This is a genomic window from Janthinobacterium sp. PSPC3-1, assembly GCF_049896105.1.
Lineage (GTDB): Bacteria > Pseudomonadota > Gammaproteobacteria > Burkholderiales > Burkholderiaceae_D > Janthinobacterium.
Genome location: NZ_JAFCTQ010000029.1, coordinates 1 through 55,769, shown reverse-complemented (window position 1 = coordinate 55,769; position 55,769 = coordinate 1). Strand labels below are relative to the sequence as shown.

Genomic DNA, 55,769 nt, shown 5'->3' with positions numbered 1-55,769 from the left:
ACTTCGGCACCGGCTATTCGTCGATGAATTACCTGAAACGCTTCGACGTGCGGGCCTTGAAGATCGACCGCAGCTTTATCGCCGGCCTGCCGCAGGATGCGGAAAACGCGGCCATCACGCGCGCCATCATCGCCATGGCGCATGGCCTGAAAATGGTGGTGGTGGCCGAAGGCGTGGAAACGGACGAGCAGTTGCTGATGCTGGAAGAGTACGGCTGCGACATGGCCCAGGGCTACTTTCTGGGCCACCCGTCGCCGCACGATGCGATCTCGGCCATGCTGGCCCGGCAGGCGCACCCGCCCGCCAGCACGGCTGGCGTTACAAGACTTCGAAGACGAGGAGTTGCGTGACTTGCTGGGGGTTGAAATTATCGTCCGACACCATCACCAGGCTGCGCCGGCCATTGGCCAGGCGCGGCCCCCAGGCGATGCCTTCCAGGTTGTCCACGCGCGGCAAACCGATCTTTTCCAGGTCCAGCAGCAGGCGCTTGCGCGCCGGCACGTACCGCGCCCCTTTCAGTGCCGGCAGGTCCTTGATATCGGTGGCGCCGGCCACATCCATTTCATAGAGACGCACATGATTCGCATACAGGCCGTCGGCATCCTCCACGCCGGCCCGTTCCACGATCAGCAGGCGGTGGTCATCGATGGCCAGGATTTCCGACACGCCATTGTCGGCATTGCGCCCCGGCGCCGGCGTGGATGCGATCGGCTCGATATCATACGCGTATTGCGCCAGCACCTTGCCTGCACGGTCCAGTTGGGTGATGCGCACCACGGAGCCGCGCTCGGGCGTGGCCAGCGGGCCGTCCTGGTAGATAGGCGCTTCCATGCCCAGCCACAGGCTGTTGCCATCGGCTGAGAACGACAGCCCTTCGAAGGTCATGTTGTTGCGCGAACCGAGTTCCTGCTGGCTGACCTTGAACATGGGGGGCGTGGGCAAGGTCGCCAGAAACCGGCCGTCGCGGCTGGCGTGCGCGACAAACGGATCGAGGCCCACCTTGCGGTTGCCTTCGCTGCCATACCAGAGGCTGCCATCGACCGGATCGACACGGATGGTTTCGATATCGGGTACCTGGTCGCCACGGTCAAGCCTGGCGTGCGCCAGGTTCGGGTAATTGCCGCCAGCGGCCTGCTTGAAGAAATGCACGCTGTTCAGGGTCACGCCGGAAAAACCGTTGCTGTCGTAGTTCAGGCTGGCGCGGTAGAAACGGGCTGGATTGAATTCCGAGCGGTCATCGCTTTCCAGCACCCAGTCGCCGCTGGCCGCATCGTAGTCGATGCCGGACAGGCCGCCGACCAGGGTGCCATTGAACGGCTGCTTCAAGGCGATGCGCTGTTCGCCGATCAGGCGCAGGCTGGTGATAGGACTGTCGGCGGAGACCGTGGCGCAGGCGGAGAGCAATACGATGGCCGATGCCACGGCGGAAATGGCGCGCAAGGGGAGAAAATTCACGATATTCCTAAGTGCGTAGGTCGAATTAGCGTGGCGTAGCCACGCGTAATCCGACAACATTGTTGGCGGTAAATGTCGGATTACGCGCCATGCGCTAATCCGACCTACCATTTCGTTGGTCACACCACGCCATCAGCCTTGAGCCTGGCAATCGCCACCGCATCAAACCCCAGCGACGCCAGCACCTCGTCGTTGTGCTGCCCCAGGGTCGGTCCCAGCCATTGCGTCTTGCCCGGCGTGGCCGACAGCTTCGGCGTGATGGCCGGCAGCTTGACGGGGGTGCCGTCGGCGAACTGGTGCTGTTCGAACATGTCGCGCGCCAGGAATTGCGGGTCGCTCATCATGTCGCGCACGGAATAGATTTTGCCGGCGGGGACATCGGCCGCCTTCAGCACGGCCATTGCGCTATCGATGGTATGGGTGGCGCACCAGGCGCCGATGGCCTCGTCGATTTCCCCGGTGCGCGCGACGCGCCCATCGTTGCGGGCCAGTTGCGGGTCGCCCGCCATGTCGATGCGGCCCATGGCCAGCATCAATCGCTTGAAGATGGCGTCGCCATTGCCTGCGATCACGATATTCTCGCCGTCGCCGGTGGTATAGGTATTCGACGGCACGATGCCGGGCAAGGAGCCGCCCGTGCGTTCGCGCACCACGCCGGCCTGGTCGTATTCGGGCACCAGCGACTCCATCATGTTGAACACGGCTTCATACAGCGCCACGTCGACCATCTGCCCTTCGCCGCTTTCCTTGCCACCGGTGACGTCGCGATGGCGCAGCGCCATCATGGCGCCGATCACGCCATGCAGGGCCGCCACCGAGTCGCCGATTGACACGCCCACGCGCACGGGTGGGCGGTCGGCAAAGCCGGACACATAGCGCAGGCCGCCCATCGATTCGCCGATGGCGCCAAAGCCGGGCAAGTCCTTCATCGGCCCCGTCTGGCCGAAGCCGGACAGGCGCACCATGATCAGGGAGGGTTTGTCTTTCTTCAGTTGCTCGTAGCCGAGATCCCACTTTTCCAGCACGCCGGGGCGGTAGTTCTCGATGATGATGTCCGCTTCCAGCGCCAGCTGGCGCGCGATGGCGCGGCCCTCGGGCGCCTTCAGGTTCAGGGTCAGGCTTTTCTTGTTGCGCGCCTGCACCGACCACCACAGCGAGGTGCCGTCTTTCAGCACGCGCCAGGAACGGATCGGATCACCGCCATCGGGCGACTCGATCTTGATCACATCGGCGCCGAATTCGGCCAGCATGCGGGCGCAGAATGGCCCGGCGATCAAGGTGCCCAGTTCCAGCACCTTGATGCCGGCCAGTGGTCCGGTGGAAGTGGTTTTTTCCATGTCTTAGGTTGCCCTGCGGTCCAGCATCGCGCGCGCAATCGTGCCCGCGTCGACATATTCCAGTTCACCGCCCACCGGCACGCCGCGCGCCAGGCGGCTGACGCGCAAGCCGCGCGCCTTCAGCATTTCGCTGATGTAATGGGCGGTCGCTTCGCCTTCATTCGTAAAATTGGTGGCCAGCACCACTTCCGTGACCACGCCATCGTTCGCGCGGCCCAGCAGTTTTTCAAGATGGATGTCTTTCGGGCCGATGCCGTCCAGCGGCGAAAGCCGCCCCATCAGCACGAAATACAGGCCCTTGTAGGTGAGGGTCTGCTCGATCATCAGCTGGTCGGCCGGTGTTTCCACCACGCACAGCAGCCGCTTGTCGCGGTCGTCGTCGAGACAGTTCTCGCAAATCTCGTGTTCGGTAAAAGTGTTGCACAGGGCACAGTGATGCACGGCATCGACGGCCTGGAACAGGGCGCGCGACAGCATGGCCGCGCCTTCCCGGTCGTGCTGCAACAAGTGAAACGCCATGCGCTGCGCCGACTTGGGGCCGACGCCGGGCAGGCGCCGCAGCGCCTCGGTCAGGAATTCCAGCGACTTGGACATGGATCAGTCCACTCCGGCAGCGGTGATCGGGCGCATGCGGCAGGTCATCAGAATGGCATTTTGAAGCCGGCTGGCAAGTTCATGCCGCCAGTCAGGCCTGCCATTTTTTCGGCGGAGGTCGCTTCGGCCTTGCGCACGGCGTCGTTGAAGGCGGCGGCCACCAGGTCTTCCAGCATGTCCTTGTCATCGGCCAGCAGCGACGGGTCGATCGACACGCGCTTGACGTCGTTCTTGCAGGTCATGACGATTTTTACCAGGCCGGCGCCGGACTGGCCTTCCACTTCCACCAGCGCCAGTTGTTCCTGGGCCTTTTTCATATTGTCCTGCATTGCTTGTGCCTGCTTCATCAGGCCAGCCAGTTGATTTTTCATCATGGGAAATGCTCCGTATTATTTATCAAGTTAATCAATGCAGGGTCGGCGCAGTGCCGGCCGGTGCAGGTGTAATCGTCCCCGGCACCACGAAGGCGTCGAATGTACGCTTCATATCGAGCACAAAGGGGTCGGTTTCAATGGTTTCTTCGGCTTGCCGCTGGCAGGCCTCGCGGTGGGCCTGCGCTTCGGCGCTGGCCGTGTACCAGACGGCGCCCAATTCCGTATCGACATTGACCTTGCGGCCAAAGCGTTCGGCCAGGGCCGCCGCCAGTTTTTCCACGTTGGCCGGGCTGCGCCAGGTATCGATCGGCACGCGCAGGCGGAAGGTGGTGCTGTGGCCATCGTGCAGGCATTCGATCAGCTCGGCTTGCACGGCCAGTTGCTGGGCCACGCCGCGCAGCGGCAGCACGGCCGCCACGGCCGGCCAGTTGCCGTCCCAGTCCAGGCCCGGCACCGGCGTGATCACATACGGCGCGCTGGGCGCGGCCTGCTTGGGCGCGCGCTGCGGCATCACCACGGCCGGCTGCTCGCCGCTGGCCTGGGCTGGCGCACTCTGCACGGCGGCCGAGGCGCTGTCGTCGGAAAATTCGGTAACCCAGGGCGGCAGGTCGTCGTCAGGCTCGGATTGCGGCGGCGGCGCCTGGCGCGCGGGCGCCGGTGGCGGCGCAGATACGGGCGCCGCCTCGATCACGGCCACGTCCGGGACCGGGCTATCGTCCCACGGCGCGGGCGACCTGGCGGCGGCCGGGGCTGGCGGCGTGGCGCGCACCGGTGCGGGGGCGGCAGGCGCGGCGGCCACCGGCGCTGGTGCAGGTGCCGGCGCTTTCGGTGCCGAAGCCGGCGCCGACGGTGCGCTGCCCGGACGGCCTTTCGATGCGGCGCGGGCCGCTTCCAGCGCCGCATTGATGGCGGCGCGGGCCGAGCTGACCGGCGCGGCGGAGGCGGCCGGCGCCGGTGTGTTGGCAGGTGCGGCGGCGGGCGGCGGTGGCGGTTCGCTGCGCGCCATGGTCGCGGCGGCGGCGGCTACCACCGCCGGTGGCGGAGTCGGCGTCACGGCGGCATGGCTGGCCACGCTGTGCGCGGCGGCCCGTGCCGGAGGCGCAGGCTGGGCGGCGGCGCGCGCGGCGGCGACAGCAGCCGGACGGTTAACCGGGGCGCTGGCGGGCGCGGCGGCCGGCAAGCCTTCGGCGCCGCCCATGCCGGGGCGAAACGCCAGCATGCGCAGCAAGGTCATGGAAAAGCCCGCGTATTCGTCGGGCGCCAGGCCCAGTTCATTGCGGCCATGCACGGCGATCTGGTAGAACAGCTGCACTTCCTGCGCGTCAAAGGCCGACGCCAGGCGATTGATGTCGGCGTATTCGGGCAAATCCTGCGGCACGGCGGCCGGCACGCTTTGCGCCAGCGCGATCCGGTGCAGCAAGGTGCCCAGGTCTTGCAGCGCATTGTTGTACGACAGGCTGCGCGAGGCCATTTCGTCGGCCACGGCCAGCAAGTCCGCACCGTCCTGTTTCGCCAGCGCATCGAGCAGGCGCACCAGGTAGGACTGGTCGAGCGCGCCCAGCATGCCTTGCACGGCATCGAGCGTCACTTCGCCGGCCGCATAGGCGATCGCCTGGTCGGTCAGCGACAAGGCATCGCGCATGGAGCCGTGCGCACCCTGGGCCAGCAGGCGCAAGGCCGGCTGTTCGAAGGCGATACCCTCCTGACCCAGGATATTGTCGAGGTGACTGATGATATGGCCGGGCGGCATCTGCTTGAGGTTGAACTGCAGGCAGCGTGACAGCACGGTGACGGGAATCTTTTGCGGGTCGGTGGTGGCCAGGATGAATTTGACGTGTTCCGGCGGCTCCTCCAGCGTTTTCAGCATGGAATTGAACGCATGATTGGTCAGCATGTGCACCTCATCGATCATGTAGACCTTGAAGCGCGCATTGCTCGGCGCATACACCGCCTGCTCCAGCAGCTGCGCCATTTCATCGACGCCGCGGTTCGACGCCGCATCCATCTCTATATAGTCAACGAAGCGTCCCGCGTCGATCGCCGTGCACGCTTCGCACTGGCCGCAAGGCTGGGCCGTGATGCCGCCCGTGCCATCCGGGCCGATGCAATTGAGCGACTTGGCCAGGATGCGCGACAAGGTGGTCTTGCCGACGCCGCGCGTGCCCGTGAACAGATAGGCGTGATGCAAGCGGCCACTGTGCAGCGCATGCGTGAGCGCGCGCACGACGTGCTCCTGGCCGACGAGCGTCTCGAAATTCTTGGGGCGGTATTTACGGGCGAGGACTTGATAGGACATGCTGAGATTTTACCATGCGATGTTGCGGTGATCCTGCGCGGCGGGCGCAAGCCTCATGGCCGGGCCAGCCAAGGCGGCAATTGTATCGCATGACCAGAATCCCTCGCCAAAACAAAAAAGCTGCCCTGGGGCAGCTTTGCGATTGTTTCCCGAAGGAGGCGAGCCTGATCTGCGGCACTCATGGTTAATAGCCGTGGCTGCTTCGTTCCCGACCTGACCAGGTTAGCCATGCCACGATGCGCAGGGGCCCGCCGGGGGTAATTATAACCGGTCTGGAGGCAATTGGGGAAGCAAGCTGAAATCCGGGGTCAGCCCCCCTCGCCCGTTCGCTCCAGCCTCAGAGTTTGCGGCATTGAGGGTCTGACCCCAGCCCTTCTACAGCCCCAGTTCCTGCCAGATACCATCCACCCTGGCCTTGACCTCCGGCGTCATGGCGATCACCGTGCCCCACTCGCGCGTGGTTTCACCGGGCCATTTATTGGTGGCATCGATGCCCATCTTGCTGCCCAGGCCGCTGATCGGCGACGCAAAATCAAGGTAGTCGATCGGCGTATTGTCGACCAGCGTCGTGTCGCGGATCGGATCGACGCGGGTGGTAATGGCCCAGATGACCTCCTTCCAGTCACGGATATTGACGTCTTCGTCGACCACCACGATGAACTTGGTATACATGAACTGGCGCAGGAAGCTCCACACGCCGAACATCACGCGCTTGGCGTGGCCCGCGTACTGCTTCTTGATCTGCACCACGGCCATGCGGTAGCTGCAGCCTTCCGGCGGCAAATAGAAATCGGTGATTTCGCTGAACTGCTTTTGCAGCAGCGGCACGAACACTTCGTTCAGCGCCAGGCCCAGCACGGCCGGCTCGTCCGGCGGCTTGCCGGTGTAAGTGGAGTGGTAGATCGGGTCGCGCCGCATGGTGATGCGGTCGATGGTAAATACCGGAAAACTGTCCTGCTCATTATAGTAGCCGGTATGGTCGCCATACGGCCCTTCCAGCGCGTGCTCGTAGCCGCTCGGATGGTTTGCGTCAGGATAGATATGGCCTTCCAGCACGATCTCGGCCGAGGCCGGCACGCGCAGTTCGCTGCCGATGGCTTTTACCAGCTCCGTGCGGCTGCCGCGCAGCAGGCCCGCGAACTGGTATTCGGACAGGCTGTCGGGCACCGGCGTCACCGCTCCTAATATGGTCGCGGGGTCGGCGCCGAGCGCGACGGCGATCGGATACGGCTTGCCCTTGGTCTGCAGCGCGTGTTCGCGGAAGTCCAGCGCGCCGCCCCGGTGCGCCAGCCAGCGCATAATGACCTTGTTACGGCCCAACACCTGCTGGCGGTAGATGCCCAGGTTCTGGCGCTTCTTGTTCGGACCCTTGGTGATCACCAGGCCCCAGGTTATCAGGGGCGCGACATCGCCGGGCCAGCAATGCTGGATCGGCAGGCGCGCCAGGTCGACATCATTGCCTTCCCAGACGATTTCCTGGCACTTGGCGCCACGCAGTTCTTTCGGCGACATGTCCCACACCGATTTCACCAGCGAACCCAGGCCCAGCAGATCCTTGAAATCCTTAGGCGGCTCCGGCTCCTTCAGGCGCGCCAGCACATGGCCGATCTTGCGCAATTCGCTGACATCCTCGGCGCCCATGCCGAGTGCCACCCTGCGTGGAGTACCGAACAGATTGGCCAGCACCGGCATGTTATGGTTGGTCGGATGGTTGAACAGCAAGGCCGGTCCGCCCGCGCGCAAAGTGCGGTCGCAGACCTCCGTCATCTCCAAATAGGGGGAAACTGGCGTCGAAATGGCCTTAAGTTCGTCCATTTGTTGCAACTGAGAAATAAAATCTCGCAAATCTGAATATTTCATGTGTTTTTAAATTTTTTTGACGTGGGACGCCGTTGCTGAAGGAACTATGCCAAGTAATTGATTTTATTGGCTTTTGGCACAATGCAAGACAAAAAGTAAGACATAAAAGTAATAAAGAATGAATTCGTTAGTATTGACTTGATATAAAACGGCTCTTACAATTCGCCCAACTTGAACGAGGACGCCGGCCCAGAGCTTGATTTTAGCGTCTCTCATTCATTCACGGAGTCGGGGCTCCACATGACATTTTAAGGAGTGTTTTCAAAAGGCGTCTGCCTTACCCCCGGTAAAAGTTGTATTGCAACTGATCCAATACCACAGGGACCGATCAGCTCAAGCAAGCAATGACGGCGTCTCTCGCGCGCATCCATACGCGGCGACAGACGATGATATTTCTGATGCACGGCATTGGCAGCACCCATCACCGCGAGACAGCGGAGGGACTGCCTGTTGACGCGACATTTCGGGGAAACTCTATGACTCATCGTAGCACTGAAGCAGCCTTGCCTGTTTCAACCGTGGCTGGCCAGCCAGCGTTGGCGCGTTTGCGCGCGCGCGCAACGGCAATCTCGGCACGTGGCGTGCTGACCACCGCCCAGCACACACTGACCGTGTTCGGCATTTCCGCTCTTGCACTGATCGCCTTGCTGATGTTCCGCCCTGACCTGGGCAAGCAACTGACGCACAGCCTGTTCCCGCTGCCAATGACGGAAGCGCAAGCCGTCGAAGCACCGGCCCTGTCGGCACTGATGGCAGCGCCCGCTTCCGTACAGACCGTCACAGCCGCCGACACCGCGCTCACCAAGGAAGAAAAAGCCTTGCTGGGCACGCAAAAGCAGCAGCAGTGGGTCACCACCTGGCTGTCCAAGCGCTACCGCGTGGCCAACGACGCAACCAATATGCTGGTCTCGACGGCCTATCTGACGGCGCGTGAAATCAAGCTCGACCCGCTGTTGATCCTGGCCGTGATGGCCATCGAATCGGGCCTGAACCCGTTCGCGGAAAGCCCGGTCGGCGCGCAAGGCCTGATGCAAGTCATGTCGAAAGTCCATCATGAGCGCTTCCAGGAAATGGGCGGCGTGCAAGCGGCCTTGAATCCGGTCGCCAATATCCGCGTCGGCTCGCTGATCCTGAAGGATTACGTCACCCGTGGCGGTTCGGTCGAAGCCGGCCTGAAAACCTATGTCGGCGCCGCCAACTTCGCCACCGATTCGGGCTACGGCTCGCGCGTGCTGGCCGAATACCGGCGCCTGAAGCAAGTGTCGGCCGGTCAGCGCGTGCCGACCAGCAATGCCGTGATGGCCTCGAATACGCCAGCGCCAGCCAAAGCCGCGACAGCCATGCCTGTCGCGGAAACCGGCAGCCTTACCATCAAAGTAGTACCTCACAACGAGATCGCCGGTCTGTGACCCCTTGAAGGCGCTCCTGGCGCCCTCCAGTAAAAAAGCCACCGGTACTTGCGTACGGTGGCTTTTTTCATGTCCTGCGGCATCAACCGCCGGACATGCACTATATATATAGTGTGCGCGGATTACTTGCGCTTGCTGGCGACTTCGTCCTCGCGGAACTTCGCTGCCAGTTTGTCCAGCACGCCATTGACATACTTGTGGCCGTCGATGCCGCCAAACGACTTGGCCAGCTCCACCGCTTCATTGATGACGACGCGGTAAGGAATCTCCACGTTGTTTTTCAGTTCGAATGCGCCGATCAGCAGGATGCCGTGTTCGATCGGCGACAGTTCGGCGATATTGCGGTCGATCAGCGGCGCCATGCTTTCGCGCAGCGCTTGCGAATCCTTGATGGCGCCGTACAGCAGCACCGTGAAATGATCGCCGTCCGCTTTGTCGAAGCCGTGCGCCGCGCGAATATTGTTCACGACGGTGGTCGCATCTTCATTGTTCAGCAGCCACTGGTACAGCCCCTGCAAGGCAAACTCGCGCGCGCGGTGACGCGGCGTGCGGTTTTTGCTGGGATTGGCGAGCAAATTTTTCTCAGTCATGATTGTTACCTGTTCTAAATACTTCTTACTGCAAATAGTGACGTATACCGCAGGGCATCCTGACAATGCCGCCGCGGCGCAAGCACGATTTAATCTTCGTCTGTGTCTTGCAACTCTTCCAGCGCTTGCGCCAGATTGGCCATTTCCACTGCCACGCGTGCCGCTTCCGCACCCTTGACCAGCATGCGTACTTCGGCCTGCTCGTCGTTTTCGGTCGTCAACACGGCGTTGGCGATCGGGATGCCGTAATCGAGACCGATGCGCGTGATGCCTGCGCCCGATTCGTTCGATACCAGCTCGAAGTGATAGGTTTCACCGCGTATCACGGCGCCCAGTGCGATCAGGGCGTCGAATTGCTCGGTTTCCGCCATCTTCTGCAGAATCAGTGGAATTTCCAGGGCGCCCGGCACGGTCACGTGCAGGATATCTTCATCGGCCACGCCCAGCTTGCTCAACTCTTCCAGGCATGCCGACAGCAAGCCACCACCGACGATTTCATTGAATCGTGCCTGGACGATACCGACGCGCAAACCTTCGCCGGCAAAATTGGTTTCATAAGTTCCTACAGTCATCTTGTGCCTCTTTATCAGTTGGCCGGCGGCGGCGCGATTGCGCCAGGCCGCCGGATGCTTCAATCAGTTCAATCAGGTGCTGCTCTGGCCAGGGTGGCACTGAAAACCCGTTACCTCCAGGTCGAAACCGACCATCGACGGCATCTTGCGCGGGCTGGCCAGCAATTGCATCTTGCTCACGCCCAGGTCGCGCAGGATTTGCGCACCGATGCCGTAGCTGCGCAGATCCATGCTGGCGGCACGGCCTTTCGGCTTGGCTTGCGGCGTGTCGAGCGCGGCGAACTGGGCAAACAGCTCGCCTGACGTTTCGCCACAGTTCAGCAATACCATCACGCCCCGCTCGGACTGCTTGATGGCGGCCATCGAGGCTGCCACGGTCCAGGAGTGGGTGGTCGCTTCGCTTTCCAGCACGTCCAGCAGCGACACCGGCTGGTGCACGCGCACCAGCGTTTCCAGGCCGGCGGCCAGGTCGCCATGCACCAGCGCCAAGTGGGCCGACGCGCTGGGCTTGTCGCGGAAGGCGATCATGCGGAACTCGCCGTGGGCGGTGCGCAAGGTACGCTCGGCAACGCGCTCGACCAGCGATTCGGTCTGGCTGCGGTAATGGATCAAATCGGCAATCGTGCCGATCTTCAGGCCATGCTGCTCGGCAAACACCAGCAGGTCCGGCAGGCGCGCCATGGTGCCGTCATCCTTCATGATTTCGCAGATCACCGACGCGGGCGTCAGGCCGGCCATGGCCGTCAGGTCGCAACCGGCTTCGGTATGGCCTGCGCGCATCAGCACGCCGCCCTTTTGCGCTTTCAGCGGGAAGATATGGCCAGGCTGGACGATATCGGTCGGCTGCGTGCCCTTGTTCACGGCCACCTGGATGGTCCTGGCGCGGTCGGCGGCGGAAATACCGGTGGTCACGCCTTCGGCCGCTTCGATCGACACCGTGAAATTGGTGCCATAGGCGGTGCCGTTGCGCGAGGTCATCATCGACAGGTTCAGCTCGTCGCAACGCTCTTCAGTCAAGGTCAGGCACACCAGGCCACGGGCATGGGTGATCATGAAATTGATTGCTTCAGGCGTTACAAAATCGGCGGCAAGCACCAGATCGCCTTCATTTTCCCGGTCTTCTTCATCGACCAGTATCACCATGCGGCCGGCGCGCAATTCAGCGACGATCTCTTCGGTGCTGGAAATAGACATCTTCATCCTCTTGGTAAACTGAAACATCGAGAGCGAACATTCCACGATTTTCCGGGAATTTTCTTGGAGCCTGCTATTTTAAAGGATTTACGTGTTTCAGACCTGAAATAAGAACAAGCGGCGGCCATCTGCGCCCGCACAACACCCGGTCACATGGCAGGCGACACCCGGCTTGCAAATCACATAAGATCGATGGCGGCCCGCGACCGGGCCGTTGTAACGTGACCGCGCAGGCACCGCCCGCGCATCCCATTTTCCGCACACTCACAGGAGTTACCATGAAAACAACCGGTTCGGCCGTCTGGTCTGGCGGCATCAAGGATGGCAAGGGCGCCATCAGCACCAAAAGCGGCGCGCTGCAAGCGTATCCCTACGGCTTTGCCAGCCGCTTCGAAGGCAAGCCCGGCACCAATCCGGAAGAGCTGATCGGCGCCGCCCACGCGGGCTGCTTCACCATGGCGCTGTCGCTGATCCTCGGCGAAGCGGGCCTGACGGCCGAGCAGATGGACACCACCGCCGAAGTCACTCTGGACAAGCAGGATGACGGCTTTGCCATTACCGCCGTGCACCTGGTGCTCAAGGCCAAGATCCCGGGCGCCGACCAGGCGAAATTCGAGGAACTGACCGCCAAGGCCAAGGCCGGCTGCCCCGTGTCGAAACTGCTGAACGCGCAAATCACCTTGGACGCTACACTCCTGGCTTGATATTTTTGACCGGCGTCACGGGCGCAGCCTGCGTCACGGGCGCCACCAAGGGCCGCTGCGACTCGGCGGCGGTGATTGGCCGCCCCATCAGGCCCGGATTCAGGGCGGCGTTGTTAATGTTATAGGCGGCAATCGCGGCCGCCACCGCCGGGTCTTGCGAGGAAGGCTGTTGCACGGCCTGCGCGGCGTTCTGCGCGGCCTGCTGCTGGGCTTGCGCATTTTGCTGCGCCTGCTGGGCTTGCGCCGTGGTGACCAGGCCTGCGTCCAGCTGCACCTGCGCCTCGCGCGCCACGGTTTGCGCGCGCTCGGTCGCCGCCTGGGCCACCCGCTGCGCTTCGCTGGCGGCCAGTTGCGCCTTCGCCGCGTCGTCGGCCGCCTGCTGCACCTGCTGCTGCAATTGCGCCTGGAGCGTCTGCTCGGTCTGCGCCTCGTCCACGCGCTCGTCTTCCACCCGCGCCGCATCCTGCTGCCGCAGGGTATTTTCCTGCGCCACCCGCTGCGTTTCCAGGTCTTCGCGCTGGACCCGCTCGGTTTGCAAACGATCCTGCTCGCCATCAAGCTGCTGGGCCTGCACTGCCGGGTTGCCGCGCTGTGCCTGTTGAGCCAGCTGAGTCTGCTGTAATTGCTGGGCCGCCTGCAAGGTGCCCGCCTGGTCCAGCTGCGCCTGGCTGGCCTGGGCCGCTTGCAAGGTGGCATTTTGCTGCAACTGCTGTTGCTGGCGCAGTTCCTGCAGCCCCTGGGTCAGGTCTTCCGTTTCCAGCTGCTGCTGTACTTCCAGCTGGCGTTGGGCGAGTTGCTGCTGTTGGACGATTTCTTGCTGCTGGGCCAGTGCTTGCGCTTGCTCGGCCTGCTCGGACTGCACAGCCGGCTCCGGCTGCGCGGCTTGCGCCACGGTGGTGGCGTTCAAGTCGGTGATATTGATATCGGCCGGCACGGCTTGCGGCTGGATGGCCAGCGGGTCCTGGCCTGCCACCTCCTCTTGCAAGGGGAACGCCAAGGGCGTCTGTGCCACGCTTTGTTGGGCTTGCTGCACTTGCTCGGCCTGGGTTTGTGGCAACGGCGCGTTCAAGTCGTCCACCGCCTGCGCGATGGCAGGCACGCCCTGCTGCAGGCTCAGCGCGGCGCCCACTTCGGCCAGCACGTCGCTTCCCTGCTGCAAGACGCTCAATGTACCAGCGCGGTCGCTGTCAAAGGCCGCCTGCAGGGCAGCCACGTCGACAGGACGATTGTTTTGCAGGTCGATGCCGATGCGCGCCAGGTCGGCTTGCGTCAAAGCATCGGTATTTTGCGCCAGCGCTTCGGAAGCGCCCGGGGTGACCTGGCCGCTCAGCAAGGCAAAGCGCTGCGCCAGGTCGTCCTGCGAGCCGGCCGTCATGGCCAGTTGGCCCGCATCGATGCCGCTGGCGCGCAGCTGGGCAAACGAGTCGCTCAATTGCTGGGCCAGCGCCACCAAGGCGTCGTCGGCCACCACCGCCGGGTTCGCCGCACGGGCCGCCTCATCATCGATCCCCTGCAAAGCAAGCAATTGCCGGCGCGACATGGCGACGCCGGACAAATATTGCCCGAGCGGCGAGATATCGACCTGGGTCGACGACACAAGCGGGTTGACGAGCGCCGCATTGGCCAGGATGGCGGCCGAGGCCGGCGTGACCGCAGCGGCGGTGCCGACGCGGGTAGAGGCTGGCACCACATTGGCCAGCGTCGCGGACGAGACGGGATCCATGGCATTCCTTCGCAGCACAAAGCACCATTATGCGCGCTTGCTGGAAAAGGAACACACGGTTGAGGGCCGCTATTGATTGACAAGTGTCAGAAACAGGATCACACTTCTGACTTGACAGGAGCTTCCGCCATGCAAACCATTGCCAATAAAATATTGAAACATGCGACCAGCTTATCGGAGGGTACCCCTTTGGTGGCGAAGGAGTTGCTGCATTTGGGCGGCAGGGCTGCCATTGACCAGGCACTGTCCCGCCTGGTCAAGCGCGGGCTTTTGCTGAGGGCCTCGCGCGGCATTTACGTCTTGCCAGTCACCAGCCGTTTCGGCACGCGCGCGCCGTCGAGCAGCAAAGTAGCGGAAGGAATCGCGATGTTGCGCGGTGAGACGATCGTGCAGCATGGCGCCGCCGCCGCCAATGCCCTCGGCCTGACGACCCAAGTGCCGATAAAATCGATCTACCTGACGTCCGGCCCCAACCGGCGCCTGCGTCTCGGTGCGCAGACGGTTGAGTTTCGACACGCTCCCGTCTGGCAACTGGCCCTTGCCGGGCGTCCGGCAGGCGAGGTGGTGCGTGCACTGGCCTGGCTTGGACCGACGAAAGCCGGTACGGCATTACGCAAGCTGCGTCCCACACTGCAGTCATCCGAACTGGCGGAAGTCGCATCGATACGCGCGCGCGTTCCTGGCTGGATGGCACGTGAGCTGAGCAGCCTGCTTGTCCATGGCTGAATTTTTTACGCTGCCGCCGGCCGAACGCCTGGAGGCACTCAATACTGCAGCCAGTGCGTCCGGCCGCCAGCCACACCTGCTGGAAAAAGATATCTGGGTCGTCTGGGCATTGCAGCATCTGTTCTCTGGTCCGCACGCAGCGCACCTGGTATTCAAGGGTGGCACTTCCCTGTCGAAGGCATACGGCGTCATTCAGCGATTCTCGGAAGACGTCGACTTGACCTATGACATCAGGGCCATCGCCGCAGATCTGATCGGAACGGCTGAATCGCCTTTACCGGCCAGCAAAAGCCAGGAAAAGAAATGGAGCAAGGAAATCCGTGCACGCCTGGCAGGATGGGTGGCCGGCGAAATCGTCCCCCGCCTCACACTGGAACTGACAAGGCAGTCGCTACCGGCAACCGCCCGAGCTGACGCCGACAAGGTTTTTATTGACTATATCCCATTGTCCGCCGGCACCGGGTATGTCGCGCCGGCCGTGATGCTGGAATTTGGCGCCCGTTCCACGGGGGAACCGAGTGAGCCACGGCCCGTCACCTGCGATGCGGCTGCCTACTTGCCCATGCTGGCGTTCCCTGAAGCTGTGCCGCAAGTAATGCGTGCCGAACGGACTTTCTGGGAAAAAGCAACCGCCATCCATGTCTTTTGCGCGCAAGGATCCTTCCGTGGTGGCGAGCGTTTCGCCCGGCATTGGCACGACGTGGCACGGCTTGACACCGCCGGGCATGTGGACAATGCAATCGCTGACAACGCGCTCGGCCAGGCGGTGGCCGAGCACAAGAGCATTTTCTTCGCCGAGAGGACAGCGCAGGGCGAGGTGATCGATTACCTGGCCGCCGTTTCAGGAAACCTGCAACTGGTACCCGCTGCGGACGCACTGGCCATATTGGCTGCGGACTACCAGCACATGGTCGACGATGGCCTGTTCCTGGATGATGCGGAGTCTTTTGACCTGCTGATGGCGCGCTGCCAGGCCATTCAGGACAAGGCCAACCTGCAGCGGCCGGGGCGCCAAGCAGCACCCCTCCTTTAACGAAATCGTTATTTGGATAGCGACAGCATGCGCTCGACATAGCGCGCGATCAGGTCGATTTCCAGGTTGACCTTGGCGCCCACCGCCAGGTGTTTCAGGGTCGTCATGGCGATGGTGTGCGGAATCAGGTTGATCGAGAAACGGCAGCCGTCGACGGCGCCCGCGCCCAAGTCTTCCACCCGGTTGACCGTCAACGAAACGCCATTGACGACGACGGAGCCCTTGAAGGCCAGGTATTTCGCCAGGTCCTGCCGGGCTTCGATCACCAGCTCCCACGATTCGCCCACGGCTTCGAACTTGCGCACCACGCCCAGGCCGTCGACGTGGCCCGAGACCAGGTGGCCGCCGAGGCGCTCGGCCAGGGTCAGCGCTTTTTCCAGGTTGACTTCGGTAGTGGTGTCCAGGCCCACGGTGCAATTGAGGCTTTCGCGCGAGACGTCGACCACAAAGTCCGTGTCGGATTTTTCCACCACCGTCATGCAGGCGCCGTTGATGGCGATCGAGTCGCCCAGCGCCACGTCGGCCAGCGGTAGGCCGCCCGCGTGGATGGACAGGCGTACGCCTGCGTCGAGGCCGCCTTCGAGTGGCTGCACGGTGTCGATTTTGCCGATGGCGGCAACAATTCCTGTAAACATGATGGACCTGTCAGTAAGTATTAATTAACGTTATTGAAACGGGCGAGGATACGCAGATCGTCGCCCACTTGTTGAATTTCATGGAAGCGCAAGCGATATTGATGATCGAGGTCCAGTAGGGCCGGCAGGCCGAACATGCCTTGCGCGTCGCCGATCAGGGCGGGCGCCAGGTACAGCAGCAATTCGTCGACGCAGCCTTCGCGTATCAGCGAGCCGTTCAGCTTGGAGCCGGCCTCGACATGCAGCTCATTGATCTGCCGCCGGCCCAGTTCCAGCATCAGCGCCGGCAGGTCGACCTTGCCTGCGCTGTTCGGCAGCAGTATCACTTCGGCGCCCAGCGCGCGCAGTTGCGCTTCCTTTTCAGGGTTGGCCACGGCCGCCACGATCCAGGTCCCGCCGCCTTGCAGGATGCGTGCGTCCAGGCTGATCTCGAGCCGGCTGTCGACGACGATGCGGCGCGGCTGGCGCGGCGTGTCGACCGCGCGCACATTCAGTTGCGGGTCGTCCGTCTTCACCGTGCCGATGCCGGTCAGGATGGCGCAGGCGCGCGCGCGCCAGGCGTGGCCGTCGTCGCGCGCCGCCTGCCCCGTGATCCACTGGCTGCGGCCATTGTGCAAGGCCGTCATGCCGTCCAGGCTGGCGGCAGACTTCATGCGCACCCATGGTTTGCCGCGCTCCATGCGCGAGAAAAAGCCGATATTCATTTCACGCGCTTCGCCGGCCAACAGATCAGTGGCGACCTCGATGCCGGCCGCCGCCAGCTTGGCCAGGCCCTGGCCCGCCACCAGCGGGTTCGGGTCGGTCATGGCCGCCACCACGCGGCCCAGGCCGGCGCGCACCAGCGCATCGGAGCACGGTGGCGTGCGGCCGTGGTGGTTGCACGGTTCCAAAGTGACATACGCGGTGGCGCCGCGCACGTCATTGCCGCGCGCGGCGGCATCGGCCAGCGCCTGCACTTCCGCATGGTTCTGGCCGGCCGCCTGGGTCACGCCGGCGCCGATCACCTGGCCGCCGGCGACGATCACGCAGCCGATGCGGGGATTGGGCGAGGTGGTATACAGCCCCTTCTGCGCCCATGCCAGTGCCAGGCGCATGCCGTCTACATCATTGAGTATTTCCACAGGCTTCTACAATTCGATCATGGTTGACGGGAAATCAGGATGCGGCAAACGTCAGCCTTCGCCAACGCCACTGCAATTGACCGTATCGCGCTGCGGATCACACACACGCACGCGGCCCAGCATATTGATTTTAATATGTCGTGCTTGATTTCCCAAAATCAAGGACAGCGTACCCCAGCGCGCCGCCAGGGCATTGGTCGCGCTGCAGCTGCGCCCTGCGCCATTGTAGGCGATATACAAGGGCTTCGCGCCCGAGGTAAAGCCGAAGCGCACCTCGATGCCGCCCGCCAGCGGTCCCTGGCGGAACAACAATTCATCGCCCGCATCGTAGGCCAGATTGCCATTGCTGTCGACAAAGACCAGCCAGCCCAGGCGCCAGTCGAGACCACCGCTGCCGGCCGGCATCAGCAGCACGCGCCGGCCACGCGCCATCGCCAGCGCGCGCGTCAGTTCGATCGCTGAAAACAAGTCGTTCGACGCCGCCAGCAAGCGCTGGCGCGCCAGCATGTCTTGCAAGCTGGGCAAGGCGGCTGCCGCCAGCAGAATGGTGATCGCCAGCACGGCCAGCATTTCGAGCAGGGTATGACCACGCTGCTCATGCAGGCTTTGAGCGGCCATGGCGCGCGCCCTCACGGCCAGCACCGCGCGGCAGGGCCACTGCTGCCACGCTCGCCGGTGCTGCTGAGGGTCAGGGTGCCGCAATCGGCGTCCGTGAAATGCCGGTCGACCCGGGCCGTGCCCGGCCTGGCGCGCAGCAGCACGCATTGCGCCAGCGTCGCCTCCGGGCACGCTGTGGCGTCGATTTCATACGCGCTGCGCACGGCGCCCTCTTCCGCCTCCTCGCCGGACCACCATTGGAACTGCTTGCCCTGCGCGCCTTCCGACGCCGCCGAGAACGCCAGATAGCGGTTGTTTTGCGAGTAATACCGCTCCTGCTGCTGCATCAGCTTCAACAGGGCGGCCTGCCCCTGTACCCGTTTCGCGCGCACGACCTGGCCGTGGTAGACGGGCAAGGCCAGCGCCAGCAGCAGGGCCACAATGACCATGACAGCCATCAGTTCGATCAGGCTGAAGCCGAACGCGCGGCGGCGCATCGATATGCTCACGGACATGGCTAAGCTTTCCTTCCCTTGGCGCGGCTATTTTTTCGCCGCCTCATGCAGTTCTCTCCAGTTCGCCACCTCGCGCCAGCCCAGGCGTTTGGCCGGCAGCGGTCCGCTGGCCACCTTGACGGCGGCCGCGCCGACCATGCCGGGCTGCACCACGGCAAACTGCTTGCGTCCTTCGGCACGTCCGGTGGCGCCCGCCACACCCACCTGGCTGCCCACTTCCAGCAATTGCGGCGGCGCGCGCGCCAGGCCGTCCAGCAGCTTGCCGGTTTCCTCGCCCGCCTGCACCGTGCCGACGGCATCGGCCGCAAAACCGCTCAGCACATCGAGCACATACAGGCGCGTTGCCGGCCTGCTGCAAGGATCGCGGCCCGGCAGCACGGTATTGAACACCACCTTGCCTGCCGCCAGCACGGCGGCGTGCACGCTGCGCTCACCGTTTTTTTCCGTGCCAACAAAATCCAGGTGCCAGCCATGCCTGGCGCCACCGCCCGTGTAGTGCAAGGGTTCGCCATCGATGGCAAGGCTGCCTGTGTCCGCCACCACGCCTACCTTGCGCATGGCGAGATCGTCGCGGCCGCGCGTCGGCGTTTGCTCGTTCAGGTCGTCATGCACGGCGTAGAACGATTGCGGCAGCAAGGCGGCCGGCCACGTATCCAGCGATTCCACCAACTTGCCGGTGCCGAACAGCAGCAGATAGCCGCCCCCCGGCGCATACGCCACCTTCAATTGTTGCGTCACGGCCTGGCGCCGGCCCTGCGCATCGCGTGCGACAAACACCAGCTTGCGCCCTGTTTCATCTTTCCACGGCGGCCCGGTGCCCATGTCGATGCGCCAGATATTGCCTTGCAAGTCGCCGGCATACAGATAGCTCAGCGCGCCGTCATTGCCCGCCACCAAGGCCGGCGGCGCCAGAGCATAGGCTCCCACTGCGCCTTCTTCATCGCGCACGGGTACTTTCAGCCGGTGGTAATTGCTGCCCAGCAGCCACGGCGCGCCGGCCGGCTTGTCCAGCGCCAGCAGGAAGATGGCGGCCGCCGGGCTGGCGGCGGACGTATCCTTGCCATCGTCCTGCGTGTTGTTATAGCCGCTGGACACCACCACCATGTCGCGATACACCGGCTTGCCCTGCTTGCCGCCCACGTTCAGCCGCGCAAAGCCCGGTGGCGCGCGCAAGTTGCCGATGATGGCATCGTCGCGGTCGCCAAATTCCCATAGCGCGCCCTCCTGCGCAAAGCGCGCCGGGTCAGTGATGTCGAGCGCAAACAGGCCTTGCGCGCCGGCGCCCATGCTTGACGCCAGCACGGTTTTCCAGCGGCCCGCCACCAGCACCTCCGCACTGGCCGCCGCGCCATCGAGCAAGGGGCCGCCTTCGTCACCGGTGCCGCCGGCCAGCGCCGCCCTGGCCAGCAAGGCTTGCGGCAAATACGCAAACAATTCGCTGCCGTCGTTGGCGTCCACGCCATGCAGCAGGCCGTCACCGGTGCCCAGGTAGAGCATCTTGCGCCGCTGCTGGCCGCGCTGGCGGTGCTGCAAATAATCCAAGCCAGGCAAGCCCAGCGCTGGCGTGCCGACATGGACCAGATTGCCGTGCGGCGCAGCCGCCAGGGCGCCCGCACGTCGCCGTAAAAAGCCGCCGGGCCGGCCCACCTCGTGCGTGCGCTCGCCCAGCAGATAGTCGAGCCGCGCTGGTCCCAGGCCGTCGCCGCGCGGATCAAACATGCGCCGCTGTTCCGTATCAAGGCGATCCCAGGCCAGCGGCGTCAAGCCGCCCCGCGCATCGAGCGTATGGACAGGGCGATTCGGCACCGAGCCACCGATCTGCCATACCGGCTTGCCGGCCACCACGCCGCCGTCAGCGCCCAGGTGGAAAGCGTCGCGCGACACGCGCATGGCGCCATCGGCCAGGTTGATCTGCGACTGAAACCAGTAGGCCTGTTCCGCGCCGCTGGCCAGCGCCATCAGTGACGGCCCTGCAATGGTGGCAGCCACCGTGGCGCGGCCCGCCTGGACAAAGGCGGCGCGCAACAGCGCGATCAGGGCCTGCGGATCGCCGCCAGGCAGATAGTGGCTGGGCCAGCGGCCATCCACGCTCCATTCGGCGTAAAAGTCGCCCGCCATGGCGCGAAACGGATTGCCATCGCCATTCTCGTCGACAAAGCCGCCATACTTGGCTGCCAGCAGCAGCGGCGACGGAGAAATGTAACCCTCGCCCCTGGCTGCCATGGCCAGCAGCTCGCCCGCATAATGGTCGACCGGCCCGCCTCCCAGCCGCAGCGCGTGGCGATGCGACCAGTAGGCCAGGCCGGCCGCATAAAAGCTGCCACCGTGTACGCCATGATCGAGCCGGTCGAGCGCCGCCAGGCCCGGCAGCGGCTGGGGATTGCCGCCAGCGCCATCGCTTTCCAGCGCCCCGACGGCCCGCGTCCAGGCCATTACATCCAGCGGCGGCGTGACATAGGCATCCACGCCACGCGCACGCTCACTTGCGTTTGCCGCTGGAATATGGCCGGGCACATAGCGGTCCAGGACGCCCCCCGCATCGCCCAAGGTGATCACCACCTGCCGCTGGCAACTGGCCTGTTGCGGATCGCTCCACGATGTCGCCCCGGCCGCTGCGCTGGCCTGTCGACCCTGCAGATAGCGCAGCGATTCGTACAGCAATTCGGCTTGCGGCGCGGCCGCCGCGTACGCACCGAGGTGCGCGTCGTCACTGCGTCCCTGCGTGTTGATATGGGCGATCACTGCGTTGGCGCCCGCATACACGCCCGTCACCGGATGCCACTCGGTATCGGGATTGTCTTGCGGCAGGAAATCGGGCGCCGCCCAGCGTTGCGCGCCAGCATAAGACAGCGGCGCCTGCAGCACGCCGCCATACGCCGCCTCCCCGCTCGCATGGCCGAAAACGCCAACACGCAGGCGGCCACCATGGCGCTGCAGCGCGCCCGCCGGCTTGACATTTTTACCGTAAGCCAGGCACAGGTCGGGGCGCGACAAGCCTTCGGTACCGTCGCATACCTGCACCCGCGCCAGGAAAGCGCCAAGCGCACCGGCCTTGCCAGGCGCATCGCAACTGCCGTCAAGTGGCTGGGCACCGTCGCCGAACAGCAGCTTGTTGCGGCACGAGACGATCGCCAGTTGCCCGACCGTAAACGGCGTGGCCTCGCGCACGCCTGCGCGCAAGATCTTGCGGGGAAAATGATCAGGATGGGCGTAAAAGTCGATGCCAAACTGGCCGTCCGGCAAATAGGCACGCTGTAACACCGTCTTGCGCACTTCATCTATCACACGGTCGCCGCCCGTCAAGGCGTAGCGCACGATATCGAGCAGGCTGGCGCCGGCCCAGTTTAAAAAATTGCCGCTGAAGCTGTCGCCACCGCAGCCATGCCGCGCATCGGCCGCCTTGCTGACGGAAAAGTAGGCGGTGGACAAGCGCCAGTCCGGCACAGTGACGCCATCGCTGCTGCGGTAGGGATAGCCGTAGCACATGCGCGCATCGAAATAGCCGGCATAGGCGTAGCCGGGATCGTAATCACCAGCATAAGCGGCGCCGGCTGAAGCGTGGGACAAGGAGAGATTGAGCAGCAGGTTGGGCGGCACCCTCGCGCCATGGAGCCCCGTGTCCGCGCGCGACAAATCGACCAGCGGCGATGCGGCAAATACCTGAGCACCGGCCACCAGCCACAGCAGCAGAACAAGCAGCCAACGCGCCATCATGGCGTTTCCCCCGGCGCCTGCTTCCTGTAATAAGTTTGCAGCACCACCTGCGTATCCTCCTGCGCGCCAAAGCCGATGGCGGTGACGCGGTACAGATAGCCGGCGCCGGACGGCAGGCCGACCGGTGCGCCAGCGGGCGCGCCGGCCTCTTCGCCGGGCGGGTGAAACGGCAGCAATTCGATCATGTAGCGCGGCTTTTTGAATGGCAGGAAGCCCTGCCCCGTCTGCATCGCCGCGCCCGTGAACTGGCCGTAGGCCACCGTGCCGGAGTCCGCCACGCCCAGGTCGGTGCTGAGCCAGACGGGCGGCGTGCCGCTGGCGGCCGGCAGGCACAAGCCTGGTTCGCCCTTGCAAGCGGACGCAAAGCCGGCCGCGCTGCTTGGTGCAAACAGCGCGCTGCGGCCAGGCAGCCCGGGCAAGCCTTCGATATCGTGCTGTGCATCCATCAATGCCTCCTCGGCGGCCTGGAAAGCGATATGCCGGTCGCGCTCGCCGCGCGCCGCCTTTTCTCCGTGCAAGGCCATCTGCGCGGCAGACACGCCCAGCAGCAAGATGGCCACCAGCAGGCATAGCGCGAACACCAGGGTCGCGCCGCGCTGACGCGCCCAAAAGTATTCAGGCGGGGCCATTGCGCAGCATGATGGTCGCTTGCACCAGCTGGCGCAAACGGCCGCGCTGGGCGGGCGGCAAGCCGGCCGGCACGATGCGTACGCCGGGGTCTTGCGCGCCATGCGCGTCCGCATACGCCGGGCCGAACAGGTCGAATTGCGCCGGGCCGGCATCGTCGCCCGCATTGCCCGCAGTACCAGCACCGTGCAGCAGCAGGGCCACGCGCACGCTGGCGACACGCTTCCAGTGCGTGCGGCGCTGGAAATCACGCTCGCGCTCGGCTTCGCTGGCGCCCACCAGCACCAGCGCCGCGTCGCGTGCGTCGAGGCTGCTCGCGTTCACATACTGGTTGGCCACGCCATCGGGCGGCGTATCGGTATCGAGGCCGTACAGCACCTGGAAACTGTCGACGCCACGGATCAGCGCGTCGGCGCCCCAGCCACTACCGCTGGCACTGCGATACTTGCAGCGCAGTTCCGCTTCGCCGTCGCCGCCTTCGTCCTGCGCCACATAGAAAATGCTCCAGCCGCGCTGGGCCTCGGTACTCGCAGCGCCGACGCCAAAGCCGGCACAATTGAGCACGGCGCCATCGCCGCCTGTTCCCTCGCCGGTGCCGTAAAAACGCAGGGCCAGCACGTCGCTGCCGTTGACGCTGCCCGCCAGGGGCGCGGCGATGCCGTCAGTATTCTTGCCCAGGCCGCGCGCGTCCAGGCCGGCGATATTGGCGCTGTCGTGCGCCGCATGCATCAAGGGTGCGGCGCTGGCGTCCCAGTTCACCCACGCCGTCTGGCGCAGCGCCCGCGCGATGGCGTCAAAGGCATAGCGGCCATTGTCGGCCAGGCGCGCCGATTCCACCTGATCCATATAGCTGCGGCTGCTTGACAGCAGCACCGCGCTCGAGGCCAGCATCAGCATGGCGCCCAGGCCCAGCGCCACCAGCAATTCGACCAGGGTCATGCCGACCTGGCGCGGCGCGTGGTACCTCATGGCGCCCCCGCCGCCAGTTGCATGGCGATTTTCGGCATGGCAGGCTCCTGCGCGGCACGGTCCCTGGCCTGCCGGCCGCGCCAGCCCAGCTTGATGACGACCGGCGCACCGCTGCCGCCGCTGCAGCTCCATTGCAAGCCCTGCGCGGCCGCGTCCCAGGCCAATGCATCGCGGCAGATGCGCAAGCGCGCGCCCGGCAAGTCCTTGCGCAGTTGCTGTTTCCATTCGGCGATATCGAATTGCGCCAGCTGCGCGGCGCTGCAGGCGGTGTCGCCGAGACAGGCCGGCGCGCCGCCAGGCTCATCAATTGGCCCCGCCTGGTAGTCGAGGCCCAGATAGGGGTTATCGGCATCGGGCAATTGCAGCTGGGCGCTGTTGGCGCGCATGCGCTCGGCCATGCTGGCCGCCAGTTGCATGGCCGTCGACAGCAGGGCCGATTCATGGCGCGCACGCAGGGACGACAATTGCATCGCGCTGCCGCTCAACAGGCCCACGGCCAGCAGCAACAACGCGACCAGCACTTCAACCAGGGTAGTGCCTTGGGTATGAACAAGATGGCGCATGCATGCCTCCCGCTTGCAGGGAAAGGAAGAGGTGCGGCCAGGATCAGCCAGCCCTGCTACACGATAGGCGTGGCGGCGGGGTCAGGCATGAGACAGCGCAAAGCTATGCGGGAATAGAGAAAAAAAGCGGCTACTGAATTGATCAGGCCGCTTGCTGGAAGAAAACAACTGTGGTGCTTGAACTTGACACTTAAACTTTGCGCGGCTGGCCCACTTCGGCGATCGCGTCCTGGAACTCGGCCAGGTCTTCGAAATTCTTGTAGACGGAGGCAAAGCGGATATAGGCGATCTTGTCAAGGCGCTTGAGTTCCTGCATCACCAGTTCGCCGATATAGCCGGAATCGACTTCGCGCTTGCCGCTGGTCAGCAGCTTTTCTTCGATGGTGGCGATCGCCATGTCCAGCGAGGCGGCCGCGACGGGGCGCTTGCGCAAGGCCAGCATCAGGCTGCCGCGCAACTTATCCGCAGCGAACTCCGTCCGGCTGCCGTTCTTTTTGACCACGGCCGGCATGATCAGTTCAATCCGTTCATAGGTGGTAAAACGCTTGTCGCATTTGCCGCAACGGCGCCGGCGGCGGATGGCGTCGCCTTCCTCGGATACGCGCGTATCGAGGACCTGGGTCTCGTCATGGTGGCAGAATGGACATTTCATGGGCAGCGGCACAGCCTTTTAGTTCAACAAATGGAGCGCGGGCGCCCGGATACACTCAGGGCGCCCGCGGGCACGGCTGGAATGTGTCATCCAGAATCTTACTCTGGAAGACACATACTGGACAAATAATTATGCAGCGTAGACCGGATTGGCATCGGCCAGCACCTTCACGGCCGCTTTCACGCGCTCGATGGTGGCGGCGTCATGCGGGTTGTCCAGCACGTCGGCGATCAGGTTACCCACTTGCACCGCTTCGGCTTCCTTGAAACCGCGCGTCGTCATCGCCGGGCTGCCCAGGCGAATGCCCGAGGTGACGAATGGTTTTTGCGGGTCGTTCGGGATGCCGTTCTTGTTGCAGGTGATGTGCGCGGAACCGAGGATGGCTTCGGCTTCCTTGCCCGTCAGGTTCTTGGCGCGCAGGTCGACCAGCATCACGTGCGATTCGGTGCCACCGGACACGATGCGCAGGCCGCGCGAGATCAGCGTCTTGGCCAGCGCGTCGGCGTTCTTCACGACCTGCTTCTGGTATTCGACAAACTCGGGGCTCAGCGCTTCCTTGAAGGCAACTGCCTTGCCGGCGATCACGTGCATCAGCGGGCCGCCCTGGATGCCGGGGAAGATGGCCGAGTTGATGGCTTTTTCGTGCTCGGCCTTCATCAGGATGATGCCGCCGCGTGGGCCGCGCAGCGACTTGTGCGTGGTCGAGGTGACGAAGTCGGCGAACGGCACCGGGTTCGGGTACAGGCCGGCGGCGATCAGGCCGGCGTAGTGGGCCATGTCGACCATGAAGTAGGCGCCCACTTCTTTCGCCACTTTCGAGAAGCGTTCGAAGTCGATCTTTTTCGAGAACGCCGAGGCGCCGGCGATGATCAGTTTGGGCTTGCGTTCACGGGCCAGGCGTTCCATGGCTTCGTAGTCGATATCTTCCTCGGCCGTCAGGCCGTAGGAGACCACGTCAAACCATTTGCCGGACATGTTCAGCGGCATGCCGTGGGTCAGGTGGCCGCCTTCGGCCAGCGACATGCCCATGATCAGGTCGCCCGGTTTCAGCATGGCGAAAAACACGCCCTGGTTCGCTTGCGAGCCCGAGTTCGGCTGTACGTTGGCCGCTTCGGCGCCGAACAGTTGCTTGACACGGTCGATGGCCAGCTGCTCGGCCACGTCGACGTATTCGCAGCCGCCGTAGTAGCGCTTGCCTGGATAGCCTTCGGCATACTTGTTGGTCAGCTGCGAGCCTTGCGCTTCCATTACGGCTGGCGAGGTGTAGTTCTCGGACGCGATCAGTTCGATATGGTCGTGCTGGCGCGTGTTTTCTTTTTGAATAACGGCGAACAGTTCAGGATCGACGTTGGCGAGGTTGTGATCTTTTGCAAACATGTAAAAACTCCAAAGATGTGGGTGCTTTGTACTGGCAGGGATCGAATGAGGGGAGCCGGCGTTAACTGAATAACAACAACGGAAAGGCAGCCTCTTCGCGCAATTCCATCGGTGGGCTGCCCAGGCGAACGGCTGATGAAATCTCACGTTTCCCGGTGGATGTCCACCTTTCGCCGGCAATGATCGCACCAAAATGGGGATAATTGCAGCTTTTCGCCAGTCACGTGAGACGTAATGGAAGCCAAATTGTAAGTTAAGTACCCAAATTGAGCAAGGAAAGCAGCGCAGCCGCCGCGCTGCGGCTATAATCGCCGCGCATAAAACCGCGACAGCCGATGACAGGCCACTCTGCGGGGAAAAGTTGCTATTGCTTAAGCTGCGCTTAAACCTGGCAAGGCCATGTAAGCGTATGTTACGGGGCTTGTCATTGTACTCAGCCAGCTGGGATTATGCTGCGGTGCAATGTCAAGTACTATTCACATGGCTTTTCGGCAAGCGCTTTCCGTCATGATAAGAAAAATCGCGTAAAATGTTGCTCAATCTCACTACTGGCGCCATGAACATGCCTTCAGTCTTTAACTGGGACGTCCGGGTCTATTATGAAGACACCGACGCCGGTGGCATCGTCTACTACGCCAATTACCTGAAGTTTTTCGAACGCGCGCGCACGGAATGGCTGCGTGGTATCGGCGTTGGCCAGCAAGAATTGCTGGAGCAGCACGACGCGCTGTTCGTGGTCAAAAGCGTCAGCGCCGACTATCATGCGCCAGCCAAACTCGATGACACGGTAAGATTGACTTTAAGCATAGCCAAAATGGGACGCGCTTCCATCGTTTTCCTGCAGCAAGCCTGGCGTGGCGAGACCCTGCTCAATACCGCCCAGGTCAAGATCGGCTGCGTCGACTCAAGCATGCGCCCGCGCGCCGTACCTGACGCCGTGGCCGAGCGCATGCGCGCCGCCTGAACCACCCCGCCACTCCCGGATAATTCACCACAGACTGCCTGCCAATGAACGTTACACAAGATCTTTCTTTCCTCGCGCTCATCACCAACGCCCACCTGATCGTGCAACTGATCATGGCCCTGCTGCTGCTGATCTCCCTGACCAGCTGGACCTATATCTTCCGCAAGATGTTCGCCGTGCGCGCCGCGCGCAAGCAGACCATCGAATTCGAACGCAGCTTCTGGGCCGGCGGCAACCTGCATGCGCTGCACCAGAGCGCCAGCGGCAACCGCGACCAGAGCGGCGCGCTGGCCCGCATCTTCGACGCCGGCATGGGCGAATTCATCAAGGGCAAGGCCTCGTACGGTTCGCGCGAAGCGCTGGACGTCGGCGCCGTGCTCGACGGCGCCCGCCGCGCCATGCGCGCCGCCTTCCAGCGCGAGATGGACGTGCTCGAATCGCACCTGGCCTTTTTGGCGTCGGTCGGTTCCGTCTCGCCCTACATCGGCCTGCTCGGCACCGTGTGGGGCATCATGAACGCCTTCCGCGGCCTGGCCAACGTGCAGCAAGCCACCCTGGCGGCCGTCGCACCGGGGATTGCCGAAGCGCTGATCGCCACCGCCATCGGCCTGTTCGCGGCCATCCCTGCGGTAGTCGCCTACAACCGCTTTTCGCACGATATCGACCGCCTGGCGATCCGTTTCGAAAGCTTCGTCGAAGAATTCTCCAACATCTTGCAGCGCCAGTCGCGCTAACAGGAAGGACTGCTGATGGGTTCCTCATTCAATAGCGGCGGCATGCGGGGCGGCCGCGGCCGCAAGTTCAAGTCGGAAATCAACGTCGTGCCGTATATCGACGTGATGCTGGTGCTCCTGATCATCTTCATGGTGATGCCGTCGTCCAACAACCCCAGCGTGGTGGACTTGCCGAACGCGGAAAAGACCACCAAACCGCCCGATGACTATATCCAGATCGTGCTGAAACCGAACGGCTCGCTGTCGATCGGCGTGATCGGCAAGGAACAGCTGGCGCCGGAAACCGAACCGAACCGCGACGCCCTGCTGCGCAATCTGCGCGGCCTGCATGAAAGCAATCCGGATTATCCGGTGCTGATCGCCGGCGACAAGGAAAGCAAGTATGACGATGTGATCCAGCTGATTTCGGAAGCGAAAAAGATGGGCATCAACCGCGTCGGCCTGGCCACCAAGTAAGCGCAAGCGCAACCACGAACCTGACGTTTTAAAGACCGAACTTTGCAGACGAAACCTACCGACCATGTACTCGGCGTCCCTTACCGGGTGCCGCGCGAACGCAGCCGCTGGCCCTCGCTGGGCCTGGCGCTGGCGATGCATCTTGGCCTGCTCTTTTTCCTGTGGGTCGGCGTACACTGGCAAAATACGGAACCGGTGGCGGTCGAAGCGGAAGTGTGGGACCTGAAAGTGCAGGATGCCGCGCCGCCGCCGGAAGTGACGACGGCCCCCGAGCCGACGCCTGCGCCGACACCAACCCCGCCGCCCGAGCCGGAAGTGGAAACGCGGCCACCGCCGCCGCCACCGGTGGCCGCGCCCGAGCCCAAGGTCGACCCGCGCGAGGCGGAAATTGCGCTCGAACGCAAGAAGGCCAAGCTGAAGGAAGAGAAAGACAAGGCGGCCGCCGAAGAGCGCCGCAAGCAGGAAGCGAAGGAACGCGAGGAAGAAAAACGCGAACTGGACAAACAGAAGCAGAAAGAGAAAGACAAGGCCGAGAAACTGGAAAAAGAAAAGGCCGACAAGCTGGAAAAGGCGAAGAAGGACAAGGCCGACAAGGAAAAAGCCGAGAAGGCGGAAAAAGCGGCGGAAGAAAAAGCCGAGAAGGAAGCGGCCAATAAAAAGGCGGCGTCTGAAAAGGCGGCCAAGGAGAAAAAAGCTGCTGAAGAGAAAAAAGCTCTTGAGAAGTCACGTGCTGACAATCTGAACCGCATGATGGCGCAAGCAGGCAATGGCACCACGGGCACGGCCGAGAAAGCGACCGCGCCACGCAAGGACAGCGGCTATGTCGCTGCCCTGACGAGCAAGATCAAGGGCAATATCGCGTACAGCGGTAGCACCGACGTGCCGGGCAACCCGCGCGCCGTGTTCAAGATCGAGCAACTGCCAACTGGGGAAATTATTTCTGTCCGAAAGATCAAGAGCAGCGGACTGCCGGCGTATGACAGCTCGGTGGAAAATGCCATTAAAAAATCGTCTCCCCTGCCGAAGAAAAAAGACGGCACGGTGGAACGCGAAATTGAACTCATATTCGAGATGAAGGAATAGCCAATGATGATCATGAAAAAAATGAGTTACGTGGTGCTGTGCGCCGGCCTGCTGCTGGGAGCGTCAAGCGCCCAGGCCCAGCTGCGCGTGGAAATTACCGGTATCGGCAGCAACCAGATCCCGGTCGCCATCGCCAACTTCGCCAACGAATCGGCGGCGCCGCAATCGCTGTCCGGCATCATCAAGGCCGACCTGGCGCGCAGCGGCGTGTTCAAGATTATCGATGGCGCGGAAATGTCGGAAACGGCGCCCGTCAGCTACGACCAGTGGAAGTCGCGCGGCGCCGACGCGCTGGCGGCCGGCAGCGTGCAGGCCCTGGCCGATGGCCGCCTGGACGTGCGCTACAAGCTGTATGACACGGTCAAGAGCGCCCAGCTGTCGAGCATGAACAATGCGGCCGCGCCGCAGTTCAACCGCTTGCTGGCGCACAAGATCGCCGACGACATCTATGAAAAGCTGACCGGCACCAAGGGCGCCTTCGCCACCCGCATCGCCTACGTGACGCAAACCGGCCGTGAATACCGCCTGGAAGTGGCTGACGCCGACGGCGAAGGCATCCAGGTCGCGCTGCGCTCGAACGAGCCGATCATTTCGCCGTCGTGGTCGCCGGACGGCACCAAGGTGGCCTATGTGTCGTTCGAAAAGAAAAAACCGATCGTCTACGTGCAGAACCTGGTGACGCGCCAGCGCACCATCGTCTCGAATGAAAAAGGCAGCAACTCGGCGCCGAGCTGGAGCCCGGACGGCTCGCGCCTGGCCGTGGCCCTGTCGCGCGACGGCCACACCCAGGTGTACACCGTCAATGCCGATGGCAGCGGCCTGCGCCGCGTCAGCAACAGCAGCGGCATCGATACCGAGCCGCAATTCTCGGCCGATGGCCAGAGCATTTACTTCACCAGCGATCGCAGCGGCGGACCACAGATCTACCGCATGTCGACCAGCGGCGGCGAAGCCAAGCGCGTGACGTTTGGCGGCTCCTACAACATCAGCCCGCGGATCTCGTCCGACGGGAAGACACTTGCTTATATTTCCCGTCGCGACGGCAATTTCCAGCTCTACGCGCTCGACCTGGCTAGTGGCCAGGAACTGCGCCTGTCGGACACCGCCAACGACGAATCACCGAGCTTTTCGCCCAACGGGAAATATATCATGTACGCGACCGAATCCGGACGACGCAAGTCGCTGGCAGTGGTATCGGTGGATGGCCGCGTCAAGCAGCGTTTGACTACGCAAGCTGGCAATATCAAGGAGCCCACCTGGGGTCCTTTCATGAAGTAAATGCTGTACAGTTGCACCTTTAACCATTGACCCGGAGAATATAAAAATGAGTAACTTCAAAAGCCTGGCATTCATCGCCGCCGCCGCTACCCTGCTGTCCGCTTGCAGCACCCCAGTGAAACTGGCAGAAACCCCGGTCGTCGAGCGCGCTCCTGAAAAAGCCGCCCCGGCACCAGTTGACACCCGTCAAGTTCAGCCAGTGACGACCGGTTCGGTCGATCCGCTGGACGATCCAAAAGGCGTGCTGGCCAACCGTAGCGTCTACTTCGACTTCGACAAATACGTCGTGCGCGAAGCCGACACCGCCGTGGTACAGAACCACGCCGGCTACCTGGTGAAAACCCCAGCCCGCAAGATCCTGATCCAAGGTAACACCGATGAACGCGGCGGCGCAGAGTACAACCTGGCCCTGGGCCAGAAACGTGCTGAAGCCGTGCGCAAGTCGCTGTCGGCCCTGGGCGTGTCGGAAGGCCAGATGGAAGCCGTATCGCTGGGCAAGGAAAAGCCTAAAGCACAAGGCAGCAACGAAGCAGCATGGGCTGAAAACCGCCGCGCTGACATCGTTTATTGATCGTTTGCCAGCTGACCGGCCAGGCGCGGCAAGCTTGTCGCTTGCCTGGCGCCAGTCACAGGCATAATAATGGGGCGCTGCGCGGAATTCCGCCCGGCGCCCTGTTTGCATGTATGCGTAACTTTTGAAAGCCCGACCCATGATGACATTCTCGAAAGCCGGCCTCGCCGCCGCCTTGATGGCCGCATTCGCCTATCTGCCCCTGCACGCCAACGCAGCCCTGTTCGACGACGACGAAGCCCGCAAGGCCATCCTGGAGCTGCGCAGCAAGGTCGATGCACTGGCACGTGACCTGACCGAGCGTCTCGACGCCAAGGCCGACAAGACCAGCACCCTGTCCCTGATCAACCAGCACGACCAGACCATGCAGGAGATCGCCCGCCTGCGCGGCCAGATCGAAGTGCTGGGCAATGAACTGGCCAATACGCAAAAACGCCAGAAAGATTTCTATACCGACCTCGACGCCCGCCTGCGCAAGCTCGAGCCGCGCCAGGTCACCATCGACGGCCAGGAAGCGGCCGTCGGCGTGTCCGAGCAAACCTCGTACGACACCGCCTTCGGCGTGTTCAAGTCGGGCGACTACAAGGCCGCCGCCACCGCGCTCGACGCCTTCGTGAAGCGCTATCCGGAATCGGCCTACGCGGCCAATGCGCAATACTGGCTGGGCAACGCCTATTACGCCCAGCGCGACTGCAAGAGCGCCATCAGCGCCCAGCAAGTGGTGCTGAAGAACTACCCCGACAGCCCGAAAGCGCCCGACGCCATGCTCAACATCGCCAGCTGCTACACCGAGCTGAAAGACAAGGCCAACGCCACCAAGACCCTGAACGCCCTGATCGCGCGCTACCCCGACTCCAGCGCCGCCCAGACCGCCAAGGAACGCGGCGGCAAGAAGTAAGTTGAGATGCAATCGGGGGAAAAAGTTGCCGGCAGCGTTTGACAGAATCCCGGCCACCCCCTATAATCTTTCTTCTTCGGGTCGTTAGCTCAGCTGGTAGAGCAGCGGACTTTTAATCCGTTGGTCGCAGGTTCGAATCCCGCACGGCCTACCACGAATACGCAGTCCTGATCTGCTTGCAGAATTTATCGCAAGCATTTTTTTACTGCACAGTGTTACCGAAGTTGTTGTAAAAAGTTTTTGGGTCGTTAGCTCAGCTGGTAGAGCAGCGGACTTTTAATCCGTTGGTCGCAGGTTCGAATCCCGCACGGCCTACCAAATACTCAGGAAAGCCCACGAATTTACGTTCGTGGGCTTTTTTGTTTTCCGCTCGTGTATGAGCTTTGCCATCGTCCGATGGCAAAGCTCGCACAAACTTATTCCACCCCCGGTATATCCGTATTGTGAAACTTGCTCATCCCCACCACCCGCGTATTGCTGTCCGAGTAGCTCAGCTCGACCTTGTCGCCGGGCCTGGTCAGCACCAGTTCTTCCGATAAATCAGAACTGCCGGTAAAGATCGTGCCCAGGGTCTTGTCGCCTGTGTTGAGGGTGATGTAGTACATGGTCTGGTTGTTGCGGAATTCGGCGGCGATGCGCACTACCGCGCCCTTGACCGCCATCTCGCGCGCTTCGGTGCCGATGTCGGCGGCGACGCGGTTGCTGGAACGTTTGGACTGGTAGCTGCGCAGGGTGGCGTTCAGGGTGTCGGCCACGCCGATGATCTGGTTGTTGCGCATGTCGACCATGCCGAAGGCGCGCGAGACGCCCTGCACGTCGCGCAGCGCCATCACATAGGTCGGCGCGCCATTGACCAGGAAGGGCAGCGGATTGGTGGCCTTGTAGTGTTTTTCGGGGTTGACGTTTTCCACGGCGTGGGCGGCGGTGTCCTGCGACACGGACGGCACCTTGAACCAGCGGACCACCTTGGTGCGCGAGTCGACAAAGTAAAAGCCGGACAGGCCGTTGTTCTTGCCTTTCGAGGTCATGCCGCCGACCCAGTACGGGCGCTGGTCCGAACCGTACACCAGGTCCAGCACGCCATCGACGCGCAGGCGTCCTTCGTTGTTCAGGTTGATATAGCCGTGCACGTATTCGCCGCGGTCCTGCATCTGCTCGAGGATGAATTCCTCTGCCTGGATGCGGTCCACCCAGGCCGGTTCCGCGCCCATCTTGTAGCGCTTGACCTCGCCGCTCACGGCATTGACGGTGATGATGCCGCTCGACTCGCTGCCTGAAAAGCCCACCTTGTGCTCGTACACCGTGCCGACGTAATACGGCACGCCGTTGTCATCGATTTCCGGTTCGAAGTCGGTCAGGCCGACGGTGGTATTGCCCGACAAATAGGCGTGCCGCTCGACGTAGTCGCCGAAATAGGCCGACTGCAGATAGCGTAGCTTCAAGGGCTTGCCATCGAGCTCCATCACCAGCTTCACATCCGCCGGGTCATGCGCCGACACCACCAGGTAGCCCGGCGTGGCGCCATCCGCAAACCATTTGAAGAAGCCGCTGTGTTCGAGGAAGGCCACCCACACCAGCTTGTCTTTCACCAGTTGTTTCACCGGCGTGCCGACCGCGACTTGCGATCCGAGCGAGGCGATTTCCGACAGGCGCTTTTGCATGGCCTGCAAGGCCATGTCCTGCGACACCAGCGGCGCCTGCTCGATATCGATCGGCGGCAAGGCGTCGTGGAAATTGGCCGGCGTTTCCGTGCCCAGCATCTTGTAATAGGCGTTCGCATGCAGGATCGGCGCGCTGGTCAGGAACACGACCGCGCCGAACAGCACGGCCAGGAACAGCCATAGCGCGGCGATACTCTTGCGGCCCATCAGGACGACCGCCGGCAAGGCTGCGATCAGGACAACGACGTAGATGCCGGCAAAGTCGAAGCCCAGGGTCGGCGCCTGGAAATAGCCGAGCACCAGCAGCAGCAGGACGGACAACACCAGGCCGACGATGCGTGCCGGGCCGCGCTGGGCCACCCGGCCTCGCATGGCGATATTTTTGTAGAAAACGGACATATTGAACTGGAGTTGACTGTTAGCAAGTTCTACAGCATAGCATCTTGCTCACAGTCAGCATCAAGTCCAGGCCTTGCCCGACTACGACGGCGCCGCATCTCCCCGCACCGCCGCCTCGATCGCGGCCACGTCGATCCTGCGCATGCCCATCATCGCCGCGAAGGCGCGCCGGGCGACTTCGCCGCCTTGCGCCATGGCGTCCGTCAGCACGCGCGGCGTGATCTGCCACGATATGCCCCACTTGTCCTTGCACCAGCCGCATTCGCTTTCCGCGCCGCCATGCCCGACGATGGCGTTCCAGTAGCGGTCGGTTTCTTCCTGGTCATCGGTGGCGATCTGGAACGAGAAGGCTTCGTTATGCTTGAAGGCGGCGCCGCCATTGAGGCCGATGCAGGCGACACCGCAGACGGTGAATTCGACCACCAGCGCGGTGCCGGCCTTGCCGCCCGGGTAGTCGGACGGCGCACGGTGGATCGCGCCGACGGCGCTATCTGGAAAGGTGCGGGCGTAAAAGTTCGCGGCCTCTTGCGCGTCATGGTCGTACCAGAGGCAGATCGTGTTCTTTGCCATCATGATTCTCCTTGAAGGTGACCATAATGTACAAGACCAGCGCCGCGCGTGCCTGCACCTTACGGACAAGCAAGCGTGCGCCGTTCAAGCCGCGCTCAAACCGATACCGGCCGCACCAGCACCTTGCCCACCAGCGACTGCACCACCCTGCCCAGCGGCACTTCCACCCGGCGGTGGAAGGCGGCGCCGGCGCCCAGGCTGGCGGCCCAGGCCGTCAGCATGCCCAGCGCCTGCCATTCCGGCTGCAGCGGCGCGAAGCGGATAAACGCCGTGTTGACCAGCAGGCTGACGGGAAAGTGGATCAGGAACACGGCATACGAGATACGGCCCAGGCCATTGATCAGGGGCCAGGCACGTTCGCCGGACGCGACTTGCATGCGCCCGCACAGGAACAGCACGCATGCCACCGCCAATGCCAGTTCGATGCGGCTGCGAAACTCCACCGCCAGCGCCAGCCAGGCCGGCACCACCAGCAGCAGCATCAGCACCAACACGGCGCCGGCCTTGCGGCGCGGGTCGCCGGCCCACCAGGCCAGCATGCCCAGCCCATAGCTGCCGAAGAAATACGGCGCCCAGTTGTCCCAGTCCGCGTCCAGGTTGAAGTACAGCAGCGACGCCGCCACGCCGCAGGCAACGATGGCCGGCACCAGCCATGGCAGGCGCCGCTCGCCGGCAATGCGGCCCGCGCCCCAGAACACCAGCGCGGCCAGCGCATACAGCTGGAAGTCGATCGCCACATACCAGGCGCCGGCCGACAGCGATTCATAACCGAGCACGCCATGCAGCAGCAGCGCATGGGCGACGATCTGGCCGACACTGGCCGGCGCCGAAATCGAATCGTGCAGCATCACGCCGGAGGCGAGCGCATTGGCCAGCGCCGCGATCAGGGTGGCGGCGATAAAGGGCGGCGCCAGCTTGGCATAGCGGCGCCAGATCGCCGACAGGGGCGACGGCGCCAATCCGGGCAAGCCGCCGGGCGCCAATGACTTGGCGGCCAGGAAGCCGCCGATCACCAGGAACACCTGCACGGCGATGCGCGCACTGTCGCCCAGCCAGTCGATCAGCGCCGGCCACATGGGCTGCACCAGATCCGACATCGGTCCGTAAAACGCCAGGTGGTGCAATACGATCAGTTGCGCCGCGCCCGCCTTTAACACATTGATCCAGCCAAACTGCGGACGATGGTCTGGGTCCGCTTGAACTGCCTTTGCTGCCGTCATGCCCTATCCTTGCCTTGCCAGGTACTTCTCGCCGCCAGCCGCGCGAACTGGCGCGGGGACGATGATTTTCCCGAGAGGCCGACATGATAGCCGAGCTGAACGATGAGGTGACGCGCGGTTGCTTGCTGGAACTAATCTTTGCGCGAAAAATCGGCCCGCATCAGGGTCTGGATCATGCTGCCGCCCTGCTCGTTGGCGCGCACCGCCACCGCCATGCCCGGCATCACGAACACCACGCCCTGCTGCGGCTCCAGGGTGTTGAGCAGCTGCTCGAGCCCGCGCGCCAGCGATGTGGGGCGCTGCAGTTTTTCCGCCAGCTGCGCCGCGCACTTGTCGTCATTGCCGCTGCGGGGCGGACATTGATCGACACGCACGAAGGGGATCTTGCTGTCCTGCAGGCGCGCGGACAATTGCGCGACGATGGCTGCCGGTGGCGCAGCAAGATACAGATGATAGGAAGCCGCGCTGCAGCAATTATTCGACAGCAGCAACAGGCTGACCGGCGCGCCAAAGGCCATGGTGTCCGCTGACGGCACATAGGCAAACGGCGGCGCATGGGCCGCGTCGCTGGAATACGTCTTGCGCAGCTCGGCAGCGCTGGCGGCGCGCCAGCCCGGCAGGCAGGCGGCGTTGGCGGCGGCGAAGCAGGTGCGATAGCCTGACTGCTCATCGATAAACAATTGCTCGACCACCTTGCGCCCGCCCGCCGCGCCAAGGACGATATCCTTGGGCAGCACGTCCCAGCTGCCGGCACCATTCTTGCGCCAGGCAAGCGCCGTACGCGACCAGGCCCATAACGGTTCGTAGGGGTTGGCTTCCTCGTCGGCTTGCCGGGCCAGGTAAGTCCGCGGCAAGGCTATCGGTTCGCGCCGCTTGCCATCGCCATCGATCACCATCACGACCGATGGCGCGGCTTCATCGTCAACATAGGCAAACGACTTGCCATCGGGCGATACCGACGCCAGCGCACGCAGTTGCAGGCTCTCGCCATCATCGAGCGCACGCGGCAAGACGATGGTCTGGACCGGAAAAGCGCTGACGAGGAAGCCGGGCAACTGCTGGCCGGGAAAGTAGCGGCTGCTTTTCGACCAGGGGAAGCCGTGTGGATACTTTGCGGTGCCCCGGTAGCCGTCTATGGAGGGAGCAATTTTTTCGACCACCGGCTTGCCGTCCCGTTCGCGCACCAGCGCCAGCACGCCGGACTCGTCTTGTAATTTGGCAAAATAGACGGGTATGTGGAAGTCGGTCCAGCGTTCGATGGCGTCGGTATGCTTGACAAGCACTTGCGCGCCATGGATCAGACGCATCGAGTGCTGCTCGGTGGACATCAGCGAGCCGCCGCCCTGGCGGTATTCGATCGACAAGACCGTGAACTCGTCGTACGGCAAGGCCATGGTGACCTTTTCGCCGCGTTCCAGCACATCGGCGTAGCGGCCCGTGGGCGGCTCCGTAAAAGGATTGCAGCCCGCCAGGACCAGCAGTGCGGCGCCCCACCAGTACAACCGTGCGCGCATTTTCATGTGGTGTCAGCCTTCGGATGATTGCTGCAGGATCGCCGCCAGCAAGCCCGGAAAGCGGCTGTCCATGTCGGCCCGTCGCAGCTTGTTCATATGGGTGGTGCCGGTGTTTTCGGTCCACACCAGCCCCGCTTCGCGCAGCACCTTGAAGTGATGCGAGACAGTCGACTTGGGCCGGCCGCCGTCGAGGTCGCCACAGGCGGCCGCCTCCACGCAGGCCAGGTGCTGCACGATGCCCAGGCGGATCGAATCGCTGAGCGCGTACAGCACGCGTTCGAGCACGAATTCGCTGGCGGCAGGATGTTTGTGTGGTCGCATGAGCGGAATCATACACCATGCGCTATACTCCTTCCATTCTTCGAAAACTTTCGAAGTACCGAACCACCCAACATTTTTTCGCAAAGGCCACCATGTCCGCCCTGTTCCAGCCCTACCACCTGAAAGATATTACCCTGCGCAACCGTATCGCCGTGCCGCCGATGTGTCAGTACATGGCCATCGACGGCCTGGCCAATGACTGGCATCTGTCACACTACGCCGGCATGGCGCGTGGCGGCGCCGGCCTGGTGATCGTCGAAGCGACGGCCGTCTCGCCGGAAGGCCGCATCACCCCCGGCTGCACCGGCATCTGGAGCGACGCGCTGGCACAAGGTTTTGCGCCGATCGTCAAGGAAATCAAGAAAGCCGGCGCCGTGCCCGGCATCCAGATCGGCCACGCCGGCCGCAAGGCCAGCGCCAACCGCCCATGGGAAGGCGACGACCATATCGCAGAAGGTGATCCGCGCGGCTGGCCAACCATCGCGCCGTCCGCCATCGCGTTTGGCGGCGGCCTGGGCAAGGTGCCGCGCGCCATGACCCTGGACGATATCGCCCGCGTGCGCCAGGACTTCGTCGATGCCGCCCTGCGCGCGCGCGAAGTCGGCTTCGAATGGCTGGAGCTGCATTTCGCCCACGGCTACCTGGGCCAGAGCTTCTTTTCGGCCCATTCCAACCAGCGCGACGACATCTATGGCGGCAGCCTGGAAAACCGCAGCCGCTTCCTGCTCGAAACCCTGAAGGCCGTGCGCGAAATATGGCCCGAGCACCTGCCGCTGACGATCCGTTTCGGCGTGATCGAATTCGACGGCCGCGACGAGGAAACGCTGTTAGAGTCGATCGGCCTGGTGCGCCAGTTCAAGGACGCCGGCATGGACATGATCAGCGTCAGCATGGGCTTCACCATTCCCGACACGACGATCCCCTGGGGCCCGGCCTTCATGGGCCCGATCGCCGAACGCGTGCGCAAGGACGCGGGCGTACCGGTCTCGTCGGCCTGGGGCTTCGGCACGCCAACGATCGCCGAGCAAGTGGTGCAGGACGAACAGCTGGACGTGGTCATGGTCGGCAAGGCCCACCTGGCCAACCCGCACTGGACGTATTTCGCGGCCAAGGAACTGGGCCTGCCACGCGCCTCGTGGACCATGCCGGCGCCGTACGCGCACTGGCTGGAACGCTACTGACCCTCGTTCGCCTTGCCCTTGGCCTCGAATCCCTCCAGCGGCAATTCCGGCAGGAACAGCAAGGCGAACAGTCCCACCAGCAGCAGCACCGCGCCGGCGCCAAACACGCTGGCGATCGCATGGCGGTACACCTCGACGGTCTGCGCCGCCGCGTGCGCCCCCAGCGCCGACACCGCCTCCACGCCATGCGCATGCAGCTGGCGCGCGAGGATGGCGCCGGACGCCGTCACGCCCAGCAGTCCCCCTAGCGAGCGGAAGAAGGCCAGCATGGCGGTGCCGACCCCGCGCCGCGACAAGGGCAAGGCATTTTGCACCGCAATCGTCATGTTCGGCATCACCAGGCCGAGACCCGCGCCGAGGAAAAAGATGGCCGGCTCGATCACCCAGTAACCCTGCGCCGTTTCCATCGCCCAGGCCAGCACGCCGAAGGCGGCCACCGCCACGCCCAGGCCCACCACCTGCACCATCTTGTACTTGCCCGAACGCGACAGCACGCGGCCGTTCAGCAGCGACGACAGCACCAGCCCCACCATCATCGCCACCGTCATCACGCCCGATTCGGCCGGACTGGTCCCCATCACCAGCTGGAAAAACAGCGGAAAGAACACGCTGGCACCCATCAGGCCCATGAAGGTCATGGCCATGACCAGGCTGGCGATGTTGAAAGTGCGGTTCAGGAACAGATCGGGCGGCAGCACCGGCTCGTCGACCCGGCGCACATGCAGCAGCAGCCAGGCCGCCATCAGCACGGCCAGGCCGGCGCTGAGCTTGACCGCCAGGCCATCCCACGGCCACTCGGTGCCGCCCAGCGCCAGCACCAGCAAGGCGGCCGTGATGGCGCCGGTCAGCAGCACCGAACCCAGGTAATCGATCTTGTGCGCGTGCGCCTTGACCGGTTTGCGCATCGCCTTGGCGATAATATAAAAGGCCACCGCGCCGACCGGCAGGTTCACATAGAAAATCCAGTGCCACGAGAGCGCATCGGTAATCACGCCGCCCAGCACCGGCCCCAGCACGCTGGTGACGGCAAACACGATCGGCACCATGCCCTGCCGCTTGCCCCGCTCGGCCGGCGGCACGATGTCGCCGATAATGATTTGCGCCAGCGGCATGAAGCCGCCCGCCCCCAGGCCCTGGATGGCGCGGAAGATGATCAGTTCCGTCATGTTCTGCGCCAGTCCGCACAGCACCGAGCCCAGCAAAAAGGTCAGCAGCGCGGTAAAAATCATGGGACGCCGGCCATACTGGTCGGCCAGCTTGCCGTACAGCGGCATGGTGGCGGTCGACGCCAGCACATAGGCGGTCACCACCCACGACAGATGGGCCATGCCGCCCAGATCATCCACGATGCGCGGCAAGGCCGTGGCGACGATGCTCTGGTCCAGCGCGCCCAGGCCCAGCACGGCCATCAGGCCGATATACACGGCGCGCACTTCGCGTTCGGTGATGGGGGCGGCGGTGTGTTTGCTTGTATCGTTCATGGTTGTTCCGATTCGAATAGGCCAGGCTTGGCAGGAAACCTGAAGGCCTCGACAAAGGCCGAAAATGCGGGCGACGCCTGGCGCCGGTTCGGGTAGTACAAATGAAAGCCCTGGAAGCGCGGACACCAGTCCGGCAGGATTTCCCGCAGCCGGCCATCGGCCAGGTAGGGCGCGACCAGCTCTTCCGGCACATACGCCAGGCCGATGCCGTCGAGCGCCGCATTCAGGACATGCATGGTGCTGTTGAACACCAGCTGCCCTTCCACTTTCACGCTGAAGGCCTGGCCATCCTTTTCGAATTCCCATGCATAGATGGCGCCGGCTGGCCGGTGCCGGATATTCACGCAGGCATGGCCGGTCAGCCCGTACGGCGTCGCGGGCGCTGGATTTCGCTCGAAATAGGCCGGCGAGCCGACCACCATCAAGCGCCAGTCAGGGCCGATCCGGGTGGCGATCATGTCCTTGCTGACCGCTTCGCCCATCCGTATGCCGGCGTCGAAGCGCTGCTCGACCACATTCGTAAAGCCGTAGTCCACATAGAACTCCAGCGTGATATCCGGGTAGTCGCTCAGGAACGCAGCGAGCTTCGGGCGCAGGCACAACTCGATCTGGTCGTCGGTGCAGGACACGCGGATGGTGCCGCTGGGCTTGTCGCGCAACTCGCCCAGCGCTTCCAGTTCCGCCGTGATCTGCTCGAACAGCGGCGCAATCGAGCGCATCAAACGCTCCCCTGCCTGCGTCGGCGCGACATTGCGCGTGGTGCGGGCCAGCAGCCGCACCCCCAGCCGCTCTTCCAGCGCACGCATGGCATGGCTGAGCGCGGAAGGGCTCACGCCCAGCCGGGCCGCCGCCCTGGTAAAGCTCTGGTCCTGCGCGACCGCCAGGAAGGCTTGCAGATCATGGATTTTGGTGTGCGACATTGCTGAATTTTTTTCACAATAACATCCGGATTGTACCCACTAATCAAAGTACCTCGCTTCCTTCACCATGATGCCCTGACCCTACAAGGAGTAGCGAACATGGAAAAGATGGAAACAATGCAGGCTGAACGGCGTACCTTCCTCAAGACGGCCGGCGCCGTCACGGTGCTGGGCACCTTGTCTGGCGCCAGTGGCGCGGTCCTTGCGCAGGGCACGCCGCCGGCCGCCGGCATGCCCGACGGCGCGGACAATTTCTACCGGAGCGACAAGGTCGTGATGCGCAAGGTGCGCTTCAAGAACCAGTACCGGATGACGGTCGCCGGCAATTTGGTAACGCCCAACAACCTCGATCGTGCCGGCCGGGCGCCGGCCATCATCGTCGGCCACCCGATGGGCGCGGTGAAAGAGCAAAGTTCGATGCTGTATGCGCAAAAACTGGCGGAGCAAGGCTTCGTCACGCTGGCCATCGACCTGCCGTTCTGGGGTGAAAGCGAGGGCCAGCCGCGCAACCTGGTGGCGCCGGAACTGTATGCGGAAGCATTCAGCGCCGCCGTCGACTACCTGGGCACGCAAGCTTTCATCGACCGCGATCGCATCGGCGTGCTGGGCATCTGCGGCAGCGGCAGCTTTGCCATCAGCGCCGCCAAGATCGACCCGCGATTGAAGGCGATTGCCACCGTCAGCATGTATGACATGGGCGCCGTGACGCGCGACGGCCTGAGGCACTCCCTGACAGTGGCGCAGCGCCAGGCCCTGCTGGTCAAGGCGGCGCAGCAGCGCGATCGCGAGTTCGCCAGTGGCAAAGGCGAATTCCTCAACTACCTGCCGCTCAAGCCAGGCAAGGATACGGACGCCGTCACGCGCGAATTCTGGGCCTTTTACCGCACCCCACGCGGCATCGCCATCCCTGCCGGCCGCACGCTGGAACTGACGCAGAACCGCATGCTGAGCAGCGAGGTGCGCTTCATGAATTTTTATCCCTTCAACGACATCGCCACGATTGCGCCGCGCCCCCTGCTGTTCATCGCCGGCGACCAGGCCCACTCCAGGGAGTTCAGCGAAGACGCCTATCGCCTGGCGGCCGAGCCGAAAGAGCTGGCCTGGGTGGCAGGCGCCGGCCATGTCGATCTGTATGACCGCACGACACTGATCCCCTGGGACACATTGAACGCGTTCTTCACCCGCCACCTGAAGGCGTGAACATGCACATGAGCGATGTCGCCGAGAGCGGTCATGCCGTAACAGGCGAAGCCAGGCACCAGCCCGCCCAATGGAGCGGCGTCTTCGCGATGACCCTGTGCGTGTTCGCGCTGGTGGCGTCGGAATTCCTGCCCGTCAGCCTGCTGACGCCAATCGCCGGCGACCTTGGCGTCAGCGAGGGGCTGGCCGGCTACGGCATCGCCATTTCCGGCGCGTTTGCCGTACTGGCCAGCTTGAGCATCGCCCGGCTGGCCGGCAATATGGACCGCAAGCTGCTGCTGTTGCTGCTGACGGGCTTGATGGGCGTGTCCGGCCTGATCGTGGGCCTGGCGCCCAACTACCAGGCCTACCTGCTCGGGCGCGCGCTGATCGGCGTGGTGGTCGGTGGCTTCTGGTCGATGTCGGCCGCCGTCGCCATGCGGCTGGTGCCAGCGGCCAGCGTGGCCAGGGCGCTGGCGGTGTTCAATGGCGGCAACGCACTAGCGACCGTCGTCGCGGCGCCCCTGGGCAGCTACTTGGGCGGCACCGTCGGCTGGCGCGGCGCCTTTTTGTGCCTGGTACCGGTGTCGCTGCTGGCGCTGGCCTGGCAATGGATCAGCCTGCCAACCATGAAGGCCGCACCGCGCCCGGCGGCTGGAGGCGGCCATGTCTTCAGCCTGCTGAAACAGCCCTTGGTGGTGAGCGGCATGCTGGCCGTCGGCGCATTCTTCATGGGACAGTTCGTGCTGTTCACCTATGTGCGCCCGTTCCTGGAAACGGTGACCCGCGTCGATTTTTCCACCTTGTCGATGGTGCTGCTGGTAATCGGCATCGCCGGCTTGCTGGGCACCATGCTGATCGGCACCCTGCTGCAATGGAGCATGTACCGCACGCTGGCGCTGATCCCGCTATTGATGGCCGTGATCGCCCTGGCGTTGACGGTTGCCGGTGGCTGGCTGCCCGCCGTATTCGTGCTGCTGGGCCTATGGGGCCTGATGGCGACGGCGGCGCCCACCGGCTGGTGGTCGTGGCTGGCCAAAGCATTGCCCCGCGACGCGGAGGCGGGCGGCGGGCTGATGGTGGCAACCGTGCAGCTGTGCATTGCGCTCGGCTCCGTCATCGGCGGCATGCTGTTCGACGGCATCGGCTACCGCGCGACCTTGATCGCCAGCGCCGCGCTGTTGCTGCTGGCATCGCTGCTGGCCTGGCGCACAATGCGTACTCAGGCCAGCATTTCCGAAATCTCGATCAGATTCAAGTCGGGGTCGCGGACATAGACCGAGCGTATCGGTCCGGTGGCGCCGGTCCTTTTCACCGGCCCTTCCACAATTGGCCAGCCCTGCTGGTTCAGGTGGGCGATCACCTCGTCGAGCTTCACGGCGGCGATAAAGCACAGGTCGAGCGCACCGGGCACCGGCAGATGCGCCTTCGGTTCGAACTCGGCGCCGCGCTGGTGCAGATTGATTTTCTGGCTGCCGAAACGAAAAGCAATGCGGCCCGCGCCAAAGCTTTCCAGCTGCATCTGCAGTACGGTGGTATAGAAATGCCTGGTCGCCTCCAGGTCGGTGCAGGTCAGCACCAGATGATCAAGATGGGAAATCAGTGACATGATGGCTCCTTGAAAAGTGGGGAAGGCCGGCCTTTCTCTGGCGGGCATGGCCATGATACAAGGAGCTAATTCGACTACAATTTACCCCACCTCTTTTATTATCTTGCAAGGACACACGATGATTGTCTTTATTACCGGCGCCACCGCCGGCTTTGGCGCCGCAATGGCACGCACTTTCGTTCGCAACGGCCACCGGGTGATCATCAGCGGCCGCCGCACCGACCGCCTGCAGGCGCTGGCCGCCGAACTGGGCGAAGCCGCCCTGCCGCTGTTGCTGGACGTGACCGACAAGGTCTCGATCAACACCGCGCTCGACAGCATTCCGGCCGCCTGGCAAACCATCGATGTGCTGATCAACAATGCCGGCCTGGCGCTGAACGTGGCGCCGGCGCACGAAGCGTCGCTGGAAGACTGGGACACCATGATCGCCACCAATATCAGCGGCCTGGTCGCCATGACGCGCGCGCTGCTGCCGGCGATGGTGGCGCGCGGCAGCGGCACCATCATCAACCTCGGCTCGGTGGCTGGTGACACGCCCTACCCCGGCGGCAATGTGTACGGCGCCACCAAGGCCTTCGTCGAGCAGTTCACCCTGAACCTGCGCGCCGACCTGGCCGGCACCGGCGTGCGCGCCACCAACCTGGCGCCGGGCCTGTGCGGCGGCACCGAATTTTCGAACGTGCGCCTGAAGGGCAATGATGCAGCGGCGGCCAAGGTCTACGAGGGTACCCAGCCGTTGACGGCCGAAGACATCGCCGAGACCGCCTACTGGATCGCCACCTTGCCGCCGCACGTCAATATCAACCGCATCGAAATGATGCCGACCTGCCAGGGCTATGGACCGCTGAACATCAAGCGCACGGTGACGCCATAATCCAAAAATCGCGCGGCATGGCTTGCAAAATTGCCCGGCGCCGGTCATAATAGCCGCCCTTGGGTCGTTAGCTCAGCTGGTAGAGCAGCGGACTTTTAATCCGTTGGTCGCAGGTTCGAATCCCGCACGGCCTACCAAGAATTTGCTTCATGTAAAAGCCAACCTTCACCGGTTGGCTTTTTGCATTTCAGCACGCATGTTCTATCATGCTGGCATTCAAGTCGAACTCAAGCCCATGCCCTTCACCATCGCCGCCCCCGTTCACAGCGAACTGATCATCAAGAAAAGCCGTTTTATCGGTTGCGTGCAGCCGATGACGGACCGCGCCAGCGCGCAGCAGGTCGTCAATGGCTTGAAAGCCCAGCATCCGGGCGCGGTGCATGTGTGCTGGGCGCTGCTGGCGGGCGGGCAGTCCGCGGCCGTCGATGATGGCGAGCCGAGCGGCACCGCCGGGCGGCCCATGCTGGACGTGCTGCGCCACCAGGACCTGGAAGGGGTGCTGGCGACCGTGGTGCGCTACTGGGGCGGCGTGAAACTGGGCGCGGGTGGGCTGGTGCGGGCCTACACCGACAGCGTGGCGCAGGCGCTGCTGCAGGCGGAAAAAACCGCCATCGTGCGCCAGCGGCAGCTGCGCTGCACGGTGCCGTATGCGATGGAAGGCATGCTGCGGCGCGAACTCGATGCGGCCGGCGCCACCTTGCTGGAGGTGGCGCACAGCGACGTGGTGCTGTTCTATTTCAGCCTGGCCGAGGGTGCCGCCAGCGCGCTGCTGGCGCATCTGGACGAGGCGGGCAATGGGCGCATCGCGTGGCTGGGCGAGCAGGACTAAAGCGGCAAGGGAAAGCTGCGCAAGCTGGCCAGCCTGGCCTTGCATTCGGCAACCTGGCCCGCATCGAGCTTGAGCTCGACCTCGGTCCACGAACCTGAAAAATCGCTGACATGGCTCCAGATGCGCCGCACCGACAAGGTCGATCCGTGCAAGTCGGCGTCCAGCAGGCTGATCCTGATCGCGCCGTTATCGCGAAACGCATATTTGCCGCTCGGCGCGGTGGACAACGCGTGCGTCCAGCTTTGCAGTTGCGCGGTCGAGGCTGGCCACAGATCGATCCTGAAGAATGCCCTGATGGTCTCGGTCAGCGGCAGGATGTCGTTCAACAGCGTGTGCACGCGGTCGTCACCGGTATCGCGCAGCGCCTTGGAATTGGCGGCGTAACTGAACTCCAGGATGACTTCATGCATGTCGCGGGCGGTGGCGGCCCGGTCGAAATGTTTGGTCAGATAATTCGGTTCGAGCCAGTCCAGTGCATGGACCAGCTCGGCAAGCGAGGCCAGCGTATCGGCAATGTTACTCACATTACTGCACCCGCCGCACTTTCGGCGAATTGTTCGTGCCGTCGATCTTCAGGAAGTAGGTGCCGATGACATTACGCTCGACCTTGACCCTGGCATCGGTCATCGGCGACAGCACGGCGGAGCTGCCGTCGACGATGCGCCATACCTGGCCATTGGCCAGCCTGACCAGTTCATTGCCGCTCCAGCCATCAAAACGGCCGGCGATGGTCGAGCTGATCGAATTGTCCTGTTCGGGTGTGACCGACTTGGGCGCCTTGACGGTCGCCATGCCGAACGCCTGTTCGCGCTGCTGCGGCGTGGGTGCGGCAGCGGCGGCGACAGGGGCGGCCAGCGGCGCGGCCGCGCCGACGGGAATCGCGTCATAGCAGGCCACGCGGGCGGGCACTTCGGCGATCGCCCGGCATTGCAGCATGGCGGCGTCATCCGCCAGGGCGCTACCGGCTACGAACAGCAATACAAACAGAGCTTGCATCGATACTCTTTCAAAATGAAGGGCTTGTGCCTGGTGTGACAGGAACTCGGTGACAAATTATAGCCTCAGCCGCGCGGCCGCCTTGCCTGCAGCAAAATAAAATGCAGCCAGGCCAATGCCGGCAGCACCACCAGCACCAGCGCCAGTCCGGCCGGCATGGCCGGCAGGAAATGCACGCCGGCGGCCAGGAAGCCGGCGACGGCGGCCCAGAAACGCCAGTCGAAGGCATACGCCTTGCGCGCCACGGTGGCCAGCGCGATGCGCCAGAATTCCACCAGCGCCCACAGGCTGGCGGCCAGCAGCAGCGCCGTCACGGTATTGGCTTCGGGCGCGTCCGAATACGTCCGCACCAGGTTGTACAGCAGGACGGGAAAGCCGCCGGCGATGGCGACGGTGGCCGGCCCTGCCGCGACAATGGCTTCCACCAACCAGCCTTTGGAACGATGATCCATGGCCCGCCCTTACGCGACGACGCCGGAATGGGCGGCGATCACTTGCAGGGAACCATCCACCGCCTGCGCCCACACGCGCGTAAAGCGGAAGTCGCCATGCGTTTCGGCATCGTGGTAAGTGCCTGTCAGCCGCATGCGTACCGAGACCACCGCCACATTGCCCTGGAGGCGGACCTGCTGCTCGGAGACTTGTAGCTCGGTAATCGTCAGCAAGCGCTGTTCATGCGCGGCCAGGTCGGCCTGTTTGCTGAGCAGATGGCCCAGGTGATTGGTGAACAGCAAATCGTCGGCCAGCAGCAGATTCAGTTGCGCCACGTCGGAATCCATCATGGCCAGGCGCAGCCGCTCTTCCGCGTTCAGGACCTGTGCTTCATTCAGTTGGTTCATGTTTTCCTGGTCAAGTAATGTTCCTGTTATGCATCAGGCAAGCGTGCCATGCTGACACAAGTCATGCATCAATGCCCGCATTCTACTATCCACCCGATGGCTTATAACAGGCGCACATATTCATATAGCGTAATATTCGCAGCCGGTTCGGCCAGTACGCCCCCATAGTACGGTAGAGTGCCTGCCCTTCGGCACCAGAGCAGGTGCCATGTTCCATGCAGCAAAGTTCTATAAAATGCCGTAAGTAAATCAAAACCAAGAAAGTCAGGATAAGGCCCCTCTATGGCAATTACCATCATTCTCAATCTGATCGTCGCACTGATCGTGTTCGCCTTCATGTTCCGCCAGCAAAGCCGCCACGCCACGTTTACCGTGCGCGTGTTTACCGGCCTGGGCCTGGGCGTACTGCTGGGCGCGGCCGCGCAAGCCATCTATGGCGCCGATGCGGCGGCCATTGCCGGCACCAATGAATACCTGGCCATCGTCGGCAGCGGCTATGTGAAACTGCTGCAGATGATCATCATGCCGTTGATCATGGTGTCCATCATCTCGGCCATTTTGAAACTCAAGGACGCCAGTTCACTGGGCAAGATCAGCGTGTTGACCATCGGCATCCTGTTGATCACCACCACGGTGGCGGCCGCCATCGGCATCCTGATGGCGAAACTGTTCGGCCTGACCGCCGTCGGGCTGACTTCCAGCGCGGCCGAAGTGGCGCGCGGCGTGCAGCTGCAGGGCTCGCTGGAAACGGCCAAGGCCTTGTCGCTGCCGAAACTGCTGATCAGCTTCGTGCCGGCCAACCCCTTCCTCGACATGACGGGCGCGCGCAAGACCTCGACCATCGCGGTGGTCGTGTTCGCCATCTTCATCGGCATTTCGGCCACCGGCATCGCCGCGAAAAAGCCCGAGATCTTTGCCTCGTTCGAACAGTTCATGAAAGTGGCGCACGCCATCGTCATGCGCATGGTCACTCTGGTGCTGCGCCTGACGCCGTATGGCGTGTTTGCGCTGATGTTCGAGGTGGTATCGAGTTCGAGCTACACCGACATATTGAAACTGATCAATTTCGTGGTGGCCTCGTACAGCGCCCTGATCTTGATGTTCCTGGTGCACCTGGCGATCATCGCCGGCACCGGGCTGAACCCGCTGCGCTTCGTGAAGAAAGTGTTCCCCGTGCTGGCGTTTGCGTTCACCTCGCGCACCAGCGCCGGGTCGATCCCGATGAGCGTGCAGACCCAGACCAAGCGCCTGGGCACGCCGGAAGGCATCGCCAACTTCGCCGCGTCGTTCGGCTCGACCATCGGCCAGAACGGCTGCGCCGGCATTTATCCCGCCATGCTGGCCGTGATGATCGCGCCCACCGTCGGCGTCGATCCGTTTACCGTCAGTTTCCTGCTGCCCTTGCTGGCCATCGTCACCATCGGTTCGATCGGCGTGGCCGGCGTCGGCGGCGGCGCCACCTTTGCCGCGCTGATCGTGCTGTCGGCGATGGACCTGCCGGTGGCCCTGGCCGGCTTGCTGATTTCCGTGGAACCCTTGATCGACATGGGCCGCACCGCGCTCAACGTCAGCGGCTCGATCACGGCCGGCACCGTCACCAGCCGCGTCATGGGGCAGACCGACCTGGCCGTCTACAACAGCGAGACGGCAGCCGACCTGGACGAGGTCGAGCACGCCGTCTGAGCGCCACCGTTTGCCGCTTTCGTCTATATTGATAATTAATTGATATGGATGAAAGAGGCAGGCGATGGAACAGAAATGGCCGCAACAAATCTGGATCGTGCGTCATGGCCAGAGCGCCGGCAACGTGGCGCGCGATACGGCCGAAGCGGAAAAACAGCTGTTGATCAGCATTGCCGAGCGCGATGTCGACGTGCCCCTGTCCACCCTGGGCGAACAGCAGGCCCAGGCGCTGGGCGACTGGTTTGTCTCCCTTCCCCCCGAACAACAACCGACCGTGGTGCTGTATTCGCCGTATGTACGTGCGCGTGAAACGGCGCAGGCGGTGCTGGGCAAACTCGACAAATCCTCGCTCGTCTCGGTGGTGGCCGACGAGCGCCTGCGCGAAAAGGAGTTCGGCATTCTCGACCGGCTCACCGTGCACGGCATCGCCAGCAAATATCCGGAACTGCACGAGCAGCGCCAGCATGTGGGCAAGTTTTATTTCCGCCCACCGGGTGGCGAAAGCTGGTGCGACGTGATCTTGCGCCTGCGCAGCGTGCTCGATACCGTGACCCGCGAATACCGCGGCGAGCGCGTGCTGATCGTCGGCCACCAGGTGATCGTCAACTGCTTCCGCTACCTGCTGGAACGCTGCGACGAGCAGGCCATCCTGGCGATCGACAAGGCGGCCGACGTGCCCAACTGCGGCGTCACCTCCTATGCCTTCAATGCTGCCTTGGGCAAGCACGGCAAGCTGCAACTGGACCTGTGCAATTTTGTCGCGCCACTGGAAGACTCGGGCACGCCCGTCACCGACCAGCCCGACATGCCGGCCGCGCCCAAGGCCTGACAAGGAGAGCGGATGAACGCCACCGCCATCACCGCCGCCCTGCTGCGCGGCTGGCCGCTGCCGATGCCCACACCCGACGGCGACAAGGAAGTGCGCGGCCACCTCTTGATTATCGGCGGCTCGCGCAAAATGCCGGGCGCCATCTTGCTGGCCGCCACTGCGGCCTTGCGCGCGGGCGCAGGCAAGCTGACCCTGGCCACGGCCGCCAGCGTGGCGCCGCAGGTGGCGATCGCCATGCCGGAAGCGAAGGTGATCGCGCTGGAAGAAACGGCGCACGGCGGTTTCCGGCGCGAAGCGAAAGAGCGGCTGGCGCCGCTGGCCGGCAAGGTCAGCGCGGTGCTGGTCGGACCCGGCATGAGCGATGACGCGGCCAGTTGCGAACTGATGCGCTGCCTCTTGCCCGTGTTTGCCGGCAGCCGCATGATTATCGACGCCTGCGCCATGAAGGTGGTCTGCAACTCCGGCAATTTCCGCTTTGCCCAGCCGGTACTGCTGACGCCGCACGCGGGCGAAATGGCGCACCTGACGCGCCAGTCCAAGGAAGCCATCCTGGCCGACCCGCAAGGCGCGGCGCTGGAGGCGGCGCAGCGCTGGAATGCGGTGGTGGCGCTGAAAGGCGCGCTCACCATCATCGCCACGCCCGGCGGCCAGTGCTGGTCGCATGAAGGCGGCAATGTGGGCCTGGCCATTTCCGGTTCGGGCGACACCCTGGCCGGCATCATCACGGGCCTGGCCGCGCGCGGTGCGCCACTGGAACAAGCATGTGCCTGGGGCATCGCCCTGCATGCGCTGGCCGGCGACCAGCTGGCCTTGCGCTTCGGCCTGCTCGGCTACCTGGCGCGCGAGATTCCGGCCGAAGTGCCGGCGCTATTGCGGCATCTGGCTGCCTGACGTGCGAACGTAAAAACAACAGCATAAGCATATCCGGAAAGAATCGTTAGCCCCGCCGCTGCCCTCCCTTAAGCTTCGATCAACAGTTTCCATATGATCAAGCTTAAAGGACCGCCGTGCCATCTCGCCATTTTTCCGTTCCTTCTACCCCGCTGCGCACCATCGTCATCGCCTGCGCCATGCTGTCAGCACCGGCATGGGCGCAAGATACGACAGACGCCAACCTTGAGACCGCCAGCATCGACCAGGTCACCGTGGTCGGTTCGCGCGTGCGCAACCGCACCGTGTTCGACAGCACGGTACCGATCGACCGCTTCGGCGCGCGCGAAGTGAGCAACGCCCTGTCCACCGGCGATGTCGGCGCGGCCCTGCAAAACCTGTCGCCATCGATCAACTTCCCGCGCATCGAATCGAGCGGCGCGTCGGATTCCGTGCGCGGCATCCAGCTGCGCGGCCTGGCGCCGGACCAGGTGCTGGTGCTGATCAACGGCAAGCGCAGACATACCAGCGCCGTGCTGGACACGGAAAGCAGCTTCTCGGGCACGGTGCCGGTCGACATCAATGCGATCCCGCCGGGCGCGATCGACCATATCGAGATCCTGCGCGACGGCGCCGGCGCCCAGTACGGCAGCGACGCGGTGGCCGGCGTGATCAATATCGTGCTGAAAAAAGCCCGCACGGGCGGTTCGGCCTCGGTCAGCTACGGCGCCAACCATACCAAATTCGACCCGACGGACCAGACCCTGACGGACGGCCAGACCACCATCGTCAACGCCGACTACGGCGTGCCGCTGGGCGACGCCGGCTATTTTCGCTTCGGCGCGGAAACGCGGCGCCGCTCGCCCACCGACCGTGCCGGTCCCAGCGATGCGGGCTGGACCTCGTACAATTTCACGCCGGCCGACCAGGCGCTGGACGGCAAGGTGGTATTCAAGTCGGGCGACTCGCGCCAGCACAACAACTATGCCTTCTATAACGCGCTGTTGCCGCTTGAAAATGGCCTGGACCTGTATTCGTTTGCCACCGCCAACGACCGCAAGTCCGACGGCAGCGCCTACTTCCGCTATCCGGGCGACCCGTCGAACGTGCTGGCGCTGTACCCGAACGGCTACCGCCCCGTCACCAATGGCGACAAGCGCGACGTCAGCCTGGTGGCCGGCCTGCGCGGCACCACGGCCAGCTGGAGCTGGGACCTGAGCGCGCGCCACGGCGGCGACCGCTTCGACTACGGCGTCAGCCACTCCGTCAACGCCTCGCTGGGCGCGGCCAGCCCCACCAGTTTCCACCTGGCCAGCTTCGATTTCCGCCAGAACGCGCTGAACCTGGACGCCACGCGCAACATCGAGATCGGCCTGCCGGCCGCCCTGAGCCTGGCCGTCGGCGCCGAATGGATGCGCGAAACCTACCAAAGTTCCGCCGGCGACCCGGCCTCGTATGCGGCAGGCAGCCTCACCGACGCGCCACCGGGCGCGCAAGCGGGCCCGGGCCTGCGTCCGTCCGACACGTACGACGGCAGCCGCCAGATCCGCTCCATCTATCTCGACGCGGAAACCGATCTCACGCCGCGCCTGCTGGTGGGCGCCGCCGCCCGCTATTCCGACTACAGCGACTTCGGCAGCGCCAGCACGGGCAAGTTGTCCACGCGTTTTAAAGTCACGGACGACTTCCTGCTGCGCGGCTCGCTATCGAACAGTTTCCGCGCGCCGGCCCTGGTGCAGACGGGTTTCCGCTTCGCCACCCTGAACTTCAATGCGGACGGCACGGCGCTGCAGACGTCGGCCCTGCTGCCAGCCAGCGATGCTTTGGCCCGCAGCTTCGGCGCGCAGGACTTAAAGCCGGAAAAATCGACCAATCTGTCGCTGGGCCTGGCCTGGAAACCGGCGAAAGCCACCAGCCTGACGGTGGACGCCTATGTGATCCGCATCCGCGACCGCATCACGCGTTCCAGTGATTTGCAAAGCGATGCGGTCACCGCCTACCTGGCACAACAAGGGCGCAGCGATATCCAGTCGGTGGCCTACCTGGCCAACCTGCTCGACACGCGGACCAAAGGCCTGGACGTGGTGCTGAACCATGACCTGGCGGTATCTGGTGGCAAGCTGAACCTGAACGCGGCGCTCAATCTGAACAAGACCAGCCTCGACAAGGTGCGCCAGAGTTCCGGCGCGCTGGCCGCCATCGATCCCGAGCTCACCCTGCTGACCGACACCAGCCTGTTCCGCATCAGGAACGCCTCGCCGAAAAGCAAGCTGATCCTGGGCGCCGACTGGCAGGGAGCGAGCTGGGGCGTGCAGGCGCGCGCCACCCGTTTTGGCGAGCTGAAGGATTTCTCGTATGACAGCGAGGCACCGCTGATCGACGGCATTCCGGCGCAGCGCTTCGGCGCCGTCTGGTCGCTGGACCTGGAAGGCCAGTTGAAACTCTCCAGACAGCTGACGGTGAGCGTGGGCGGCAACAATATCCTGGACCGCTATCCGCAGCGCGTGCGCGAGACCAATAACGCCACCTATGGCGGCGCCCTGCCCTACAATTTCATCAACCCGATCGGCGTGAACGGCGCGTACTTCTACGCCAAGCTGAGCTATACGTTTTAACCAGGACTACACATGATCATCAAGAAACTCTCCCGACTCGTCGCCGGCGCCTGCCTGGGCGCGCTGCTGCTGTCCACCCAGGCGCAAGCGGCCACGCCGCTGGTGCTGATGACCGATTTCGGCACCGCCGACGGCGCCGTCTCGGCCATGCATGGCGTGGCCTATGGCGTCGATCCCAAGCTCACCATTTCCGACCTGACGCACCAGATACCCGACTACGATATCTGGCTCGGCGCCTACCGCCTGTACCAGACGGCCAACTACTGGCCCGAGGGCACGGTATTCGTTTCCGTAATCGATCCGGGCGTGGGCACCCAGCGCAAGTCGGTGGTCTTGAAAACGAAAAACGGCCGCTATTTCGTCGGTCCCGACAATGGCTTGTTTACCCTGATCGCCGAGCGCGACGGCGTGGCCGAACTGCGCGAGATCGATGAAAAGGTCAACCGCCTGGCCGGCTCCGCCGAGTCGTATACCTTCCATGGCCGCGACGTCTACGCCTATGTCGGTGCGCGCCTGGCCTCGGGCGCCATCACTTATGAACAGGTGGGCCCGCAGTTGCCGAGCGAGTCGGTGGTGAAGATCGCCTACCAGCACGCCGTGCGCGACGGCAATACCATCCGCGGCATCGTGCCGGTGCTGGACGTCAAGTATGGCAATGTGTGGACGAATATCCCGAAAGCGCTGCTCGATGAACTGGGCGTCCAACCGCACGATCCGCTGCAAGTGCGCATTTTGCACAAAGGCAAGCAGGTGGCGAAAGTCACGGCGCCGTTCGAACACACGTTTGGCGGCGTGGCCAAGGGCAAGCCACTGGTCTACCTGAACAGCTTGCTGGACGTGGCCGTGGCCATCAGCCAGGGCGACTTTGCGGCCAAACACCATATCGAGTCGGGCGTGGACTGGCAAGTCGAAGTGAGCAAAGTCAATAACAAGTAAGGCCAAACGGCCAGGACGTTCTGTCCTGGCCTTCTGCTTTGAGTCCCGCGCTTGCGCCTCACGCTTGCGTCTCGCGCTTGCGCAGGCGCAAACAAAACTGCCGCCGCTCCCCGGCAATCTGTGTCGATTTGTAAATCGCGTGAACCTGCGGCCGTCTGCCCACTCTAATTTTGGCAAGCGATGCCAGCCTTGTTCTGAACCGGCAAGGAATCCGACAACAGGTTGTTCACCGAAAGGGAAAATCATGACGGCACCACTGATTACCACCAGCAAAATTGTCTTCGGCAGCGCGATTGTGTGCGCGCTGCTGGCCGGCTGCAACAAGCGCGAGGATACGGCGGCCACCACGCCGCCAGCCACCACTGTGACGCCAGCCACGCCGCCGGCCGATACGGCGCCCGCCCCGACCACGCCACCGCCAGACACCACCACCCCGCCACCGGCCGGCACCACCCCACCGGACGGCACGACAACGCCGCCGGGAGGTACCACGCCGCCGGGCGGCACGACGCCACCACCGCCAAGCGGCAGCTAAGCCCGGCGACCGCAAAAAAAACTAGGTCAGCACATTTAGCTCATCGCACAGTTTCTCCAGTCCCGCCAGATAGTGGGCGGGATCCTT

The 55,769-nt window shown here is 63.6% G+C and carries 55 protein-coding genes, 3 tRNA genes, 1 other RNA gene and 1 riboswitch (1 of these 60 running past the window's edge); of the genes, 26 read left to right on the top strand and 33 right to left on the bottom strand.

What is annotated here, in order from left to right:
- Positions 1–350, top strand: partial view of a putative bifunctional diguanylate cyclase/phosphodiesterase gene (locus ACP7B7_RS23910; protein ID WP_426078355.1) — the final stretch only. Its footprint begins 1,813 nt before the window's first position; 350 of the gene's 2,163 nt are visible here — the last part of the coding sequence; its start codon lies off the left edge, out of view; its stop codon occupies positions 348–350.
- Here ACP7B7_RS23910 and ACP7B7_RS23905 read toward each other — a convergent pair.
- From ACP7B7_RS23905 to ubiD, 7 genes are all read right to left on the bottom strand, one after another.
- Positions 319–1,455, bottom strand: a complete 1,137-nt coding sequence (locus tag ACP7B7_RS23905) for an esterase-like activity of phytase family protein (RefSeq protein ID WP_308922351.1) — start codon at positions 1,453–1,455, stop codon at positions 319–321. The two genes, ACP7B7_RS23910 and ACP7B7_RS23905, sit on opposite strands and share 32 nt — an antisense overlap.
- 119 nt (positions 1,456–1,574) lie before the next feature.
- Positions 1,575–2,792: a CaiB/BaiF CoA transferase family protein gene (locus tag ACP7B7_RS23900; protein ID WP_308922352.1), complete on the bottom strand. Its 1,218-nt coding sequence runs from the start codon at positions 2,790–2,792 to the stop codon at positions 1,575–1,577.
- 3 nt (positions 2,793–2,795) lie between these two features.
- Entirely contained in the window at positions 2,796–3,386 is a 591-nt protein-coding gene (gene recR / locus ACP7B7_RS23895; RefSeq protein WP_308922353.1) for a recombination mediator RecR, read from the bottom strand.
- A 47-nt stretch (positions 3,387–3,433) separates the two neighbouring features.
- Complete coding sequence (locus ACP7B7_RS23890; protein ID WP_034759121.1) at positions 3,434–3,760, bottom strand: YbaB/EbfC family nucleoid-associated protein; 327 nt, start codon at positions 3,758–3,760, stop codon at positions 3,434–3,436.
- Between the two features lie 31 nt (positions 3,761–3,791).
- Complete coding sequence (locus tag ACP7B7_RS23885; RefSeq protein ID WP_426078354.1) at positions 3,792–6,056, bottom strand: DNA polymerase III subunit gamma/tau; 2,265 nt, start codon at positions 6,054–6,056, stop codon at positions 3,792–3,794.
- Positions 6,057–6,210: 154 nt separating this feature from the next.
- An RNA gene (gene ffs, locus ACP7B7_RS23880) (signal recognition particle sRNA small type) lies at positions 6,211–6,309 on the bottom strand.
- 122 nt (positions 6,310–6,431) lie between these two features.
- Complete coding sequence (ubiD, locus tag ACP7B7_RS23875; RefSeq protein WP_426078353.1) at positions 6,432–7,916, bottom strand: 4-hydroxy-3-polyprenylbenzoate decarboxylase; 1,485 nt, start codon at positions 7,914–7,916, stop codon at positions 6,432–6,434.
- Positions 7,917–8,392: 476 nt separating this feature from the next.
- Between ubiD and ACP7B7_RS23870 the strand changes: the two genes are divergently transcribed.
- Entirely contained in the window at positions 8,393–9,325 is a 933-nt protein-coding gene (locus ACP7B7_RS23870) for a transglycosylase SLT domain-containing protein (RefSeq protein ID WP_374694209.1), read from the top strand.
- Between the two features lie 122 nt (positions 9,326–9,447).
- Here ACP7B7_RS23870 and nusB read toward each other — a convergent pair whose 3' ends face one another.
- The 3 genes from nusB to ribBA all read right to left on the bottom strand — a co-directional run bounded on the left by nusB (position 9,448) and on the right by ribBA (position 11,681).
- Positions 9,448–9,915, bottom strand: a complete 468-nt coding sequence (gene nusB / locus ACP7B7_RS23865) for a transcription antitermination factor NusB (RefSeq protein WP_308922356.1) — start codon at positions 9,913–9,915, stop codon at positions 9,448–9,450.
- Positions 9,916–10,004: 89 nt separating this feature from the next.
- Complete coding sequence (ribH, locus tag ACP7B7_RS23860; protein ID WP_094445951.1) at positions 10,005–10,487, bottom strand: 6,7-dimethyl-8-ribityllumazine synthase; 483 nt, start codon at positions 10,485–10,487, stop codon at positions 10,005–10,007.
- A gap of 72 nt (positions 10,488–10,559) precedes the next feature.
- On the bottom strand, positions 10,560–11,681 hold the full coding sequence (gene ribBA, locus ACP7B7_RS23855; RefSeq protein WP_308922357.1) for a bifunctional 3,4-dihydroxy-2-butanone-4-phosphate synthase/GTP cyclohydrolase II: 1,122 nt from the start codon (positions 11,679–11,681) through the stop codon (positions 10,560–10,562).
- Positions 11,682–11,959: 278 nt separating this feature from the next.
- Here ribBA and ACP7B7_RS23850 point away from each other — a divergent pair, with 278 nt between their 5' ends.
- Positions 11,960–12,385: an OsmC family protein gene (locus ACP7B7_RS23850; RefSeq protein WP_312438292.1), complete on the top strand. Its 426-nt coding sequence runs from the start codon at positions 11,960–11,962 to the stop codon at positions 12,383–12,385.
- Here the strand turns inward: ACP7B7_RS23850 and ACP7B7_RS23845 are convergent.
- A complete protein-coding gene (locus ACP7B7_RS23845; RefSeq protein WP_426078352.1) occupies positions 12,369–14,108 on the bottom strand; it encodes a hypothetical protein in 1,740 nt (579 codons plus the stop codon). The two genes, ACP7B7_RS23850 and ACP7B7_RS23845, sit on opposite strands and share 17 nt — an antisense overlap.
- Positions 14,109–14,237: 129 nt before the next feature.
- Here ACP7B7_RS23845 and ACP7B7_RS23840 point away from each other — a divergent pair, with 129 nt between their 5' ends.
- Together ACP7B7_RS23840 and ACP7B7_RS23835 are read left to right on the top strand one after the other, a co-directional pair.
- Entirely contained in the window at positions 14,238–14,834 is a 597-nt protein-coding gene (locus tag ACP7B7_RS23840; protein ID WP_308922360.1) for a DUF6088 family protein, read from the top strand.
- Entirely contained in the window at positions 14,827–15,867 is a 1,041-nt protein-coding gene (locus ACP7B7_RS23835; protein WP_426078351.1) for a nucleotidyl transferase AbiEii/AbiGii toxin family protein, read from the top strand. The genes ACP7B7_RS23840 and ACP7B7_RS23835 overlap by 8 nt, the downstream gene beginning before the upstream one ends.
- A gap of 8 nt (positions 15,868–15,875) precedes the next feature.
- On the opposite strand, the gene ACP7B7_RS23830 is transcribed toward ACP7B7_RS23835, so the two are convergent.
- From ACP7B7_RS23830 to glyA, 10 genes are all read right to left on the bottom strand, one after another.
- The gene (locus tag ACP7B7_RS23830; protein ID WP_426078350.1) at positions 15,876–16,502 is read right to left on the bottom strand and encodes a riboflavin synthase; all 627 of its coding nucleotides are present in this window, start codon (positions 16,500–16,502) and stop codon (positions 15,876–15,878) included.
- A 20-nt stretch (positions 16,503–16,522) separates the two neighbouring features.
- Positions 16,523–17,596 carry a bifunctional diaminohydroxyphosphoribosylaminopyrimidine deaminase/5-amino-6-(5-phosphoribosylamino)uracil reductase RibD gene (gene ribD, locus ACP7B7_RS23825; protein WP_308922363.1) on the bottom strand — a complete coding sequence of 358 codons (1,074 nt, stop codon included), beginning with the start codon at positions 17,594–17,596 and terminating at the stop codon, positions 16,523–16,525.
- A gap of 78 nt (positions 17,597–17,674) precedes the next feature.
- The gene (locus tag ACP7B7_RS23820) at positions 17,675–18,241 is read right to left on the bottom strand and encodes a GspH/FimT family pseudopilin (protein ID WP_308922364.1); all 567 of its coding nucleotides are present in this window, start codon (positions 18,239–18,241) and stop codon (positions 17,675–17,677) included.
- An 11-nt stretch (positions 18,242–18,252) separates the two neighbouring features.
- Complete coding sequence (locus ACP7B7_RS23815; RefSeq protein WP_308922365.1) at positions 18,253–18,735, bottom strand: type IV pilin protein; 483 nt, start codon at positions 18,733–18,735, stop codon at positions 18,253–18,255.
- Between the two features lie 27 nt (positions 18,736–18,762).
- Entirely contained in the window at positions 18,763–22,449 is a 3,687-nt protein-coding gene (locus tag ACP7B7_RS23810) for a pilus assembly protein (RefSeq protein WP_426078349.1), read from the bottom strand.
- A complete protein-coding gene (locus ACP7B7_RS23805) occupies positions 22,446–23,078 on the bottom strand; it encodes a pilus assembly PilX family protein (RefSeq protein WP_426078348.1) in 633 nt (210 codons plus the stop codon). The genes ACP7B7_RS23810 and ACP7B7_RS23805 overlap by 4 nt, the downstream gene beginning before the upstream one ends.
- Positions 23,065–24,045, bottom strand: coding sequence for a PilW family protein (locus ACP7B7_RS23800; RefSeq protein ID WP_426078347.1), 981 nt, complete (start codon positions 24,043–24,045; stop codon positions 23,065–23,067). The genes ACP7B7_RS23805 and ACP7B7_RS23800 overlap by 14 nt, the downstream gene beginning before the upstream one ends.
- Entirely contained in the window at positions 24,042–24,608 is a 567-nt protein-coding gene (gene pilV, locus ACP7B7_RS23795; protein ID WP_426078346.1) for a type IV pilus modification protein PilV, read from the bottom strand. Before pilV ends, ACP7B7_RS23800 begins: the two co-directional genes overlap by 4 nt.
- A 190-nt stretch (positions 24,609–24,798) precedes the next feature.
- Positions 24,799–25,260: a transcriptional regulator NrdR gene (nrdR, locus tag ACP7B7_RS23790; RefSeq protein WP_308922370.1), complete on the bottom strand. Its 462-nt coding sequence runs from the start codon at positions 25,258–25,260 to the stop codon at positions 24,799–24,801.
- 129 nt (positions 25,261–25,389) lie between these two features.
- A complete protein-coding gene (gene glyA / locus ACP7B7_RS23785) occupies positions 25,390–26,637 on the bottom strand; it encodes a serine hydroxymethyltransferase (protein WP_308922371.1) in 1,248 nt (415 codons plus the stop codon).
- 111 nt (positions 26,638–26,748) lie between these two features.
- Positions 26,749–26,871: riboswitch (ZMP/ZTP riboswitch) on the bottom strand.
- Positions 26,872–27,199: 328 nt separating this feature from the next.
- Between glyA and ybgC the strand changes: the two genes are divergently transcribed.
- From ybgC to ACP7B7_RS23740, 9 genes are all read left to right on the top strand, one after another.
- Complete coding sequence (gene ybgC / locus ACP7B7_RS23780) at positions 27,200–27,601, top strand: tol-pal system-associated acyl-CoA thioesterase (protein WP_426078345.1); 402 nt, start codon at positions 27,200–27,202, stop codon at positions 27,599–27,601.
- A gap of 44 nt (positions 27,602–27,645) precedes the next feature.
- On the top strand, positions 27,646–28,335 hold the full coding sequence (gene tolQ, locus ACP7B7_RS23775) for a protein TolQ (RefSeq protein WP_308922373.1): 690 nt from the start codon (positions 27,646–27,648) through the stop codon (positions 28,333–28,335).
- Between the two features lie 15 nt (positions 28,336–28,350).
- A complete protein-coding gene (locus ACP7B7_RS23770; RefSeq protein ID WP_308922374.1) occupies positions 28,351–28,791 on the top strand; it encodes an ExbD/TolR family protein in 441 nt (146 codons plus the stop codon).
- A gap of 42 nt (positions 28,792–28,833) precedes the next feature.
- Positions 28,834–29,874: a cell envelope integrity protein TolA gene (gene tolA, locus ACP7B7_RS23765; protein ID WP_426078344.1), complete on the top strand. Its 1,041-nt coding sequence runs from the start codon at positions 28,834–28,836 to the stop codon at positions 29,872–29,874.
- Between the two features lie 12 nt (positions 29,875–29,886).
- Positions 29,887–31,152, top strand: a complete 1,266-nt coding sequence (tolB, locus tag ACP7B7_RS23760) for a Tol-Pal system beta propeller repeat protein TolB (RefSeq protein WP_426078369.1) — start codon at positions 29,887–29,889, stop codon at positions 31,150–31,152.
- A gap of 46 nt (positions 31,153–31,198) precedes the next feature.
- Complete coding sequence (gene pal / locus ACP7B7_RS23755; RefSeq protein WP_308922377.1) at positions 31,199–31,723, top strand: peptidoglycan-associated lipoprotein Pal; 525 nt, start codon at positions 31,199–31,201, stop codon at positions 31,721–31,723.
- A gap of 139 nt (positions 31,724–31,862) precedes the next feature.
- Positions 31,863–32,621, top strand: coding sequence for a tol-pal system protein YbgF (ybgF, locus tag ACP7B7_RS23750; RefSeq protein WP_308922378.1), 759 nt, complete (start codon positions 31,863–31,865; stop codon positions 32,619–32,621).
- A gap of 78 nt (positions 32,622–32,699) precedes the next feature.
- A tRNA-Lys gene (locus ACP7B7_RS23745) sits at positions 32,700–32,775 on the top strand.
- 88 nt (positions 32,776–32,863) lie between these two features.
- A tRNA-Lys gene (locus ACP7B7_RS23740) sits at positions 32,864–32,939 on the top strand.
- 98 nt (positions 32,940–33,037) lie between these two features.
- Here ACP7B7_RS23740 and ACP7B7_RS23735 read toward each other — a convergent pair.
- The 5 genes from ACP7B7_RS23735 to ACP7B7_RS23715 form a co-directional block, all read right to left on the bottom strand.
- On the bottom strand, positions 33,038–34,681 hold the full coding sequence (locus ACP7B7_RS23735) for a hypothetical protein (protein ID WP_426078343.1): 1,644 nt from the start codon (positions 34,679–34,681) through the stop codon (positions 33,038–33,040).
- An 81-nt stretch (positions 34,682–34,762) separates the two neighbouring features.
- On the bottom strand, positions 34,763–35,254 hold the full coding sequence (locus tag ACP7B7_RS23730; RefSeq protein WP_426078342.1) for a VOC family protein: 492 nt from the start codon (positions 35,252–35,254) through the stop codon (positions 34,763–34,765).
- Positions 35,255–35,346: 92 nt separating this feature from the next.
- Positions 35,347–36,471, bottom strand: a complete 1,125-nt coding sequence (locus ACP7B7_RS23725) for an acyltransferase family protein (RefSeq protein ID WP_308922388.1) — start codon at positions 36,469–36,471, stop codon at positions 35,347–35,349.
- Positions 36,472–36,602: 131 nt separating this feature from the next.
- On the bottom strand, positions 36,603–37,991 hold the full coding sequence (locus ACP7B7_RS23720; protein WP_426078341.1) for a hypothetical protein: 1,389 nt from the start codon (positions 37,989–37,991) through the stop codon (positions 36,603–36,605).
- A 6-nt stretch (positions 37,992–37,997) separates the two neighbouring features.
- Entirely contained in the window at positions 37,998–38,306 is a 309-nt protein-coding gene (locus ACP7B7_RS23715) for an ArsR/SmtB family transcription factor (protein WP_308922390.1), read from the bottom strand.
- Between the two features lie 92 nt (positions 38,307–38,398).
- Between ACP7B7_RS23715 and ACP7B7_RS23710 the strand changes: the two genes are divergently transcribed.
- Entirely contained in the window at positions 38,399–39,487 is a 1,089-nt protein-coding gene (locus ACP7B7_RS23710; RefSeq protein WP_426078340.1) for an NADH:flavin oxidoreductase/NADH oxidase, read from the top strand.
- Here the strand turns inward: ACP7B7_RS23710 and ACP7B7_RS23705 are convergent.
- Both ACP7B7_RS23705 and ACP7B7_RS23700 read right to left on the bottom strand, forming a co-directional pair.
- Complete coding sequence (locus ACP7B7_RS23705; protein ID WP_426078339.1) at positions 39,481–40,968, bottom strand: MDR family MFS transporter; 1,488 nt, start codon at positions 40,966–40,968, stop codon at positions 39,481–39,483. The genes ACP7B7_RS23710 and ACP7B7_RS23705 overlap by 7 nt on opposite strands.
- A complete protein-coding gene (locus ACP7B7_RS23700; RefSeq protein ID WP_426078338.1) occupies positions 40,965–41,888 on the bottom strand; it encodes a LysR family transcriptional regulator in 924 nt (307 codons plus the stop codon). The genes ACP7B7_RS23705 and ACP7B7_RS23700 overlap by 4 nt, the downstream gene beginning before the upstream one ends.
- Positions 41,889–41,996: 108 nt before the next feature.
- Between ACP7B7_RS23700 and ACP7B7_RS23695 the strand changes: the two genes are divergently transcribed.
- Positions 41,997–43,088 (top strand): alpha/beta hydrolase, encoded by a 1,092-nt coding sequence (locus ACP7B7_RS23695; protein ID WP_426078368.1) that lies wholly within the window; start codon positions 41,997–41,999, stop codon positions 43,086–43,088.
- A gap of 8 nt (positions 43,089–43,096) precedes the next feature.
- Entirely contained in the window at positions 43,097–44,344 is a 1,248-nt protein-coding gene (locus tag ACP7B7_RS23690; protein WP_426078337.1) for an MFS transporter, read from the top strand.
- Here the strand turns inward: ACP7B7_RS23690 and ACP7B7_RS23685 are convergent.
- A complete protein-coding gene (locus tag ACP7B7_RS23685) occupies positions 44,290–44,676 on the bottom strand; it encodes a VOC family protein (protein ID WP_426078336.1) in 387 nt (128 codons plus the stop codon). The two genes, ACP7B7_RS23690 and ACP7B7_RS23685, sit on opposite strands and share 55 nt — an antisense overlap.
- Before the next feature lie 118 nt (positions 44,677–44,794).
- Between ACP7B7_RS23685 and ACP7B7_RS23680 the strand changes: the two genes are divergently transcribed.
- The 3 genes from ACP7B7_RS23680 (at position 44,795) to ACP7B7_RS23670 (ending at position 46,379) form a co-directional block, all read left to right on the top strand.
- Positions 44,795–45,550, top strand: a complete 756-nt coding sequence (locus ACP7B7_RS23680; protein WP_426078335.1) for an SDR family NAD(P)-dependent oxidoreductase — start codon at positions 44,795–44,797, stop codon at positions 45,548–45,550.
- A 61-nt stretch (positions 45,551–45,611) separates the two neighbouring features.
- Positions 45,612–45,687 (top strand) — tRNA-Lys (locus ACP7B7_RS23675).
- Between the two features lie 59 nt (positions 45,688–45,746).
- Positions 45,747–46,379, top strand: coding sequence for an IMPACT family protein (locus tag ACP7B7_RS23670; protein ID WP_426078334.1), 633 nt, complete (start codon positions 45,747–45,749; stop codon positions 46,377–46,379).
- Here the strand turns inward: ACP7B7_RS23670 and ACP7B7_RS23665 are convergent.
- The 4 genes from ACP7B7_RS23665 to ACP7B7_RS23650 all read right to left on the bottom strand — a co-directional run bounded on the left by ACP7B7_RS23665 (position 46,376) and on the right by ACP7B7_RS23650 (position 48,214).
- Positions 46,376–46,903 (bottom strand): hypothetical protein, encoded by a 528-nt coding sequence (locus ACP7B7_RS23665; protein ID WP_426078333.1) that lies wholly within the window; start codon positions 46,901–46,903, stop codon positions 46,376–46,378. The genes ACP7B7_RS23670 and ACP7B7_RS23665 overlap by 4 nt on opposite strands.
- Position 46,904: 1 nt before the next feature.
- On the bottom strand, positions 46,905–47,375 hold the full coding sequence (locus ACP7B7_RS23660) for a hypothetical protein (RefSeq protein WP_426078332.1): 471 nt from the start codon (positions 47,373–47,375) through the stop codon (positions 46,905–46,907).
- 65 nt (positions 47,376–47,440) lie between these two features.
- Positions 47,441–47,827: a hypothetical protein gene (locus ACP7B7_RS23655; protein ID WP_308922398.1), complete on the bottom strand. Its 387-nt coding sequence runs from the start codon at positions 47,825–47,827 to the stop codon at positions 47,441–47,443.
- A 9-nt stretch (positions 47,828–47,836) separates the two neighbouring features.
- Positions 47,837–48,214, bottom strand: a complete 378-nt coding sequence (locus tag ACP7B7_RS23650; protein ID WP_308922399.1) for a nuclear transport factor 2 family protein — start codon at positions 48,212–48,214, stop codon at positions 47,837–47,839.
- Between the two features lie 282 nt (positions 48,215–48,496).
- Here ACP7B7_RS23650 and ACP7B7_RS23645 point away from each other — a divergent pair, with 282 nt between their 5' ends.
- From ACP7B7_RS23645 to ACP7B7_RS23620, 6 genes are all read left to right on the top strand, one after another.
- A complete protein-coding gene (locus ACP7B7_RS23645; protein WP_426078331.1) occupies positions 48,497–49,897 on the top strand; it encodes an L-cystine transporter in 1,401 nt (466 codons plus the stop codon).
- 64 nt (positions 49,898–49,961) lie between these two features.
- A complete protein-coding gene (locus ACP7B7_RS23640; protein WP_308922401.1) occupies positions 49,962–50,726 on the top strand; it encodes a histidine phosphatase family protein in 765 nt (254 codons plus the stop codon).
- Between the two features lie 12 nt (positions 50,727–50,738).
- Positions 50,739–51,617 (top strand): NAD(P)H-hydrate dehydratase, encoded by an 879-nt coding sequence (locus tag ACP7B7_RS23635; RefSeq protein ID WP_426078330.1) that lies wholly within the window; start codon positions 50,739–50,741, stop codon positions 51,615–51,617.
- A 116-nt stretch (positions 51,618–51,733) separates the two neighbouring features.
- The gene (locus ACP7B7_RS23630) at positions 51,734–54,211 is read left to right on the top strand and encodes a TonB-dependent receptor plug domain-containing protein (RefSeq protein WP_426078329.1); all 2,478 of its coding nucleotides are present in this window, start codon (positions 51,734–51,736) and stop codon (positions 54,209–54,211) included.
- A 12-nt stretch (positions 54,212–54,223) separates the two neighbouring features.
- Positions 54,224–55,147 (top strand): SAM hydrolase/SAM-dependent halogenase family protein, encoded by a 924-nt coding sequence (locus tag ACP7B7_RS23625; RefSeq protein ID WP_308922404.1) that lies wholly within the window; start codon positions 54,224–54,226, stop codon positions 55,145–55,147.
- A 244-nt stretch (positions 55,148–55,391) separates the two neighbouring features.
- Entirely contained in the window at positions 55,392–55,682 is a 291-nt protein-coding gene (locus ACP7B7_RS23620; RefSeq protein ID WP_308922405.1) for a hypothetical protein, read from the top strand.
- Positions 55,683–55,769: the final 87 nt, after the last annotated feature.

Bases quoted from the DNA above. Each gene is read 5' to 3' on its own strand.
- ACP7B7_RS23900 (WP_308922352.1), bottom strand. From the start codon at position 2,792: ATGGAAAAAACCACTTCCACCGGACCACTGGCCGGCATCAAGGTGCTG.
- recR (WP_308922353.1), bottom strand. From the start codon at position 3,386: ATGTCCAAGTCGCTGGAATTCCTGACCGAGGCGCTGCGGCGCCTGCCC.
- ACP7B7_RS23890 (WP_034759121.1), bottom strand. From the start codon at position 3,760: ATGATGAAAAATCAACTGGCTGGCCTGATGAAGCAGGCACAAGCAATG.
- ACP7B7_RS23885 (WP_426078354.1), bottom strand. From the start codon at position 6,056: ATGTCCTATCAAGTCCTCGCCCGTAAATACCGCCCCAAGAATTTCGAG.
- ubiD (WP_426078353.1), bottom strand. From the start codon at position 7,916: ATGAAATATTCAGATTTGCGAGATTTTATTTCTCAGTTGCAACAAATG.
- ACP7B7_RS23870 (WP_374694209.1), top strand. From the start codon at position 8,393: ATGACTCATCGTAGCACTGAAGCAGCCTTGCCTGTTTCAACCGTGGCT.
- nusB (WP_308922356.1), bottom strand. From the start codon at position 9,915: ATGACTGAGAAAAATTTGCTCGCCAATCCCAGCAAAAACCGCACGCCG.
- ribH (WP_094445951.1), bottom strand. From the start codon at position 10,487: ATGACTGTAGGAACTTATGAAACCAATTTTGCCGGCGAAGGTTTGCGC.
- ribBA (WP_308922357.1), bottom strand. From the start codon at position 11,681: ATGTCTATTTCCAGCACCGAAGAGATCGTCGCTGAATTGCGCGCCGGC.
- ACP7B7_RS23850 (WP_312438292.1), top strand. From the start codon at position 11,960: ATGAAAACAACCGGTTCGGCCGTCTGGTCTGGCGGCATCAAGGATGGC.
- ACP7B7_RS23845 (WP_426078352.1), bottom strand. From the start codon at position 14,108: ATGGATCCCGTCTCGTCCGCGACGCTGGCCAATGTGGTGCCAGCCTCT.
- ACP7B7_RS23840 (WP_308922360.1), top strand. From the start codon at position 14,238: ATGCAAACCATTGCCAATAAAATATTGAAACATGCGACCAGCTTATCG.
- ACP7B7_RS23835 (WP_426078351.1), top strand. From the start codon at position 14,827: ATGGCTGAATTTTTTACGCTGCCGCCGGCCGAACGCCTGGAGGCACTC.
- ACP7B7_RS23830 (WP_426078350.1), bottom strand. From the start codon at position 16,502: ATGTTTACAGGAATTGTTGCCGCCATCGGCAAAATCGACACCGTGCAG.
- ribD (WP_308922363.1), bottom strand. From the start codon at position 17,596: ATGCGCCTGGCACTGGCATGGGCGCAGAAGGGGCTGTATACCACCTCG.
- ACP7B7_RS23820 (WP_308922364.1), bottom strand. From the start codon at position 18,241: ATGGCCGCTCAAAGCCTGCATGAGCAGCGTGGTCATACCCTGCTCGAA.
- ACP7B7_RS23815 (WP_308922365.1), bottom strand. From the start codon at position 18,735: ATGTCCGTGAGCATATCGATGCGCCGCCGCGCGTTCGGCTTCAGCCTG.
- ACP7B7_RS23810 (WP_426078349.1), bottom strand. From the start codon at position 22,449: ATGATGGCGCGTTGGCTGCTTGTTCTGCTGCTGTGGCTGGTGGCCGGT.
- ACP7B7_RS23805 (WP_426078348.1), bottom strand. From the start codon at position 23,078: ATGGCCCCGCCTGAATACTTTTGGGCGCGTCAGCGCGGCGCGACCCTG.
- ACP7B7_RS23800 (WP_426078347.1), bottom strand. From the start codon at position 24,045: ATGAGGTACCACGCGCCGCGCCAGGTCGGCATGACCCTGGTCGAATTG.
- pilV (WP_426078346.1), bottom strand. From the start codon at position 24,608: ATGCGCCATCTTGTTCATACCCAAGGCACTACCCTGGTTGAAGTGCTG.
- nrdR (WP_308922370.1), bottom strand. From the start codon at position 25,260: ATGAAATGTCCATTCTGCCACCATGACGAGACCCAGGTCCTCGATACG.
- glyA (WP_308922371.1), bottom strand. From the start codon at position 26,637: ATGTTTGCAAAAGATCACAACCTCGCCAACGTCGATCCTGAACTGTTC.
- ybgC (WP_426078345.1), top strand. From the start codon at position 27,200: ATGCCTTCAGTCTTTAACTGGGACGTCCGGGTCTATTATGAAGACACC.
- tolQ (WP_308922373.1), top strand. From the start codon at position 27,646: ATGAACGTTACACAAGATCTTTCTTTCCTCGCGCTCATCACCAACGCC.
- ACP7B7_RS23770 (WP_308922374.1), top strand. From the start codon at position 28,351: ATGGGTTCCTCATTCAATAGCGGCGGCATGCGGGGCGGCCGCGGCCGC.
- tolB (WP_426078369.1), top strand. From the start codon at position 29,887: ATGAAAAAAATGAGTTACGTGGTGCTGTGCGCCGGCCTGCTGCTGGGA.
- pal (WP_308922377.1), top strand. From the start codon at position 31,199: ATGAGTAACTTCAAAAGCCTGGCATTCATCGCCGCCGCCGCTACCCTG.
- ybgF (WP_308922378.1), top strand. From the start codon at position 31,863: ATGATGACATTCTCGAAAGCCGGCCTCGCCGCCGCCTTGATGGCCGCA.
- ACP7B7_RS23735 (WP_426078343.1), bottom strand. From the start codon at position 34,681: ATGTCCGTTTTCTACAAAAATATCGCCATGCGAGGCCGGGTGGCCCAG.
- ACP7B7_RS23730 (WP_426078342.1), bottom strand. From the start codon at position 35,254: ATGATGGCAAAGAACACGATCTGCCTCTGGTACGACCATGACGCGCAA.
- ACP7B7_RS23725 (WP_308922388.1), bottom strand. From the start codon at position 36,471: ATGACGGCAGCAAAGGCAGTTCAAGCGGACCCAGACCATCGTCCGCAG.
- ACP7B7_RS23720 (WP_426078341.1), bottom strand. From the start codon at position 37,991: ATGAAAATGCGCGCACGGTTGTACTGGTGGGGCGCCGCACTGCTGGTC.
- ACP7B7_RS23715 (WP_308922390.1), bottom strand. From the start codon at position 38,306: ATGCGACCACACAAACATCCTGCCGCCAGCGAATTCGTGCTCGAACGC.
- ACP7B7_RS23710 (WP_426078340.1), top strand. From the start codon at position 38,399: ATGTCCGCCCTGTTCCAGCCCTACCACCTGAAAGATATTACCCTGCGC.
- ACP7B7_RS23705 (WP_426078339.1), bottom strand. From the start codon at position 40,968: ATGAACGATACAAGCAAACACACCGCCGCCCCCATCACCGAACGCGAA.
- ACP7B7_RS23700 (WP_426078338.1), bottom strand. From the start codon at position 41,888: ATGTCGCACACCAAAATCCATGATCTGCAAGCCTTCCTGGCGGTCGCG.
- ACP7B7_RS23695 (WP_426078368.1), top strand. From the start codon at position 41,997: ATGGAAACAATGCAGGCTGAACGGCGTACCTTCCTCAAGACGGCCGGC.
- ACP7B7_RS23690 (WP_426078337.1), top strand. From the start codon at position 43,097: ATGAGCGATGTCGCCGAGAGCGGTCATGCCGTAACAGGCGAAGCCAGG.
- ACP7B7_RS23685 (WP_426078336.1), bottom strand. From the start codon at position 44,676: ATGTCACTGATTTCCCATCTTGATCATCTGGTGCTGACCTGCACCGAC.
- ACP7B7_RS23680 (WP_426078335.1), top strand. From the start codon at position 44,795: ATGATTGTCTTTATTACCGGCGCCACCGCCGGCTTTGGCGCCGCAATG.
- ACP7B7_RS23670 (WP_426078334.1), top strand. From the start codon at position 45,747: ATGTTCTATCATGCTGGCATTCAAGTCGAACTCAAGCCCATGCCCTTC.
- ACP7B7_RS23660 (WP_426078332.1), bottom strand. From the start codon at position 47,375: ATGCAAGCTCTGTTTGTATTGCTGTTCGTAGCCGGTAGCGCCCTGGCG.
- ACP7B7_RS23655 (WP_308922398.1), bottom strand. From the start codon at position 47,827: ATGGATCATCGTTCCAAAGGCTGGTTGGTGGAAGCCATTGTCGCGGCA.
- ACP7B7_RS23650 (WP_308922399.1), bottom strand. From the start codon at position 48,214: ATGAACCAACTGAATGAAGCACAGGTCCTGAACGCGGAAGAGCGGCTG.
- ACP7B7_RS23645 (WP_426078331.1), top strand. From the start codon at position 48,497: ATGGCAATTACCATCATTCTCAATCTGATCGTCGCACTGATCGTGTTC.
- ACP7B7_RS23640 (WP_308922401.1), top strand. From the start codon at position 49,962: ATGGAACAGAAATGGCCGCAACAAATCTGGATCGTGCGTCATGGCCAG.
- ACP7B7_RS23635 (WP_426078330.1), top strand. From the start codon at position 50,739: ATGAACGCCACCGCCATCACCGCCGCCCTGCTGCGCGGCTGGCCGCTG.
- ACP7B7_RS23625 (WP_308922404.1), top strand. From the start codon at position 54,224: ATGATCATCAAGAAACTCTCCCGACTCGTCGCCGGCGCCTGCCTGGGC.
- ACP7B7_RS23620 (WP_308922405.1), top strand. From the start codon at position 55,392: ATGACGGCACCACTGATTACCACCAGCAAAATTGTCTTCGGCAGCGCG.